We start from the raw sequence: 43,301 nt of genomic DNA, 5'->3' as shown, positions 1-43,301 counted from the left end.
TCGGCCAGGCCTGGCTCATCACGACGCTGCTCGCGGCCGTCGTCACCGTCCTCTGCTTCGCCGTCCGCAACCAGACCGCGCTCGTCTTCGTCACGGGCCGGGAGGACGAGCCCGGTCTCGCCGCGCTCGCGCTGGGCCTGCTCGCGCTCGCGTCCTCCGTGCATCCGCTCTGGGCCCTCCCCGCCGTCGCCGTGGCGGTCGCCGCGGTGATCGCGTCCGTGCGGGCGCTGCGGTGGGCGGGCGAGCGGAGGAGCGCGGTGGCCGGGCTCGCCTGCGCGGCTCTCGCGCTGCTCGTCTGCTCCGTCACGGCACCCGCCTCCGTGCGGGCGGGCCTCGGCCTGCTGGCCTGGATCACCGCCCTGCGGCCCGGCTCGTGAGCGGGCGCGGCTCCGGTCCAGCCCGCCTCGCTACAGTGACGGCGGCCCGCGCCCGAGCGGGCCGGGAGGACGGCCACGATGGCTCAGACGGACGGTTGGATCTCGACGGCGATCTGGTGGCACGTCTACCCGCTCGGCTTCACGGGCGCCGAGGCGAGCGCCTCGGAGGGTCCGGGCCCGGACGACGAGCCGCAGCACCGCCTCCGCGCCCTGCTCCCCTGGCTCGACGACCTGCTGGCGCTGGGCTGCAACGGGCTGCTGCTGGGGCCGGTCTTCGCCTCCTCCACCCACGGCTACGACACGGTCGACCACTTCCGGGTCGATCCCCGCCTCGGCGACGAGGCAGACCTCGACGCGCTGATCGCCGCGTGCCGCGAGCGCGGGATCCGGGTGCTGCTCGACGGGGTCTTCAACCACGTGGGACGGGAGCACCCCTGGTGGCGTGCCGCGGTCGCGGCCGGCGAGGGCTCCCCCGAGGCGGCGCGCTTCTCCCGCAGCGAGCGGTCGCAGGAGGTCGACGGCCTCCGCGTCGACGTGTTCGAGGGGCACGACGCCCTGGTCGAGCTCGACAACGGGAACCCCGAGGTCGCGGAGCACGTGTCGTCCGTGCTCGCGCACTGGCTCGAGCGGGGCATCGACGGCTGGCGGCTCGACGCGGCGTACGCGGTCGCGCCGGCGGCCTGGCACGCGGCGATCGACCCGGTGCGGCAGCGCTTCCCCGACGCGTGGTTCGTCGGCGAGGTCATCCACGGCGACTACACCGGCTACGTGCGGGAGTCCGGGCTCGACTCGGTCACGCAGTACGAGCTCTGGAAGGCCGTCCGCAACTCCCTCGAGGAGGCGAACCTCTTCGAGCTGGCCTGGTCCCTGAAGCGCCACGACGACTTCGTCCGCGAGTTCCTGCCCCTGACCTTCGTCGGCAACCACGACGTGACCCGGATCGCCAGCGCCGTCAGCGACGAGCGCCACCACGGCCACGCCACGGCGATCCTCGGCTTCGTCGCCGGCGTGCCGAGCATCTACTCCGGCGACGAGCGGGGCCTGCGCGGCGTCAAGGAGGAGCGGATCGGCGGCGACGACGCGATCCGCCCGGAGTTCCCGGCCGATCCCGCCGAGTGGCCGGGCGGAGAGGCCTACCGCGCCCACCAGGAGGTCGTCGCGTTCCGCCGACGGAACCCGTGGCTGGTCGGCGCGAGCACCCGCACGGTCGACCTCTCCAACACCGCCGTGCTGCTCGTGGCGGAGGGCCCGGAGGGACGCACCGCGCGGCTCGCGCTGAACATCGGCGACCAGACGGCGACCATCGGCGGCGTCCAGGTCGCTCCCCACTCCTGGTCGCTGCACGACTGACCCGGCGCGCGGGCGGCCCGGCAGTGCGCGACGGAGCGTCGACCTTCAGGGGCCTGTCCTCTACGCTCGGGCGCATGCCGAGACCTGCACGAGGACCCTCCGACGGACGAGCCGACTCGATCGACGACGCCGGGATGCCGGCGTCCGGACTCGAGCAGGCGTTCGCCGCCCCGGTCGACCCGGAGAGCGACCCCGGACCGGGCGAGAGGAGCGGCCTCTCGAGCCGCATCGCCCAGGAACTACTCGAGGACGGCTTCGGCCTCGACGCGAGCGACGAGGAGCCCCCGCCCCGCGCCGTCGAGATCGACAATCCCGCCCGCGCGGTCGGTGACGATCCCGCCCACCCCGTGCACGGCTCGATGTCCGGCGAGTTCGAGCGCCGCTGAGCCCGGCCGCCGTCGATCGGTCGTCGTGAGCCCGGCGGCACCGCTCCGCCCGCCGGCCGCCGTCACCCCGCCGGTACCGCGCCGCCGGCCGCCGGAGCCGGGTCCGGGCCGCCCGCCTGCAGCTCGGCGAGGAACCCGGGCCGGAGCACGCGCGCCTCGATCGACGCGGCTCCCGAGGTCCAGCCGTCGCCGAGCGGACGCTCGGGCGTGAGCAGCACGTGGCCCGGCGTCCCGGCTCGGCCGAGGACGGCGGCGACCCGGCCCTCCGGATCGTAGAGGGCGTGGTCGACGAGCGGCCCGTAGACGGCGTGCACCGCGAAGTCCTCGCGGCTGCCGAGGAGGACGGGCAGCAGCTCCTCGCCCGGGCGCAGGCCGTGGGGCCACCAGCGGAAGCGCTCGACGAGCTCGTGGCAGGCGGCGCACGAGGGCGAGAAGAAGACGAGGTGCGTCGCCGGGCGGGACAGCTCCTCGAGCGTCAGGAGCTCGCCGGCCACCGTGACGAACGCGAGGTCGGCGGCCGAGAGGTCGCCCTCGGGCGCGCGCCCCGGCGCGGACTCCCTGTCGGCTGCGGACAGGCGGGCGGCCGCCCGGACGCGAGCGGCCGTCGACGCCGCACGGCGGTCGCGCACCAGCACGAGCGAGACCGCGGCGAGAGCGGCGGCGAGCCCGGACGCCGCCGCCGAGGCACCGCCGCCGCCGAGCAGCGCGGCCGGAGCGAGCCCGCCGAGCGCCCCGGCCACCGCGAGCGCGAGCAGCACCGCGTTCCTCGCGACGGTGCGTCCGGTCATCCGCGCCGAGCCCAGCCCGCCGAAGCACTCGCAGTCGACGTCCTCCGTCGCGCGGACGGCGCGGACGGCGACGACGAGGAACACGGCGTCGAGGAGCGCCACCGGCACGAGGGCGGCACGGTGCGCCGGAGCGGGCGCCAGCACCACCGCGGCGCCCAGCGCGATCTCGACGACGGGGAAGGCGGCCGCGAACCAGCCGCGGCGCCGGAGGAGGAGGGGGACCCCGAGCGCCTCGAGGCTCGCCCGGAACCGCTCCGCGCGGCCGAGCTTCAGGGCACCGCTGACGACGAGCACCGCGCCCGCGCACCACGCGGCGATCGCGAGAACCGCCTCCAGCATCCGTCGCCCTCCTCGCTCGGCATCGACCCGCGCGACGCTACCGGCGCGGACCGGCCTCCCGCGGCCGAGGCGGGGAACGGGGCGGAGACGGCGCGATCCGGCGCGTTCCGCCCTCCGGACGAGCCGTTGCCGGCGCATCCGGTGCCCCGATCCGCCCAGGCGCGGCGCCCCCGGGCTCCCTCCCGGTCCCGGACGGCCGCTCGGCCGTACACTGCGAGAGGATCGGAGGGGTCATGCGGGGACGGCGAGCGCGCGACGAGCGGCACGGCACGGCGGCGAGTCCGCCTGCGGCCGCCGCTCCCCCGGCTGCGGTCACGGCTCCGGCCCCCTCGGACTCGCCGGACGACGCCTCGGGCGACGTCTCGACCGGGATGCGGATCGCCGCCGCCTGGTCGTGGCGCTTCCTCGCCGTCGCCGGGCTCCTCTACCTCCTCGTGCGCCTCGTCTCGCTGCTGCCCGTGATCGTCGTGCCGGTGCTGATCGCGCTGCTGCTCACCGCGCTCCTCACCCCGCTGCGGAACCGGCTCGAGCGCCTGCGGCTCCCCCGCCCGCTCGCGGTCCTGGTCTCGATCGTCCTGATGCTCCTCCTGCTGACCGGCCTCGTCGGGCTGGTGATCGTGCAGTCGCGCTCCGGCTTCAGCGGAGTGGGGCAGCGTGCCCTCGACGCGGTCGACGGCGTCGAGGCGTGGCTGCGGAGCCCGCCGCTGTCGTTCTCGGACGTCCAGCTCTCGGACTGGGCGCAGCGCGCGGTCGACTGGGCCGACGCGCAGGCGTCGACGATCGCGTCCGGGGCCCTCGCCGTCGGCTCCCAGCTGGCCGAGGTCTTCGCAGGGACCCTCCTCACCCTGTTCTCGCTGATCTTCCTGCTCCTCGACGGCCGCCGGATCTGGCACTGGTTCCTCCGCCTCCTCCCCCGCCGCGCGCGCCCCGCGATGGAGCGCGGCGGCGCCGCCGGCTGGCGGACCCTCAGCCAGTTCGTGATCGCGCAGCTCGGCGTCGCCGGGATCAACGCCGTCGGCATCGGCATCGGCGCGCTCGCGCTGCAGCTGCCGCTCGTCGTGCCGATCGCGATCGTGGTGTTCCTCGGCTCGTTCGTCCCGATCCTCGGCGCGATCGTGACCGGTGCGCTCGCCGCGCTGGTCGCGCTGCTGTTCAGCGGGCCCGTCGCCGCGCTCGTGATGGTCGGCGTCGTGATCCTGGTGCACCTGCTCGAGGGGCACGTGCTGCAGCCGCTCATCCTCGGGACCGCCGTGAAGGTGCATCCGCTCGCCGTGGTGCTCGGGGTCGCGACCGGGCTCGAGGTGGCCGGGCTCGCCGGGGCGCTGTTCGCGGTGCCGACGATCGCGACGCTGAACGCGGCGGTCACCGCCATGCGGGCCCGCGCGCCCGGCGCGGAGTGAGCGCGTTCGATCCGGCCGGCCGACCCGGATCGACGGTTCTGCCCGCCCTCGCCTGCCCGGTCTGCGGCGGCGCGCTCGCCCCCGATGCGCTGCCCCGCCCCTCCTCGCTCCGCTGCCCCCTCGGGCACAGCGCCGACCTCGCGCGTCAGGGCTACGCCTCGCTGCTGCGCGGGAGGCACGCGACCTCGGGCGACACCGCGGCGATGGTGCAGGCCCGCGCCGACCTGCTCGGCTCCGGCCACTACCGGGTGATCCAGGACGCGGTCGCCGCGGCCGTCCCCGCCGACGCGCGGCTCGTGGTCGATCTCGGCTGCGGCACCGGGGCGTACCTCGCGGCCGTGCTCGAGGCGCATCCGGCGGCGGACGGGCTGGGCCTGGACCTCTCGGCCCCGGCCGCCCGCCGCGCCGCCCGCGCGCACCCCCGGGCGGCGATCGCGACCGCGGACCTCTGGCAGCCCCTCCCGCTGGCCGACGCCTCCGCCGACGCGCTGCTCACCGTCTTCGCGCCGCGGAACGCCCCGGAGATGCGGCGGGTGCTCCGTCCGGGCGGCGTCGCCGTCGTCGTCACTCCGCGCGAGAGGCACCTGCACGAGATCCGCGAGCGGTTCGGGATGCTCGGCATCGACGCCGGCAAGGCGGAGCGGCTCGACGAGCAGCTGGCGGGGTTCGCGCTCGAGGAGCGCACCGAGCTGGACACGACGGTGCTGATGAGCGTCGACGAGCTGCGCGCCGAGGTGCTGATGGGGCCGAGTGCCCACCACGTGGATCCCGAGGCGCTGGACGCGCGGCTCGCGGCGGTGGAGGGGACGACTGCAGTGACGGTCGCGGTCACCGTGTCGCGCTTCGTGCGCGCGGAGTAGCGGCGGGCGCGCCGTCGGCCCCGCGTCAGTACGTCTCGCGCAGGCGCTCCTGGTCGACCACCGCTTCGCGGTCCGCGAGGCGGCGCAGGCCCGCGAGGGGCTGGGCCATCCGGTGGTTGCCGCGGAGGACCGGCTCGGCCCGGTCGAGGAAGGCCCAGTACCCGGCGGTCACCGGGCAGGCGTTCTCGCCCAGGCGCACCTTCGGGTCGAAGCGGCAGCCGCCGCAGTAGTCGGACATCCGGTTGATGTAGGCGCCGCCCGAGGCGTACGGCTTCGTCGCGACGACGCCGCCGTCGGCGTGCTGGGACATCCCGATCACGTTCGCGGGCATCACCCACTCCGTGCCGTCGACGAAGACGTCCACGAACCAGTCGTTGAGCTCCGCCGGATCCCACCCCCGCTGCAGTCCCCAGTTGCCGAGCACCATCAGGCGCTGGATGTGGTGCGCCCAGCCGTGCCGGTGCACGTCGTCGAGAGTCTCGTGCAGGCAGTTCGCCTCGATGCCGCTCGGGTCGAGCGCGAGCAGCTCGGCGGGCAGCGGCGTGGAGGCGCCGAGCGCGCGGCTGCGGTTCCGGTACTCCGGCCCGAGGTGCCAGAACAGGTTCCAGACGTAGTCGCGCCAGCCGAGGATCTGGCGGATGAACCCCTCCGTCGCCGCGATCGGCGCGCCCCCGGCGGCGTACTCCGCCTCGGCCGCCTCGACGACCGTCCGCGGATCGAGCACGCCGAGGTTCATCGGGGCGCTGAGCAGCGAGTGCGCCATCGTCCAGTCGCCCGAGAGCATCGCGTCCTCGTAGGTCCCGAAGTCGCCCAGCCGCGACGACACGAAGTCGGCGAGCGCCGCCTCTGCCTCGGCGGGCGTCGCGGCGAAGCGGCGCGGACCGTCGGCGCCGACCAGGCGGACCGCCCCCTCGGCCTCCCAGCGCGCGAGGTCGGCGCGCACCTCCTCGTCGATGTCGTCCTCCTCCGGCCACCACGGGTCCGGCAGGCCGAGCCGGGAGGCGCCCTTGGGCGGAGGCTGGCGGTTGTCGTGGTCGTAGTTCCAGCGGCCGCCCTCGGGCTGGTCGCCGCGCATCAGCACGCCGGTGCGCTCGCGGCTCCACCGGTAGAAGTCCTCCAGCAGCAGGCGCTTGCCCGAGCGGGAGAGCGCCCACTCGCGGAAGTCCTCCTCGGCCGTGATGAAGCCGCGGCTGGGCAGGACGCTCATCCCGAGCCTGCGGGCGAGGCGGCGGCCGCCGCGGGTCGGCGGGTCGATCACCTCGAGGTCGTCGCGCCCGGCGAGGGCCTCGCCGAAGGTCTCGGAGCGGACGTACTCGGCGCGGTCCCCGAGCTCGCGGGCGCGGTGGCGGAGCGCCGACAGCAGCAGCTGCGCCTTGGCGCGGTGCATCGGGCGGCGCCCGAACGCCGATCGGGCCTCGACCAGCAGCATCGGACCGCCGTCGTCGAAGGCAGGGCCGAGCTGGCCGATGACGCTCCAGCGGGTGCGAGGGGGTCTGCTCATCCTCGGAGGCTAGGGCGGGCGGATCCGGCGCCGGTAGGAGTTGCGCGGCACGGATGTGCAGCCGCCACGTCTTGCACCCCCGCCCCCGATGCAGAAGTCTCGGAGCGAGCGCGGCGGATCCGACCGCGCACCGACGCGACGAAGCGAGGAGGCCGCCATGGCCCACCACGACCACGACAACGAGCACCACGAGGGTCACGAGCACCACGACCACCACGAGGGTCACGACGAGCACACCGCCGGCCACGGCCGTCATGTCGCCGAGGGCACGAGCACCGAGGACACCGAGGGCGGCGAGTACACCTCGACGGAGGGCGTCTCGCACACCGCCGGCGAGGCCGCGGGCAGCTACGTCGACACCTCGGTCAACGAGCAGAGCACCGCCGACAAGGGCAGCTACGTCGACACCAGCGCCGCGGGCACCTCCGCCGAGGGCGAGGGCGAGTACACCGACCGCGACGAGTGACCCGCGCCCGGGCGCCGCGCGTCCCGCCGGGACACCGCGCTCCGGCCGGTGTCCCGGCGGGGAGCCGGCGCCTCGGCGGGACGCGGTGGTCCGCCGGCCCTTCAGGCGGGCTTCAGCGGAGCCGCGGCTAGCCTGGGCTCGCGCGGGGCCCCGCGCGCCGAGCCCGGGGAGGCCGCCATCCGCATCCTGGTCGTCGACGACGAGATCAACCTGCTCCGCGCCCTCGAGACGGGCCTGGAGGCCGAGGGCTTCGCCGTGGACACCGCGACCACCGGCACCGACGCCCTCTGGTACGCGCAGGAGGCCGACTACGCCGCCATCGTCCTCGACCTGATGCTCCCGGACGTCAGCGGCTTCCGCGTCTGCGAGCGGCTGCGCGCCGCCGAGGACTGGACTCCGATCCTGATGCTCACCGCGAAGGACGGCGACCTCGACCAGGTCGAGGCCCTCGACACCGGCGCCGACGACTACCTCACCAAGCCGTTCTCGTTCCCGGTGCTCGTCGCGCGGCTGCGCGCCCTCATCCGCCGCGGAGCCGCCGAGCGGCCCACGGTGCGCGTCGTCGGCGATCTCGTGCTGGATCCGGCGTCCCGGAGCGTCGAGCGGGGCGGAGTCGCCGTGCCGCTGACCGCGCGCGAGTTCAGCGTCCTCGAGTACTTCGTCTCGCGGGCGGGCGAGGTCGTCTCCAAGCGCGACGTCCTCGGAGCCGTCTGGGACTTCGACTACGACGGCGACCCGAACATCGTCGAGGTCTACGTCCGCACCCTGCGCAACAAGATCGACCGGCCCTTCGGCCGCGACACCCTCCGCACCCGGCGCGGGGCGGGCTACACGCTGGTGGCCGGGTGAGCCGCCGGAGCCTGCGGACCCGCATCACCGCGGCCGCGACCGCCGTGGTGGCCGCCGCCGCGCTCCTCGGGAGCGTGCTCTTCGTCCTGGTCCTCTCCTCCGTGCTCGCCTCGAGCGCCGCCTCCGCCGCCGACGCCGAGGCGGAGCGGGTCGCTGCGCTGGTCGAGCAGGGCGGCCCGGAGGCCGTCCGCGGCTCGGAGGGACTGGTCCAGCTCGTGGTCGACGGGCGGGTCGCCGCCGCGGGCGAGGACGCGGAGGACCTCCCTCCGCTCGCGCTGGCCGAGAGCGACGACCCGGTCACGGTCGACGTGGACGACGAGGGGCCGGTGGTGGTCGCCGCCCGCGAGCTCGACGACGACTCCCTCGTCGTGGTCGGCGTGCCCGACGAGGGCCGCGAGGAGGCGGTGTCCACGACGATCGGGCTGCTCGCGGTCGCCGTCCCGCTGCTGATCGCGCTGGTGGCGGTGGTGTGCGCCGTCGTCGTCGGCCGGGCGCTGCGCCCCGTGGAGCGGATGCGCGATGAGGCCGAGGCGGTCACCTCCTCCGCCCTGGACCGCCGGATCGCCGCTCCCGGCTCCGGCGACGAGGTCGACCGGCTGGCGCACACCCTCAACCGGATGCTCGATCGGCTGCAGAGCGGGCAGGAGCGGCAGCGGCGCTTCGTCTCGGACGCCTCGCACGAGCTGCGCTCCCCCGTCGCGGCGCTGCGTCAGACCGCGGAGGTGGCGCTCGCGCACCCGGACCGGCTCGACTCCGCCCGGCTGGCGAGGACGGTCGCGGAGGAGTCGGTGCGGCTCGGCGGGCTGATCGAGGGCCTGCTGCTGCTCGCCCGGGCGGACGAGGCGCGCCTGGCCGTGGCGGCGGCTCCCGTGGACCTCGACGATCTCGCCCTCGGCGAGGTGCGGCGCCTGCGCGACTCCGGAGCCCGGGTCGACGCGAGCGGGATCTCACCCGTGCAGGCGGTGGCCGACGAGGCCCTGCTCTCGCGGGCGCTGCGGAACCTGGTCGACAACGCGGTGCGGCACCGCTCCTCGCAGCTGGCGCTCTCGACTCGGATCGACGGAGCGGAGGCGGTGCTCGCGGTGGACGACGACGGGCCGGGGATCCCGGCGGCGGAGCGCGAGCGGGTGCTCGAGCGCTTCGTTCGCCTCGACGAGGGCCGGGCGCGCGACGCCGGAGGCTCGGGCCTCGGCCTGGCGATCGTCGCCGGGATCGCCCGGGCCCACGGCGGACGGGTCGTCGTCGACGACTCGGCGCTGGGCGGCGCCCGGGTCGAGGTACGGGTGCCGCTCGTCCGCTGAGCGGGCGCTTCAGGCTCGCTTCAGCGCCCGACCGCGAGAGTGCTGGAGGCGTCGACGAGCGGCGCCGGGACGGAGCCATCGTGCAGAAGAAGACGAAGATCATCGCCGGGATCGCCGGAGCGGTCGTGCTGATCGGAGCCGGAACGGGCATCGCCTACGCCGCGACCGACGGCTTCGAGGGATCCGACTCCCTCATCGGCAGCGACCTGGACCGCGCGAGCGAGGCAGCGCTCGCCGAGATCGGCGGCGGGACCGTCACCTCGGCCGAGCGCGACGACGACGGCGCCACCGGCTACGAGCTGGACCTGACCGACCGCGCCGGCCTCGAGTACGAGGTGCGCCTCGACGACTCCTTCGCCGTCCTGTCCGTCGACCCCGACGACCGCGCCCTCCAGGCCGGCTCCGACAACGACGGCGTGCCTGCCGGCGACCCGACCGCGGCCGCCGTGGACCCGGACGACCTCACCGGCGACGACCTCGCCCGCGCGAGCGAGGCGGCGCTGGGCGCCGTCGGCTCCGGGACCGTCACCGAGGCCGAGCGCAGCGACGACGCCGGCCACGCCTTCAAGGTGGAGGTCACCCGCGAGGACGGCACGGACGTGGACGTCGAGCTCGACGCGGCGTTCGCCGTGCTCTCGACGCAGGAGTAGCGCTCTAGCGGCCGCCGGGGCCCTTCGCGGCCCCGGGCGCGGCACCGCTGCCCGCGGGGGCGCCGACGCCGGTCGCCGCACCGCGAGCGCCGGGGCCGTTGCCGTTGCCGCCCGCGTTGCCGTTGCCGTTGCCGTTGCCGTTGCCGTTGCCGGGAGCGTTCCCGCCGTTGCCGGGAGCGTTCCCGCTGTTCCCGGGTGCGTCGCCGCTGTTCCCCGGAGCGTCCCCGCTGTTCCCCGGAGCGTCCTCGCCGGGAGCGGCCGGGGTTTCCTCCGCGGGCTCCTCCGGCTCGGTCGGCGTCTCCTCCGGCTCCGACTCCTCGGGCGAGGGGGCGGGGTCGTCCTCGGTCTCGACGGGGGCCGGCGTGTCCTCCGGCTCCTCCTCGATCGGGGTCGTCTCCTCGGGAGCCGGTTCGGTCGTCTCGGCCGGTGCCGGCTCCGGGGCTCCCGCGATCAGGGCCTCGAGGTCGGCGCGGACGACGTCGGCCTGCGCCTGCACCGTCGCTGCGCGGTCGGAGCTGACCGAGCCCTCGGCGAGCGCGGCGTCGAGCGCCGACTGCAGCGAGGCGAGCTCGGTGAGAGCGCCCTGGTAGTCGTCGGCCGAGGCCTTCTCGGCGACGGCGACCACCGCGTCGTCGAGGGTCTGGGCGGTGCCCTCGTCGATGCCCTGCGGCGCGGAGGAGCATCCGCTCAGCAGCAGGACCGAGGCGAGCACGGCGCCGGCGGCGCGCAGTCGGAGGCCCCTCACGAGCGGATGCTCTCGCGCAGCTGACGGAGGTGGTCGCCCAGCTCGCCGTCCACCTGCGGCAGAGGCGACTGGGGACCGTCGATCAGGATGATCGCGAGCCCGACGGCGACCGCGACCAGCGCGAGCACCAGCACGATCAGCCACGGGCTCGGGCCGCGGCGCTGAGGACGGGCGGCCGCGGGGCGGAGCGGAGCCGTGCGCGGCGCCGGAGCGGTCTGCGGTGCCGGAGCGATCCGCGGTGCCGGAGCGATCCGCTCGGTCGCGGTGAAGCGCTGCGTCGGATCGAGCGCCTCCGCCCGCGTGATCGGCTCGGTCTCGGCCAGCGGCTCCGTCGACATCACCCGGGTGGCGGGGACGTCGGGGACGACGATGGCCGCCGGCGGGGAGTCGCGCCGCGGATCGATCAGGCGGCGTGCCGACTCCGCCACCTGGAGCGCGGCGGGACGCTCGCCGGGCTCGCGCCGCGTCATCGAGGTCAGGAGCGAGGTCCACCCGCTGCCGAGCGACTCCGAGACCTCGGGGTCGCGGAGCAGGCGGGCGAGCGTGACCTCGATCGCCGAGCCCGTGAACGGGCGGCGACCGGTCAGCGACTCCAGGAGCACCAGGCCGAGGGAGTAGATGTCGCTCGCCGACGTGACCGGGTCGCCGTGCGCCTGCTCGGGGCTGAGGTAGGCAGCGGTGCCGATGAGGGTGCCCGGCGCGGTGATCCGCGTCGCGTCGATGAGGGAGGCGATGCCGAAGTCGGCCAGCTTCGGGCGGAACTCGCGGCTGGTCAGCGGGCTCGGGACGAGCAGCACGTTCGACGGCTTCACGTCGCGGTGCACGACTCCGGCCGCGTGGACCGTGTGCAGGGCCTCGCCGAGGTCGCCCGCCATCGAGGCGACGTCGTTCGGCGCGACCGGGCCCTCGGCGAGCCGCTCGGACAGGCTCGGGCCCTCGGCGAGCTCCATCACCATGTAGGCCTGGCCGTTGGTGTCGTCGCCGCCGTCGTGCGCGTCGTAGAGCGTGACGAGGGCGGGGTGGTTGAGGGCCGCGAGCAGCCGGATCTCGGACGCCTTGCGCTGCAGGTCCTGTGCGTCGTCGATGCCGGGGGCGAACATCTTCAGCGCGACGGAGCGGCCGAGGACGCCGTCTCGCGCCCGGTAGACCGTGGCCATGCCGCCGCGGCCGATGAGCTCCTCGATCGTGTACCGGCCGTCGACCGTCGTCCCGACGATGCGGGTGTCGCCTGTCCGGTGGGATGCCACGGGTCCTCCTCGCGGTCGGCGGCGGGTGTGCCGCGCCCCCCGATGCGACCATCGACCCAGGGTAGTACGTCGACCCTGCACGCCGCCCTCCCCCGGCCGGGCTGTCAAGCGGGTGCCCCCGCGCGCGCCCCGACGTAGCGTCGGAGGTCCCGACGAAAGGCGACGACATGGACCAGGACCGCACGGAGCAGGACGACCAGGGCTCGACCATCGGCAAGCCGGACGGGGCGGCGCCCGCCACCTCCTCCGAGAGCGAGACCATCGAGAAGGACATCTCGGAGTCGCCCGGCAGCGAGCGCGAGACCGAGGCCAAGCAGGACTCGGATCCGGCGGAGAGCCGCACCGAGGTCTCCGGCTCGGCCGAGGTGAAGGCCGTGCCCGGCACGGGCGGCCCGGACGACGTGGGCGACGTCGAGGTCGACCCCGACGAGGTCTCGCTGAACGGCAAGCCGTTCCCGGGTCACGCCGGCACGAAGTAGGACGCACGGGAGGGGCGGGGCCGCGGCTCCGCCCCTCCCGTGCTCTCCGGTCCACGCACCACCGGTCGTCCGCCCTCGCCCCGAGGTTCCGCGGACCGCGCGGAGCGTCCCGCGCGTGTCGGGCGAGCGGCGTCAGGCGACCGGCGTCAGCAGGCCCGGGTCGCGGCGGTCGACCGTGCGGGAGTTGTTCACGCGGCGGTCGACCGGGTGGGCCGTGACGGTCGAGGCCATCGCGACGGACGCCCGGTCGAGGGTGGCGAGCATCTCCTCGGCGGAGGCGAGCGGAGCCGGGTCGAGCCAGGCGTCGCGCACGTCGAGCGTGAGGAACACGGGCATCCGGTCGTGCACCTCGCCGGAGGCGTCGCGCGCCTCGCGGGTGATGATCGTGAAGGAGACGCGCCAGTCGTCGCCCTCCTTGCGGGCCGTGTAGAGGCCGGCCGCGGCGAGGATCGGCTCCTCGCCCTGCAGGAACCACGGCTGCTTGCCGTCGGCGCGGGTCTCCCACTCGTAGTACCCGCGCATCGGCACGATCGCGCGCTGCTTGGCGAACGCACCGCGGAACAGGCCGTTCGTCGCGACCGACTCGAGGCGCGCGTTGATCGGCGAGGGCCCCCTGCCCTTCGACCAGGACGGGGTGAAGCCCCAGGACGCGAACTCCAGCTCGCGCTCCCGCTCGCCGTCGTGGAGCCGCTCGCGCACGATCGGCGCGACGTCGGTGGGAGCGACGCTGTAGTCGGGCGCCCAGTCCTCGGCGCGCCCGCCCGCGGCGACGAACTCGCGGATCAGCTCATCGGTCTCGGAGTCCATCGCGAAGCGGCCGCACATGCGGGACAGGCTACGCCGCACCTCCGACGCCGCGCGAGGCGCGCGGTGCGACCACCCGGGACTTCGCGGACCAGAAGCGCATCAGCGCGCCGGCGAGGATCGAGCCCAGCGCACCTGCGGCGAGGTCGCCGAGCGTGTCCTCGTAGCCGACGAAGATCGAGGAGTCGATGAAGCGGTGCCCCGCCCACTCGCCCCACTCCCACAGGACGCCCGCCGTCGTCCCGAAGCAGGCGCAGAGCACGACCGCCGGGAGCAGCGGCCCGCGATCGCCCGCGACGGCCGGCACGACTCCGGCCCGCGCGGCGACGATGTAGGCCACCGCGGCGATCAGCCCGTTGAGCACGCAGTGCACGACCAGGTCCCACTGCGGCCAGGCCTCGTAGAGGCCGAGGACGCTGCTCCAGGACGCCACGAGCAGCGCGAGCCCGAAGAGGGCGTCGAGCGCCGGACGGATGCCGAGGAAGCGCGGCAGCACCAGCCCGATCGCCGCGAGCGCGAGCACCGCCACGTCGACCAGGTCCCAGCCGATCGCGGCCGCCACGATGCTCGCCGCCCCGATCGCGCGGATGCCGTCGGCCGTCCACTCCCCGCGGGTGCGCGGGGGCTCGAGGAAGGTCTCGACGAGGGCGGAGCCGCTCACGGGCTCGTGAAGCGCAGCACGGCCTGGACCGGCTCGTGGTCGGAGGGCGCCGCTCCCCCGTAGCGGACGGCGTTGATCCCGGCGGAGACCACCTCGAACGCGCCCTCGCTGACGAGCAGCCAGTCGATCCGCTTGCCCGGCGCCGGCGCGCGGTAGTTCGAGAAGGTGCTCCACGAGTGGGTGAGGTGCTTCTCCGCCGTCTCCCACGCGTCCGCGAGGCGGCCCTCCTCGAGGATCGTCCGGTAGGGGACGGTGTCGACGTCGGTGTTGGTGTCGCCCATCACGATCGCGGGGCGTCCGAGCTCGAGGACGCGGCGGGCGATCAGCTCGGCGGAGCGCTGGCGCGAGCGCCGCGAGATGTGGTCGAAGTGGGTCGAGATCACGGTGAGCTCGCGGCTGGTCGCGTGATCGGTCAGCTCCGCGATCACCGCGGTGCGCGGGATGCGGTTGCCCCAGCTGCGCGAGCCGGCGACGTCCGGGGTGTCCGAGAGGGCGATCTGGGTCCAGTGCCGGACGGCGTAGCGGCTGCGGTCGACGAAGAGCATCACGCGCTCGCCGCCGCGGTCCGCGTCCCGGCCGAAGCCCATCGCCTCGAAGGAGGAGCCCAGCGCCTCGTGCACGGCGGCCGACTGGTCCGGCAGCGCCTCCTGCACGGCGAGGATCGAGGGGCGCTCCTGCTCCAGCACCCGCTGGACGAGCGGGCGGCGCCGGTCCCACTGGTCGACGGCGCGGGAGGTGAGGCGCGGCATCCGCCGGCGGATGTTGTAGGTCATCACGTGCAGATCGGGCGCCTCGGTCGGGCCGATCAGAGGCGTCGCGTCGGTCATCACTCCACCCTACGGGGGCGGATCGAGGTGCCACGGAGGCTTGCGGTGACCGCTCCCGGCCGCTCTACTTCGGACATGCCCCTCTCCCAGGACCTCACCGCCCTCGCCGACGAGCGCTTCGTCTCGCTCACCACGTTCCGGAAGTCCGGGGACGCCGTCTCGACCCCGGTCTGGATCGCCCGCGACGGCCACGAGCTGATCGTCACCACTCCCCGCCGCAGCGGCAAGGTGAAGCGCCTCCGCAACGACGCGCGGGTGACCCTCGTCCCCTGCGACCGCCGCGGCCGCGTCTCCGACTACGCGGCGCCGGTCGAGGCCGCCGCGGAGATCGACGCCGACCCCGGCGAGGTCGAGCGCCTGGGCCGCGTGTTCCTGGCGAAGTACCGGCTCGAGTACCGCGTGTTCCTCCTGATCGAGGGCCTGGTCACCCGCGCCGACCGCACCCGCGTGATGCTCCGCGTCTCCGACCGCTGACCCGCACCGCCCTACACCCCCGGAGGCTCCCGCCGGAAGGCCTGGGGGCCGCCGGACCCGGGGTCTACCGTGGGGCGATCGCCGGTGCCCCTGCGCGCTTCCCGCGTGCGCTCCGGCGGCAGTCAGAAGGAGCACGCAATGAGCATCGGAGCAGGGATCTTCCTCCTCGTCGTCGGCGCGGTCCTCGCCTTCGCGGTGGACGTGCAGGTGTCCGGGATCGACCTGAAGCTGGTCGGCTACATCCTCATGGCGGCCGGAGCGGTCGGCCTGATCCTCGGGCTGGTCCTGCTGACGCGCCGCCGCCAGGCCGTCTCGACCACGCGCTCGGCCGTCGACCCGGCCAGCGGCGAGCAGGTCACCCGCCGCTCGAGCGAGAGCGACGGCCCGCTGATCTGATCGGCGGAACGACGAAGGGCGGGACCTCGCGGTCCCGCCCTTCGTCGTTCACGGCCCTACTCGGCGGGCTCGTCCGGCTCGCCGCCGGAGACGGTGTCGGTGTCGCCGCCACCGGAGGAGGTGTCCGTCCCGGTGCCGTCGGGGAGGTCCTCGGTCTTCTCGGTGTCCTCACCCGTGGTGCGGTCGGTGCTCATGGCGCTCTCCCTTCGCGTCGGCGACCTGCCGACCCTCCCACTCTGCTCCGCCCGCGCCTCGCGGGGCAGGGGGTAGCGGAGGCGGAGGCCGGCGTGGAAGGCGCCTACTCCTCGACGACGATGGTGGTGATGACAGGGTTCCGGCGGTGGCGGCGGGTCAGCCAGCGGCCGAGGGTGCGCGTGATCAGCGCCTCCATGGCCTCGAGCTCGACCGGCTTGCCCGCGGCCTGCAGGACGGCGTCGTCGATCGCCTTGCTCGCGTTGGCCTTCCAGCCCGGCTCCTCGACGAAGCCGCGGGTGAAGAACTCGACCGGCTCGCCGAGCGTGCCGCGGTCGAGGTCGGCGATGGCGAGGACCGTGATGGCCCCCTCCTCGGCGAGGACGATGCGGTCGTTCATCGCGTCCTCGGTGGCGACGCCCATCGTGGTGCCGTCGACCAGGATCTGGTCGGCCGGGATGCGCCCGCTGATGCGCGAGCGGCCCTTCACCAGGTCGATCGAGACGCCGTCCTCGATGACGAAGACGTCCTTCTCGTCGATCCCGGTGCGGGTCGCGATCGCCGCGTTCGCGGTGAGGTGGCGCCACTCGCCGTGCACGGGGAGCACCGCGGTGGGGCGCAGGATGTTGTAGCAGTAGGCGAGCTCGCCCGCGCTGGCGTGGCCCGAGACATGCACCTTGGCGTTGCCCTTGTGCACGACCGTGGCGCCCCAGCGGGTGAAGGCGTTGATGATCCGGTAGATCGCGTTCTCGTTGCCGGGGATCAGCGAGCTGGCCAGCAGCACGGTGTCGCCGGGGCCGATGTCGATGATGTGGTCCTTGTTGGCCATGCGCGAGAGCGCCGCCATCGGCTCGCCCTGCGAACCGGTGCAGATCATCACGATCTCGGTCGCGGGGAGCTTCTCGAGCACCTTCATGTCGACGACGAGGCCGGCCGGGATCTTGAGGTAGCCCAGGTCGGCGGCGATGCCCATGTTGCGGACCATCGAGCGGCCGACGAAGGCGACCTTGCGGCCGTGGCGCTGCGCGGCGTCGAGGACCTGCTGGATGCGGTGCACGTGGCTCGCGAAGCTGGACACGACGATGCGGCGCGGCGCGGTGCGGAACACCTGGTCGATCGCGGGGGCGAGGTCGCCCTCCGAGATCGCGAAGCCGGGGACGTCGGCGTTCGTGGAGTCGACCAGGAACAGGTCGACTCCCTCGTCGCCGAGGCGCGCGAAGCCGGGGAGGTCGGTGGTGCGCCCGTCGAGCGGGAACTGGTCCATCTTGAAGTCGCCCGTGTGCAGCACGAGGCCGGCCTCGGTGCGGATCGCGACGGCGAGCCCGTCCGGGATGGAGTGGTTCACGGCGAGGAACTCGAGGTCGAAGACGCCGGCGTCGATCCGGTCGCCCTCCTTCACCGGACGCGTGCGCGGGGTGATGCGGTGCTCCTGCAGCTTCGCGCTGATCAGCGCGAGGGTGAAGGTCGAGGCGATGATCGGGATGTCGCCGCGCTCCTTGAGGAGGTACGGCACGCCGCCGATGTGGTCCTCGTGGCCGTGGGTGAGGACGATGGCCTCGATGTCCTTCAGGCGCGAGCGGATCGCGGCGAAGTCGGGGAGGATCACGTCGATGCCGGGCTGGTTCTCCTCGGGGAAGAGGACGCCGCAGTCGACGATGAGCAGCTTGCCCTTGTGCTCGAAGACGGTCATGTTGCGGCCGATCTCGCCGAGGCCGCCGAGCGGAGTGATCCGCATGGCGCCCTTCTCGAGGGGCTTGGGCTTGGGGAGCTCGAGGTGGTGGCGGGCGGGCTTGGCGGTTCTGGCGTTTCTCATGCGGTTCTTCCGGGAGGGAGTGGCTGGACGCGGGCGCGCGGCGCAGGGTCCGACCGCGCGCCCGGTCGGGCCGCGGTGATGTGTCGCTCCGGCGCTGTGAGCGCTGTCGGGAGCGGGTGGAGGTGTGCGGGACGGGGCCGGGCGGGGCCGCTCTCAGCGGGCGGTGCCGTCCGTGCGGCGCGCTTTCGCGCACCGACCGTCCCGTACATCCTGCCAGCGTTCCCTGGGTCGCGGGTCCAGGAGGCGGGATCCGGGCCTCGCAGGCGCTCAGGCGCGCGCGTCCTCCGGGGTCTCGGCGGCCTCCTCCGCCGCGCGGAGCACGCGCAGGGTGTTGCGTCCGGCGAGGTCGAGCAGCTCCGCGTCGCTCCAGCCGCGGTCGGCCAGCTCGGCCAGCAGGCGCGGGTAGCCCGAGACGTCGCCGAGCCCCTCGGGCAGGTCGGCGACGCCGTCGAAGTCGCTGCCGAGGCCGACGTGCCGGGACCCGACGGCCTCGCGGGCGGCGTCGACGTGGTCGGCGACCTGCGCGACGGTGACGAGCGGCGCCGGATGCGCGCGGCGCCACTGCTCGAAGGCGGCGAGCGCGGCGGGGTCGGCCACCGGGAACGCGGCCCGGTTCGCCCGCGCGGCGTCCTCGGGCGCCTCGGCGGGGCGGGGGGCGCGGGGCCAGGGCATCGACGTGGTGAGCCCGAGCGCGGCGCGGGCGGCGTCGGCCTCGGCCGACCAGTCGGCGAAGGCGCGCGAGACGAACTGCGCGACGAAGGCGATCTGCAGCACTCCTCCGTTCGCGGCGAGCGCCGCGAGGGCCCGGGCGGAGACGTTGCGCGGATGCGCGGCGACGTCCGCGACTCCGGAGTGGGAGTAGAGGACGGGAGCGGAGGTGGCGGCGAGCGCGGCGAGCTGGGTGCGCTCGGAGGTGTGCGAGAGGTCGACGACGACGCCGAGCCGGTTCAGCTCGTGGACGACGGCCACCCCGTCCGCCGTGAGCCCGCCCTCGACCGGGGTGCCGGTGGCGGCCTCCGCCCAGTCGAGGGAGCTGTTGTGCGTGAGCGTCATCGTCCGCACGCCCAGCCGGGCGAGCATCCGGAGCACGCCGAGGGAGGAGGCGACGGAGTGGCCGCCCTCGATCCCGAGGAAGGAGGCGATCCGGCCGGAGGCGACCGCCTGCTCCGCCTCCCGCACCGTGGTCACGATGCGCAGGTCGCGCGGGTGGGCGGCGGCGAACCGGTACGCGGCGTCGATCTGCTCCAGCGTCGCGGCCACCGCGTCGCCCTCGCTCTGCAGCGCCGAGACGAAGACCGACCAGACCTGCGCCGAGACGCCTCCCGCGCGCAGCCGCGGCAGGTCGGTGTGGAACTCCGGGCGGGGCCGGTCGAAGCCCTCGACGCGGTACCCCTCGTAGCGCCGCAGCCCGCAGAGCAGGTCGTTGTGCGTGTCGAGCAGCACCTCGCCCTCGAGGAGCCGGCGGAGGCGCTCGGCGCTCACGCGTCGTCGTCGGTGGGGATCGGCCCGACGCCGCGCCAGCGGGAGAACACCAGGGTCGTGTAGGTGTCGGCGACCACCGGATCGGAGGTGACGCAGTCGAGGACGAAGTCGCTCAGCTCGTCGGGGCTCGCGGCGACCACCTCGATCAGGTAGTCGTCCTCGCCCGCGACCAGCCACAGGTTCACCACCTGGGGCAGCTTCGACATCGCCTCGGCGAAGCGGGCGTTCTCGGCCCGCGAGTGCTCGCGCAGCTGGACGCGGAGGATCGCGCGGATGCCCTTGCCGAGCAGGCGCGCGTCGACCTCGGCGTGGAAGCCCGAGATGACTCCGCTCTCGATCAGCGCCCGCACCCGGGCCAGCGAGGAGGAGGGCGCGAGGCCGATCCGGTCGGCCAGCTCCTTGTTCGGGATGCGCCCGTCCTGCACCAGGACGTTGATGATCGCGCGGTCGACCTCGTCGAGCCGGACCGGCCTAATTATGTTCGGCAAGGGAGACACCTTTCGCGGGCGTGAGCCGCTTCTGTGCGGCCAGAGTGGGAATCGCTGTACAGGATACAGAACGTTTGCCTCGACGGGCATCGACGTGCAGACTTTCTGCGATATCACCGAACGCATGCGCCAGTCCCCTCGATGACGCCGCACCCTCCCGACTCCCCCGAGTCTCCCGATGCACCACACACGAAGGGGTACCTCCTCCCATGAAACGGCTCCCGAAGCTCCTGATGGCGGCGGTCGCGATGACCGCGGCCGTCGGCCTGCTGTCCGCCTGCGGCACCGACTCGACGTCGTCGAGTCAGGCCGGCACGTCCTCCCACGTCCTCACCGTCGGCAAGCTGCTCCCCCTGCAGGCCGTCGATCCGCACAAGGTGAACGACGGCATGTCGAACGAGGTGCTCACCGCCGTCTTCGACGGCCTCTACACGCTCGACGCCGACGGCCAGATCGACCCGCTGATGGCCGAGAGCGTCGAGAAGTCCGACGACGGCCTGACCTACACCTTCACGATCCGCGACGCGTCGTGGAGCAACGGGACGCCGGTCACCGCGCAGGACTTCGAGTACTCGTGGAAGCGCCTGGTGAACCCGGCCACCGCGGCCCCGAACAGCAACGAGGCGGTCGCCGCCGGCATCAGGAACGCGAACGAGATCGTCAACGAGGGGATGGACTACACCCAGCTCGGCGTCACGGCGCTCGACGACAAGACCCTGCAGGTGCAGCTCGCCGCGGACGTGCCCTACTTCCAGGCGCTGCTGGTGCGGCCGGCGTTCCTCCCGGTGAACCAGGCCTACCTGGAGAGCGTGGGCGACACCTACGGCCAGACCCCCGAGACGACGATCTACAACGGGCCCTTCGTCTGGGACTCCTGGGACTTCGCGAACAACTTCTCGGTCGCCAGGAACGCCGACTACTGGAACGCCTCCGGCATCGACCTGGATGCGATCAAGTGGCAGGTGGTGAAGGACTCGCAGACCGCGGCGCTCCTCCAGGAGAGCGGCGACCTCGACTTCACCGAGATCTCCGGAAGCCTGATCGACCGCTACACCGACTCCCCCGAGCTGACCACGGCGCTCGAGGTGCACATGTGGTACTTCTACCCCAACCTCCAGAACCCGGCGCTCGCGAACGAGGACATCCGCACCGCGCTGGCCACCTCCTTCGACAAGGAGGCGCTCGCCGACGAGGTGCTGAAGAACGGCGCCCAGCCCGCCGACTACTTCGTCGGGCAGAACCTGGCGGTCGGACCCGACGGGAAGCAGTTCCGCGACACGGGCGGCAGCTACCTCGCCTACGACCTCGACGCGGCGCAGGCCGCCTGGACGAAGGGCCTCGCCGCCCTGGGCACCGACTCGGTGAGCCTCAAGCTCTCGTACTGGGACGACGAGGCCTCGATCGCGCAGGCCGAGTACGTCGCCTCGCAGTGGGAGGCGAACCTGCCAGGTCTGAGCATCGAGCTCACCAGCCAGCCCAAGGCGACGGCGAACGAGCAGGCCACGGCCGGCGACTTCGACCTCTACCTCTTCCGCTGGGGCCCCGACTACAAGGATCCGATGGCGTTCCTGGAGCTGCTGTCCTCCACCTCCGCCCGCGACTTCGGCGGCTATGCGAACCCGGAGTACGACTCGATCATCGCCGCGGCCCGCACCGCCGACATGCTCTCCCAGCCGGAGGCGCGCTGGCAGAGCCTGCACGACGCGGAGGACATCCTGATGGGCGACGTGGCGGTGATCCCGACCGTGCAGAACGGCATCGCGATGCTGATCAACCCCGCCGTGCAGGGCATGGAGGTCCGCAACGTGAGCCTGACCTGGAACTACCGCCTCGTCACGAAGGACGACTGATGCGCACCACCCCCCGAGAGGAGACGGCACGATGACCGCGACGAGGACCCTGCGCGAGCTGATGGAGTCCGGGAGCGTCCTGGCCCCCTGCGTCTTCGACTGCTCCTCCGCCCGAGCGGTCGAGCTGGCCGGCTTCGAGGCGATGCTGCTGAGCGGATCGGAGGTGTCGATGTCGATGAAGGGCATCCCCGACCTCGGACTGCTCTCGCTGGAGGAGCTCCTCTGGGCGGTGGAGCGGATCGTCGACATGTCGCCGCTGCCGCTCGCGGTCGACATCGAGGACGGCTTCGGCGCCAGTCCCCTGCAGGTCTACGAGACCTGCAGGCGGGTGGCCAAGGCCGGCGCGATGGCGGTGCTGATGGAGGACGAGTTCGAGCCCGGCTACGCCCGGGACGTCTCGGCCGACAACATGATCCCCCGCGAGGAGTACTACGCGAAGGTGCGGGCCGCCGTCCGCGCCGTCGAGGGCACCGACTGCATGGTGATCGCGCGCAGCAACTACGGCAGCGCGAATCTGGAGGAGGGCATCCAGCGGATGATCGACTGCGTCGCCCTCGGAGCGCACGCGACGGTCGTGGTCAACGTCACGACCCTCGCGGACGCCGCCGAGGTGGCCCGCCGGGTGCCGGGGCTGAAGATGTTCGCCGACATCAACGCCAAGCGCGGCCTCGAGCAGATGTCGTTCGCGCAGCTGGCGGAGCTGGGCTTCCAGCTGGTCACGATGCACTTCACGATGAAGGCGTCCATGGCCGGGATGATCGAGGCCGGCCGGGCGAACCTCGCCGAGATGGGCAACACCTACTCGAACGAGCTGATGCCGGAGGAGTACCCGGGCCACAGCGGCATGGCGTTCTTCGCCGCGCAGGAGCTGCTCGACCTCGAGTCGGAGTTCTCGGGCCGAGTCCAGTCGTTCAACGACCCTCGGACCGTGCACGCGGCCCCGGCCGGCTGAGCGCGACCGCACCTCTGCAGGGCCGTCCGCCCGCGCCTCGAGCGCGGCGGGCGGCCCTTCGTCGTGCGCGGGGCGCGAGGGGCGCGGCGCCGAACATCGTTCGGCCGAGAGCCCTCACTGCCGCACGCAGCCGAATCCGCTTCGGCAGCAGCGTCGCATCGGCGCTTCTGTTCGGCTGACTTGCCACTCAATCGCGTTCTATGCAGACTTGAGCCACTACCACCGAACGACCGAGGCTCCGAAGCCGGATCAACGAAAGAGACTCACTCCCATGACTGAACTGGCACAGACGAGCGGAACCGCTACGATCGGCTCCTCTCAGCCCGACTTCGTCGAGATCGACGGCTTCACGCTCACGATCGAGGACATCGCGCTCGTCGCCCGCGGGCTCTCGGACGGCACGTTCCCCGAGGTCGTCCTCAGCGACGAGGCCCGCCGGGTCACGAACGAGGCCCGCGCCTACGTCGACGAGCACTTCCTCGCCCCCGACGCCCCCGCCATCTACGGCATCAACACCGGGCTCGGCCGGCTGATGGACGTCCGCGTCCCCGCCGAGGACCAGGCCCGCTTCCAGCGCCTGGTCATCAACTCCCACTCCGCCGGAGTCGGCGAGCCGCTCCCCCTCGACGAGACCCGCGCGCTGCTGCTGCTGCGCACCAACGCGATCGCCAAGGGCATGTCGGGCGTGCGGATCGAGTGCATCGACCGCCTGATCGCGATGCTCAACGCCGACGTCCTCCCGGTCATCCCGGGCCAGGGCTCGGTCGGCGCCTCGGGCGACCTCGCCCCCCTCGCGCACATGGTCAGCGTGATGGTCGGCCACGAGAAGGCCGAGGCCTACCACCGCGGCGTGCGGATGCCCGCCGTCGAGGCCCTCACTGCGGCCGGACTCGCCACCGAGTTCGAGCTCAAGCCCAAGGACGTCCTCGCCCTGATCAACGGCTCCACCATCTCGCTCGCCACCGCCTGCCTCGCCCTGCACGACGCGTGGAGCCTCACCCGCCAGGCGGACGTGGCCCTCTCGCTCTCGCTCGAGGCGATCCGCGGCGAGCTCGACGCGTTCGACGAGCGCATCCACCTCGCCCGCAACGCCCCCGGCCAGGTCGACGTGGCCGCGAACGTCCGCGCCCTCACCGCGGGCAGCGAGCGCACCGTCGAGGAGGCGCGCCGCCTCCGCCTCCCGGACGAGCAGCGCGTCGGCGGCGTCTACAAGCCGCGCGTGCAGGACGCCTACTCGCTGCGCTGCGCGCCGCAGGTGCACGGCACGACCCGCGAGTCGCTCCTGTTCGCGCAGACGCTGCTGGTGCGCGAGGCCAACGCCGCGACCGACAACCCGCTGGTGCTCCCGGACGGCGAGGGCGGCTACGACGTCCTCTCCGGCGGCAACTTCCACGGCGAGCCGATCGGCGTCGCGGCCGACCTCATCGCGATCGCGGTCGCCGAGATCGGCGCCATCTCGGAGCGCCGCTCGTTCCGCCTCACCGACCCCAACCTCAGCTACGGCCTGCCGCTCAACCTCGTCGGCGGCCAGCTCGGCCTCAACACGGGCTTCTCGATCGTGCACTGCGCGGCGGCCGCCATCGCCTCCGAGAACAAGGTGCTGTGCTTCCCCTCCGTCGTCGACTCGATCCCGACGAAGGCGAACCAGGAGGACCACGTCTCGATGTGCACCTTCTCCTCGCGGAAGGCGCGCAGCATCATCCACAACACGCAGGTGATCCTCGGAGTCGAGTTCATCCTCGCCACCCAGGGCATCGACCTCGCGTCGCCGCACCTGGAGGACCGGGCGCTCGGCGAGGGCAGCACGGCCGCCTACGAGGCGGTCCGCTCGATCGTGCCGATGACCCGCGAGGACATCTACCAGTCGGAGCAGATGATCAACGCGCAGGCGATGGTCGTGCTCGGCACCGTCCTCACCGCCGTCGAGGCGCGCATCGGAGCCGTGCGGTGACCGCGGGCGGGACGGTCGTCCACGGCCGCGTCGTCACGCCGGGCGCCGTGATCGAGGACGGGGCGGTGGTCGTCGAGGACGGCCGCATCGCCGCCGTGCTCGGCGGACGCGAAGCGGCGCGCGCCCTCACGGAGGCCTCGGTCGTGATCGGCGGCGCGGGGATGCTCGTCCTGCCCGGCGCGGTCGACGCGCACGTCCACGCCTTCTCGGAGCCGGCCGAGACGTTCACCGGCGCGACCTCGGCCGCCGCCGCGGGCGGGGTGACCACGATCCTCGACATGCCCTACGACGCGGGCAGCACGGTGAACACGGCCGCCGCCGTCGTCGCCAAGCGCGAGCGCCTCGAGCGCGAGGCCGTCGTCGACGTCGCCCTGCACGGCACGGTCCGCCCCGGGGACGGCGCGCGGGACGTGGCCGGGATGATCGACGAGGGCGTCTGCGGATTCAAGGTCTCGCTGTTCGAGACCGACCCGATCCGCTTCCCCCGCATCCCCTCCGACCAGCTGCTCGAGGCCTTCGCGATCATGGCCGAGCGCGGCGTCCGCGTCGGCGTGCACGCGGAGGACGGCGAGATCATCGGCGCGCTCGTCGCGGCGGCGAAAGCCGCGGGCCGCACCGCCCCCCTCGACCACGTCCGCAGCCGCCCGCCCGTGTCCGAGACCTCCTCGGTGGCGCTCGGGCTCGAGCTCGCCTCGGCGGCCGGTGTGCCCTTCCACATCTTCCACGCGAGCCTCCCCGGCACCGTCGAGCTCGTGACGGCGAGCGCCGCCCGCGGGCTCGACGCGACGCTGGAGACCTGCCCGCACTACCTCGTCCTCACCGAGGACGACATGGAGCGGCTCGGCGCCCTCGGCAAGATCAACCCGCCGCTGCGCACCGCCGAGCACGCCCGCGGGATGTGGGAGGCGCTCGCCGACGGCCGGATCGGCCTGGTGACCTCCGACCACGCGCCGTGGCCGCTGGCGAAGAAGAGCGCCGACGTGATCTTCGACAACGCCTCCGGAGCGCCCGGCGTGCAGACCCTGCTGCCGATCGTGATCGGCGCCGGCTACCTCGGCGGCCGCCTCTCGCTGCTGCGCGCCGCCGAGGTCCTCGCGACGAACCCCGCCCGCGCATTCGGCCTCGGGCACCGCAAGGGCGCGATCGAGGCGGGCCTGGACGCGGACTTCGCCGTCGTCGACCCGTCCGGCACGACCGTGATCGACGACACCCCGATGCTCTCGACCGCCACCTGGAGCCCCTACGCCGGGATGTCCTTCCCCGGCCGCCTCGAGACCACCGTCGTCCGCGGCACCCCCGTCTTCAGCCGGGCCGAGGGCCTGCTCGCGGAGCCGGGCGACGGACGCTTCGTCGCGAGGGCCGCCTGATGGGAGAGCAGTCCCTCCGCGCCTTCGTCGACGCGCTGCCCGCCGACGAGCTCGTCACCGTCGAGCGCACCGTCGACGCCCGCTTCGAGCTGGCGAGCGTGCTCGCGTTGCTGGACCGCGGCCCGGCCGTGCGCCTGACCTCGGTCGCCGGCTCGGCCCACCCGGTCGTCGGCAACGTGCTCTCCAGCCGCGAGCGGATCGCCCGCGCCGTCGGCTGCCGGGTCGACGAGCTGCTCGACCGGCTCACCGCCGCGGTCGCCGACCGCACCCCGGTGCGCGTGGTCGAGGACGCTCCGGTGCAGGCCGTGCGCCTGCCCGCCGCGTCCGTGTGGGAGGAGGTCATCGCTCCGGTCTGGTTCGAGAAGGACTCCGGCGGCTACCTCACCGCCGGGCTCATCGTGGCGTTCGACCCGGTTACCGGGCACCGCAACGCCTCCTACGCGCGGATCAAGCCGCTCGACGCGACCACCGGCTTCGTCGGGATCGCGCCGAACCACCACCTCACCGCGCTCTCGCGCTCGGCCGCGGCCGTCGGCGGGCTCCCCGTCGCCGTGGTCCTCGGCGCGCACCCGGCCGTGCAGCTCGCCGCCTGCTGCTACCTCGCCCTGGGCGACGACGAGCTGGAGCACGCCGCCCACCTGCTCGGCGAGGAGGTGCGGGTCGCGCGGGCCACGACGAGCGACGTGCTCGTCCCCGCCGACGCGGAGATCGTGATCGAGGGGATCCTGCACGCCGACCGGCCGGTGCACGAGGGCCTCGTGAACGAGTACCACGGCATGTACGAGGACTACGGCGACGGGATCACCCTCGAGGTCACCGCCGTGACCCGCCGCGAGTCCCCCGAGGTCCAGGTGATCCTGCCCGGCCTCTCCTCGGAGCACAGCTACATCGCGGCGCTGCCCATCGCCGCCGGCATCCGGCACGCGCTGCGGAACGTCGGCTGCGACATCGTCGACGTGGCGGTCACGCACTCCGGCGGCGGCCGGGTCGACGTGGTGGTCGCGATCGCGAACGGCCGTCCGGGCACCGCCAAGCGCGTGATGTTCGGCGCGTTCGCGGCCGTCAGCATGGTCAAGCAGGTCACCGTCGTCGACTCCGACGTGGACGCCTGGGACATGGAGCACGTGCACTGGGCCCGGACGAGCCGGATGCGGTGGGACCGCGACCTGATGCTGGTCGACGGGGTCGCCACCGACCGCAACGTGCCGATGCAGGTCGGCGGCACCGTGACGAAGGTCGGGATGGACGCGACCCGCAAGATGGGCGACCGCGCCCTCGGCGCCGAGCTGGCCGTCCCGCCCGGGGACGTCCTCCGCCGCGTGCGCGACGCCCTCGTCGCCGACGGAGTCGCCCTCCGCCCCGCCGTCGTCGTGCACGGCTCCCTGGCCGACGACGGGGAGGACCCGCGATGACCCCCGACGTGCGCTTCCCCGACGCCGGCCGACTGGCCCTCGACCTCGACGAGATCGCCGGCCTCGTCGACTCCTCTCGCCCCGGCTGGAGCCGCGTGGCGATGACCGAGGTCGACACCGACTCCCGTCACTGGGTCGCCGAGCGGATGCGCTCCGCGGGCCTGGAGGTCCGGATCGACGGGATCGGCAACGTGATCGGCACCCTCGCCGGCACGGGAGCCGCCCGCCGCGCGATCGTGATCGGCTCGCACACGGACACGGTGGACGGCGGCGGGCGCTACGACGGCGTCGTCGGCGTGCTGGGCGCGATCGAGGTGGCGCGCCTGCTGCAGGAGTCGGGGATCCGGCTCCACCACGACCTGCGCGTCGTCGACTTCTACAACGAGGAGGCCAACCGCTTCGAGCTCTCCTGCCTGGGCAGCCGCGCGCTGGCCGGCTCCCTCACGGGCGAGCACCTCTCGGCGACCGACGACACCGGGCGCACCCTCGGCGCCGCCCTCGAGGCCGCCGGCTGGTCCGACCCGCTCTCGGGCACCCGCTGGAGCCCCGACGAAGTGCTCGGCTTCCTCGAGCTCCACATCGAGCAGGGCCCGGTCCTCGAGCGCGAGGGGCTGCCGCTCGGAGTCGTCACCTCGATCGCGGGCATCTCGCGGTTCCGCACCCTCTTCTCGGGCCGCCGCGACCACGCGGGCACCATGCCGATGGCGCTGCGGCACGACGCCGGCTGCGCCGCGGCCGGCGTGGTCCTCGCGGTCGAGCGCATCGCCTCCCGGGCCGCGGAGGCGGTCGGCACCGTCGGCTCCGTCACCTTCACCCCGGAGGCGACCAGCGTCGTCACCGAGAGCGCCCTGGTCACCGCGGAGTTCCGCAGCCCCGACCCCGGCTGGTTCACCCTCGCCCGCGAGCAGATCGCGGAGGCCGCGGCCTTCGAGGCGGCGGCGCGCGGCCTCGGCCACGAGGTGACGTGGCTGCCCTGGGAGCGCCCGACGGCCATCGACCCCCGCCTCGCGGACGGCATCGGCCGCTCCATCGAGCGCCTCGGCCACCCCGCCGCCCGCCTTTACAGCGGAGCCGGGCACGACGGGGTGCAGATGGCGAGACTGGGACCCATCGGCATGATCTTCATCCCCTCGCAGGACGGCCGCAGCCACTGCCCGGAGGAGTACACCGGGATCACGGACATCGCGGTGGGCGTGCACGCGCTCGCGCAGTCCGTGCTCACCCTCGACAAGGAAGGCCTCGCATGAACCGCACCCGCCAGGAGCCCCCCGGCCGCGTGATCGTCGCCATCACCGGCGCCTCCGGAGTCGGGATCGGGGTCCGCATCCTCGAGCTGCTGCGGATGGATCCGGGGCTGCGCAGCGACGTCATCGTCTCGAAGGCGGGCGCGATGACGCTCGACCAGGAGTGCGGCCTCACCCAGAAGCAGGTGGAGGCGCTCGCCGACACGGCCCACCGGCCCGCGCACATCGGCGCCTCCATCGCGTCGGGGTCCACGCCCGCCACGGCGATGGTGATCGCGCCCTGCACGATCAAGACCCTGAGCGGCATCGCCTACGGCCTCGCCGACAACCTGATCACGCGGGCGGCCGATGTCTGCCTCAAGGAGGGCGTGCCGACGCTCCTGATGGTGCGGGAGTCGCCGCTGCACCGCGGCCACCTCGCCGCGATGGACGCGGTGGCCCGCTCGGGCGGCATCATCGCGCCGCCGGTCCCCGCCTTCTACACGCGGCCCGCCTCGGTGGAGGAGATCATCGACTCCCTCGCCCGCCGCGCCCTGGTGCGCGTGGGGCTGACCCAGTTCCACGCCCGCTCCTGGGCCGGCATCCCCGAGGACGGCGAGCGCGCCGTGCTCGCCGAGGGGTCGAGCCGGTGACGAAGTACGTCGCCACCCGGCTGCTCACCTCGGTCTTCACGATCGTCGCGATCGCGATCGTGATGTTCGCGCTGCTGCAGCTGCTCCCGGGTTCGCCCTTCAACAGCGAGAAGCTCGACGCGGTGCAGAAGGCGCTCCTCACGCAGAAGTACGGGCTCGACGAGCCGGTGCTGCTGCGGCTGGGCACCTACCTGGTGAACCTCGCCCGCGGCGACTTCGGCATCTCGTACAACCTCATCCCGGACTTCCCCGTCTCGGAGATGCTCGGCAGCCGCCTGCCCGTCACGATCCGCATCGGCCTGCAGGCCCTCGTCCTCGGCGTGGTGCTGGGACTGCTGATCGGCATCGTCTCGGCGATCCGCCCGCGCGGCTGGTTCGACAACCTCTCGACGTTCGTCTCGGTGATCGCCTTCAGCGTCCCGTCGTTCGTCATCGCGCTGCTGCTGGTCTACTTCGTCGGCTTCGAGTGGAAGCTGCTGCCGATCCGGTACTCCGAGTCGGACCCCTTCACCTCGAGCGTGCTGCCGACGATCTCGCTCGCCGCCTACGTGATGGCGGTGACCGCCCGCTACGCCCGCTCCGAGATGCTCGACTGCCTCGAGAGCGACTACATCCTCCTGGCGAAGGCGAAGGGCATCGGCCCCTCCAAGGTGATCGGCCGGCACGCTCTGCGCAACACCCTGGTCTCGATCATCACGGTGCTCTCGCCGCTGCTGATCGGCCTGATCACCGGCTCCGTCGTCATCGAGCAGATCTTCGGAGCGCCGGGCCTGGGCCAGCTGCTGCTCACGGCGATCCAGAACGTCGACTACAACATCGTCATCGCGATCAGCCTCGTCTACAGCATCATCTACATCCTCGTGATGCTGCTCGTCGACGTGCTCTACGGACTGATCGACCCCCGCATCCGACTGGCAGGACAGGCAGCATGAGCGACCGCGTCTTCCCCACGGCCGGCCTCGACGCCGGCGTCCCGCCCGAGGGCCTGCGCCTCGTCTCGCCGGGCAACCGGCCCGCCGGGCCGCCGACCACCTCCACCCGCATCATCCGCGGCGGCGGCCGCGACATCGCCCGGCGCTTCCGCGGCAACTGGCCGGCGATGGTCGGCCTGGTGCTGCTGGTGGTCATCGTCGTGCTGAGCCTGGTGGTCCCCTTCTTCCCCGCGGCCGGAGGAGGAGCGGACGTCGGCTCGCGCTTCCTCCCGCCGCGCGTGCCGCTGCTCGAGGGCCTCGGGATCCTCGACGGCACCCGCGACGGCCAGGACGCGTACGCCGCGGCGGGCCTGCCGCCCGGCACCTACTTCCTCTTCGGCACCGACGAGCTGGGCCGCGACGTGTGGTCGCGGGTCTGGAGCGGCACCCGCGTCTCGCTCCTGATCGCCGTGATCGCCTTCGCGATCGACGTGGTCATCGGCATGACCTACGGCCTGGTCTCGGGCTACTTCGGCGGTCGCACCGACTCGGCGATGCAGCGCGTGGTCGAGGTGCTCTCCGGCATCCCGCAGCTGGTGATCGTGACGCTCTTCGTGGTCGCCGTCGGGCCGGGCATCGGCGCCATCGTCTTCGGCCTCCTGCTGAGCAACTGGCTCGCGATGAGCCGCGTCAGCCGCGCGCAGGCGCTGCGCCAGAAGACGGAGGAGTACGTGCTCGCCTCGCGCACCCTCGGAGCGCGGGACAGCCGGATCGTGTTCGTCGAGATCCTCCCGAACATCATCGGCCCGATCGTGACGATGAGCATGTTCTCGATCCCGTCGGCGATCTTCACCGAGTCGTACCTGTCGTTCGTGGGCCTGGGCGTCCAGGCGCCGATGGCCTCGCTCGGCTCGCTCGTCAGCGTCGGCTACAAGTCGTTCCTCTCCTATCCGTTCCTCGTGATCGTCCCCGTGGTCGTGCTGGGCCTGCTCATGGTGGCGTTCACGCTCGTCGCCGACGGGTTGAAAGAGGCCACCGATCCGCGACTGTCCCACTCGAGAGGCCACTGACATGACCGAGAGCAGCACGGGCACGACCCGTCAGGACACGGCCGGACCGGAGCGCGGCAGGGTCCTTCTGTCGGTGCGAGATCTGGCGATCTCGTTCGACAACGAGGGCGGCAGCGTCGAGGCGATCCGCGGACTGGGCTTCGACCTGCACGAGGGCGAGGTGGTCGCGATCGTCGGCGAGTCCGGCAGCGGCAAGTCGGTGACGGCGCGCGCGATCCTCGGCCTGATGGCCCGCAACCAGCGGATCACCGCGGGCAGCATCGAGTTCTCGCACCGGAGCGACGACGGCACGGTGACCGCGAAGGACATCGCGGCGATGCCCGAGTCGGCGATCCGTCGCGAGATCTGCGGGCGCCGCATCGCGATGGTGTTCCAGGACGCCCTGACCTGCCTCGACCCGACGATGTCGGTCGGCAAGCAGGTGATGGAGGGGATCCAGGAGCACTTCGGGCTCGGCCGTCGCGAGGCGCGCGCCCGTGCCGTGGAGCTGCTCGGCGAGGTCGGCATCGACGATCCGGAGCGGCGGTTCAAGCAGTACCCCCACCAGCTCTCCGGAGGCATGTGCCAGCGGGTCAACATCGCCATCGCGCTGTCGTGCAACCCGGACGTGCTGATCTGCGACGAGCCGACGACCGCGCTCGACGTGACGATCCAGCTGCGGATCCTCGAGCTGCTGAAGCGCCTGCAGGCGGACCGCGGGCTCTCGGTGATCTTCATCACCCACGACCTCGGCGTCGTCGCGACCGTCGCCGACCACGTCAGCGTGATGTACGCCGGACGGATCATCGAGCAGGGCACCGCCGAGCAGGTCTTCTACGACCCGCGGCACCCCTACACCTGGGGCCTGCTCTCGGCGATGCCGGACCTGACCACCGACTCCCCCGAGCTGTTCGCCATCCCCGGCAGCCCGGCGAGCCTGGTGAACCGCGCGCCGGGAGACCCCTTCGCTCCGAGGAACCCGTTCGCGCTCGAGATCGACTTCGTCGAGGAGCCGCCCCTCTTCGACGTCGGCGGCGGGCACCGGGTCGCCTCGTGGCTCTGCCACCCCTCCGCTCCCCCGGTCGAGATGCCGGCGCCGCTGCGCGCCAAGATCGACGCCATGCTCGCCCCCAGTGAAGGACCGACCCCGTGACCGCACTCGCTCCGACGCCCGACTCCGCGCCCGCCCTGCTCTCGGTGCGCGGCCTCACCCAGGTGTTCCGGCTGGGCCGGCGGCACCACGTGACCGCGATCGGCGGCGTCGACTTCGAGATCCGGCGCGGCGAGACCTTCGGGCTGGTCGGCGAGTCCGGCAGCGGCAAGTCCACGATCGGCCGCTCGATCATCCGGCTGATCGACCCGACCGACGGCCAGGTGGTGCTCGCGGGCCGCACGATCAGCGGCCGGCTCGACGCCGCCCAGCGCGACCACCTGCGATCCAGCATCCAGATGATCTTCCAGAACCCGATGTCGAGCCTCAATCCGCGCAAGACCGTCTTCGACATCGTCGCGCAGGGACTCACCACCCAGCGCCGGTACTCCTCGGCGGCCGAGCGCGACGAGAAGGTCTACGCGATCCTCGAGAAGGTCGGCCTCGACCGCTCCCACGCCGACCGCTACCCGCACCAGTTCTCGGGCGGCCAGCGGCAGCGCATCGGCATCGCCCGCGCGCTCGTGATGCAGCCCGACCTCGTGATCGCGGACGAGTGCGTCTCGGCGCTCGACGTCTCGATCCAGGCGCAGGTCGTGAATCTGATGCGCGCGCTCCAGGAGGAGCTCGGCACCGCGTACCTCTTCATCGCCCACGACCTCGCGATGGTGAAGTACATCTCCGACCGGATCGGCGTCATGCACAAGGGCCACCTGGTCGAGACGGGCACGACCGCCGAGATCTTCTCCGGCCCCGTGCACCCCTACACCCGCTCGCTGCTGCGCGCCGTGCTCTCGGCGGACCCGCGCGCGATGCGCCGCCGCGCCCCCTCCGAGCCGTACGACCCGGTCGCGCTCGGGATCGACTACTCGGCCGGGAGCGTCCACGAACTCTCGCCGACCCACCGCGTCCTGGCGACTCCGGAGGAGCTGGCGGCCTGGCGCGCGTGACGGCCGCCCGGCGTCAGGACTCGTCGGCCTCGAACCGCAGGGGCCGGTCGGCCACCGGCAGCCCGGAGCCGCGCACGGCGGCCTCGATCGCGGCGTGCCCGCCGTCGGGCGCGACGATCCGCAGGCCGTCCTCGGTCGCCCAGTAGGCGGTGACGCCGTGCTCCTCGACGAGGGTCGTGAGCAGCGCGGCAATCCGCTCCTGCTCGCCGGGACCGACGGTGATCGCGGCCCAGGGACCGGAGATCTCGACCGGGGCGCCCCGCTCCGCGCCCGCAGCGTCCCGCAGGTCCTCCGCCGCCCGGACGATCGGGAGCAGCGCGGGCAGCCCGCCGGAGACGTCCTCGAAGGAGTCGAGGGCGAAGGACCCCTCGCGGAGCGACGCGTGCAGCTCCAGGCCGCGGCCGAGGCCGTCGATCCGCTCGAGCAGGGCCGAGGCGTCGACAGCGGGAGCGGGGCACGCGCCGGTCGGCTCCTCCGCGCCCGCGAAGGAGAGGGCGTTCCCGCCGGCGGACGTCGCCCGGAACGACCACAGCACCGGATCCGCGTACTCGGTCGCGCAGGCCGTCGCGAGGGCGTCGGCGAGCGCCGGCTCCTCGACCGCGACCCCGACCCACGAGGTCGGCGGGCCGAACGCCGGCGCCTCGACCCAGCGCTCGGCGCCGTCGAGGGAGACTCCGGGCACCGCGGCGACCTCGCTCGTCAGACGGTCGAAGCCGGCGTCGGGCCGTGCGAACGGCGTCTCGTCGATCGTCCAGACGAGGAGCGTCAGCCCGCCGGCGGCGAGGGCCGCGGCGAGGACGCCGGCGACGGGGAGGAGGAGGCGACGGGACACGCCCCCATCCTCGCTCCCCTCCTCCGCGGCGTCACGTGGACATCGGGTGAACGGACGGTGCGCCGGCGTCGACGGCTCCCGCCTCGATCGAGCGCATCATCCGCGTGTTCACGGGCGACGGGTGGACCGAGTCGACCCGGACGCCGGTGCCCGCGAGCTCGAGGGCCGCGCTCCTGGTGAGCCCGGCGACCTCGCGCTTCGAGGCGACGGAGGGGCTGAGGCCCGGGGCGCCGTCGAGCCCGGCGACGGAGGAGGTGGTGATCACGCTGCCCCGCCCCTGCTCGATCATCCGCGGCAGCACGGAACGGAGCCGGTGCCGACCCGCTCCCAGCACGCTGGGCGGCCGCCGGCCGCCTGCCACGGGGGTCGACCTCCGCGGGGGGCAGGGGTTACCGGCGCAGTCCCGAGACGAGCGCGAGGAGCCCGTCCATCGACTCGACGACGAGGGGCGGGAGGTCGCCGCGCTCGGCGACGAAGGCGATCGCGAGCACGCCCGCTCCGGACGCGTCCGACTGCTCCCGCTCCGGCACAAGGCCCAGCGCGCGGGCCGCCGTCTCCGCTTGACTGGGGGCGACGCGCCGACCCTCGGCGCACCCGGGAGGCGACATGGCGAACCACCGTTTCGAGCTGCGGTCCGGCCGCGGGATGGGCGTCTCGGCGGCGGGCGATCCCGTCGCCGACCGGCTGGTGGTGTTCTGCCACCCCACTCCCGGAGCTGGCGGCTTCGACCCCGACCCCACTGTCACCGGCCCCTGGGGCCTGCACCTGCTGATCCTCGACCGCCCCGGCTACGGCGCCTCGGACCCGGTCGACGCCGCTCACGGCCGCGTCGAGGACCGCGCGGACGACCTCGCCGAGTACCTGCGCCGCTCCGAGCGCACCGCCCGCATGGTCGAGGGCGCCCGCTTCGGCAGCGTCGGCGTGGTCGGCTGGGGCTCCGGCGGCGCGTTCGCGCTCTCGCTCGCGGCCCGGCACCCCGACCTCGTGGACCGCCTCGCGCTGGTCGGCACCCCCGCGCCCCCGCAGGCCGGCGTGATCGTGCACCCCACCAGCGCGTGGGAGCGGCGCGAGACCCTCCGCGGGGAGGACGCCGACGCGATCGCCGCCGCCCTCCCGCAGACGCAGCCGGGCCTGGACGCGCTCGGGATCGACTCCGACGACCCGGTGCTCACTACCCACGGCGGACTGCGCAACCGGCTGGAGCGGATGCTCGCCGAGGGCTGGCGGCAGGGCCCGAGCGGCGCCGCGACCGACCTCGCGGCCCTCCGCGACGGCTCCTGGGCCGACGACCTCGACCGGGTGACCGCCGAGACGCTCCTGGTCCACGGCGACGCGGACCCGGTGGCGAGCGCCGAGGACGGCCGCTGGTACCGCGGCCGCCTCGCGCGGGCGCGCACCGTGACGGTCGACGGAGCCGGCCGGCTGGCGCTGGTGCGCGAGTGGCGCCGGATCCTCGACCACGTCGCTCCGCTCGAGCGCGGGGCGGAGGGCCGATGAGCGGCCTGGGCGCGGGCCCGCTCGTGCTCGTGTCGGCGATGGCGGTCTCGGGAGTCGTCCACCTGGTGCACCCGCGGACCTTCGACGCGGTGGTCCCGCGAGGGATGCCCGGCTCGGCGCGCGGATGGGTCCTCGTCTCGGGAGCGGCGGAGCTGGTCTGCGCGGCCGCGACGCTGCACCCGCGGACCCGCGCGGCCGGCGGTCTCGCCTCCGCCGCCCTGATGGCCGCCGTCCTCCCCGGCAACGTGCAGATGGCGCGGGACGCCCGTCGGCCTCGGACCCGGGTGATCACGCTGCTGCGCCTCCCGCTCCAGATCCCGCTCGTGCTCTGGGGTCTTCAGGCGGCACGCAGCCGCTGACGCAAGCCCGCGCGGGCGCGGATCGCCCGCTGCTACCGTCCAGGCATGACCGACCAGAGCGCGGACGACCGCTACGACCAGCTGACCAGCGCCCCGAAGGCGACGGAGGCCGACGCGGCCCCGCGCATCGAGGTCTCCACCACCGAGGCCGGCGACACCCGCATCGACATCCGCGAGGACGCCGCCGTGCGTCCGGGCCGTGTCGACGAGAACGGCGACGAGCTCGACGAGAGCCGCGACGATGCCTGAGCGCCGCCGCGCCGCCCTCGTCTACAACCCCGTCAAGGTCGACCTGGAGTCCGTGAAGGCCGCTGTGAAGCGCGCCGAGGAGGCCGCCGGCTGGGAGGAGACGCTCTGGTACGAGACCTCCGTCGAGGACCCCGGAGCCGGTCAGACGAAGGAGGCCCTCGCCGCGGGCGCCGACGTCGTGATCGCGGCCGGCGGCGACGGGACGGTCCGCGTCGTGGCGGAGGCCCTCCGCGGCTCCGACGCCTCGCTCTCGCTGCTGCCCTCCGGCACCGGCAACCTGCTCGCCCGCAATCTGAACCTCACGCTCGACGACATCGACAACTCCCTGACCGTCGCGTTCTCCGGACAGGACCGGGCGATCGACGTCGGGATGATCGACATCGAGACCTCCACGGGCCGCGACCGCCACGCCTACGTCGTGATGGCGGGCCTCGGGATCGACGCGAAGATGCTCGCCAACACCGACGACGACCTCAAGAAGCGGGCCGGCTGGCTCGCCTACGTGGACGCGCTGCGGAAGGCCCTGCTCGACAAGAACCAGCTCGAGTTCCGCTACCGCCTCGACGGCTCGAAGACCCGCAAGGTGCGCGCGCACACGATCATCGTGGGCAACTGCGGCGCCCTGCCGGCGAACATCCTCCTGCTGCCGGACGCGGCCGTCGACGACGGCGAGTTCGACATCGTCCTGCTGCGCCCCGAGGGCTTCTTCGGCTGGGTGCAGATCATCTTCAAGGTGGTGTGGGAGAACGGCGTGCTCCGCCGCAGCGGCGTCGTCGGCAAGAAGCTGATGGGCCTGACCAAGGAGGTATCGGCCCTGCGGTACGTGAAGGGCCGCGACCTCACGGTCCGCCTCGAGCACGCGCAGGAGATCGAGCTCGACGGCGATCCGTTCGGCTCGACCTCGGCGTTCCGCACCTGGATCGAGCCCGGCGGGCTGACGGTGCGCGTCCCGGCGTAGCGCCGGCGGCGGCCGGGCGGATCCGCCCGGTCCGCCTCCCGCCGGGAGAGAGGATCGTCATCCCTCCCGGCGGAGGCGTCTGCTCCGAGCAGGGCGGTGCAGTGCGGCTTCGGGTACCGCACCCCATGCACCTGCATGAACACGGCGACTGTAGTGCGGAATCCGTCGCCGCCGCAACGATCCGCGGGGCTCCGGCGGCTCGAATGGGTAATTCCACCGTGCGATGCTCCGTGACCGCGACGGATTCCGCAGCTGACTCGCCCCGCCAGGAACGTGATCGCCCGTCCGTCGATCGACGGGGCTTCTCCTCGGCACGGTGCCGACACGCGCACGAAACGCCCGCCCGCTAGCGTGCGGACATGACATTCCGTGCGTCAGCCGCGCTCAGCGCGCTCGTGGCCTCCTCCCTCCTCCTCGCACCCGCCGCCATCGCCTCCCCCGCCGCCCGCGCGGGCGCCGTCGACGGGGGCACCAGCGCCGGCGATCCCTACTTCCCCGGCCTCGGCAGCAGCGGCTTCGACGCCCTCACCTACAGCCTCGTCCTGAAGTACGATCCGACGACCCGGGCCCTCGGCGGCAGAGCCGTGGTCACCTTCGCGCCCCAGAAGGACCTGCGCTCGCTCTCCTTCGACCTGACCGGCCTCACCGTCTCGAAGGTCACCGTCAACGCCGGGGTCGCCCGGTTCTCGCAGTCGGGGGACGAGCTGACCGTCACGCCCGCCCGGACCCTCCGGAAGGGCCTGCCCGCGCTGGTGAGCATCGACTACGCCGGGACCACCGGGAACCCCGTCGACGGCACCGGGGCCCCCTTCGGCTGGTGGTCGACGGACGACGGCGCCCTGGTCGCCAGCGAGCCGGACGGCGCCTCGACCTGGTACCCCGTCAACGACTCGCCAGCCGACAAGGCGCGCTACACCTTCAGCATCACGGTCCCGGAGGGCCGGACGGTGGTCGCGAACGGCCTGCCGGTCGGCTCCCCCACCACGTCGAAGGGGTGGACGACCTCCCGCTGGGTCGAGACCAGCCCGATGGCGAGCTACCTCGCCATGGTGAACATCGGCGACTACGACCTGGTCCGCTCCACCCAGGGCGGCGTGACGACCATCGACGCGATCGACCGGGACATCACCGGCGACACCCGCGCCCGCACCGAGGCGGCGCTCGCGAAGCAGGGCGCGATCATCGACTACTTCTCCTCCGTCTTCGGCCCGTACCCGTTCCGCTCGGCCGGAGCCGTGGTCGACGACGAGCGGATCGGCTACGCCCTCGAGACCCAGGGCCGCTCGTTCTACTCCGGCGGCGCGGACGAGTCGACCGTCGCGCACGAGACCGCGCACCAGTGGTACGGCGACAGCGTCACTCCGGAGACCTGGTCCGACATCTGGCTGAACGAGGGCTTCGCGACCTACGCCGAGTGGCTCTGGGAGGAGCACACCGGCGGCGCGAGCGTCACCGAGTCCGCCGCCCGGGTCGCCGCCGCTCCCGCCGACGACCCGTTCTGGTCGACCGCCGTCGCCGACCCCGGAGCCGCGGGCCTCTTCGACGCGCCCGTCTACGCCCGCGGCGGCCTGACCCTCGTCGCCCTCCGCGACCGGATCGGCGCGGACGCGTTCGGCGTGCTGCTGAAGCGCTGGGCCTCCGAGAACCGCTACTCGAACGCGACGACCGCCGACTTCCAGGCCCTGGCCGAGAACGTCTCCGGCTCCGACCTGGCGGACTTCTTCGACACCTGGCTGCGCACGCCGGAGAAGCCCGCCGGTCTCTGACCCCCGCATCGCCGCGGCGCGGGCGGGGTGTCAAGGAGGGACGGCAGGTCGGCCCGAGCCGATACCGTCCCTCCATGGGCTTCTTCGACCGCAACGACTCCTCGACCAGCGCCGCAGCGCCGCAGCCGAGCGCACCCGATCCGCAGCGGCGGGTCTGGAGCGACGGCCTCGGCCGGTTCGCCACCCGCTGCCTCCAGGTGGTCATCGTCCTCCTGCTGGCCTCGGTGCTCGTCTTCGCGATGACGCAGCTCACGCTGGTGCTCATCCCCGTGATGATCGCGCTCATCCTCGCCGCGGCGATCCACCCGGTCCTGGCGTGGATGCGGCGCAAGGGCGTGCCGTCGATCCTCGCGACCTGGCTGGCGCTGATCGGGCTGCTCGCGGTCCTCGGCGCGGTCGGATGGCTGATCACGGTCGCGGTCCGCAACCAGTGGGACGAGCTGGTCAGCAGCGCCTCCGACGGCATCACCTCGCTGCAGGACTACGTGCAGCACCTGCCGTTCCAGATCACCGACGAGCAGATCGAGTCCGCCCGCCAGTCGGTCGTCGACTTCCTCACCTCCAGCTCGTTCGGCAACGGCGCGCTCGCGGGCGTCTCCGCAGCGGCGAACTTCATCACCGGCCTCGTGCTGATGATCGTGGTGCTCTTCTTCTTCATGAAGGACGGCCCGAAGATCTGGGAGTTCCTCCTGCGCCCCTTCACCGGCTCGGGCTACGAGCGCGCCAAGCGCGTCGGGCACAAGACGGTCGACGTGCTGGGCGGCTACGTCCGCGGAACGGCGACCGTCGCGGCGGTCGACGCGATCGGCATCGGCGTCGCGCTGGCGATCATCCAGGTGCCGCTGGCGATCCCGCTGGCCGTCATCGTCTTCCTCACCGCGTTCATCCCGATCGTCGGAGCCACGGCCGCCGGCATCCTCGCCGCTCTCGTCGCCCTGGTCGCCAACGGCCCGGTCGCCGCGCTGATCGTGATCCTGGTCGTCATCGGGGTCAACCAGCTCGAGGGCAACTTCCTCCAGCCGGTCGTGATGGCGCGCTCGCTGAAGCTGCACCCGCTGATCGTCCTGATCGCCCTGACCGTGGGCACCGTCCTCGCCGGCATCGTCGGCGCCGTGCTGGCCGTGCCGATCGCGGCCGTCGTCTGGGGCATCGTCTCGATCTGGAACGGACCCTCCGACCCCGCCGAGCCCGCGCGGCAGAAGCGCGCCGAGACGGTCTAGGCCCCCGGGATCGTCGAGCGCGCGCCTAGCGCTCGACGATCCCGTCGCGCAGAGCCTGCCTGCGGAGCGAGATCTTCGTGCCGACGGCCAGTCCCTCCGCCCGGTACTTGCCTCGGGCGCTGCGCAGCGAGCTCCGCGCGGCGTCCTGGGTGATGCCGAGGAGCGTCGCGACCTGCTTCAGCGGCATCCCGTCGACGAAGAGGCGCACGATCTCCCGCTCGCGGTGCGTCAGGGTGCCCGGGCGGTCGGCCCCGAGCAGCTCCCGCGTCTGCGCCGTCAGGAAGCGCTCGTCGCGCGCCGCCGTCCGGATCGCCGCGAGGATCGTCTCGGTCCGCTCGCTCTTGACCACGTAGCCGTGCGCCCCGGCCTCGAGCGCCCGGCTGATCGTCCCCGGCTCGGAGTGCGTGCTGATGATGATCGTGGCGGCGCCGGCGGCCGCGATGATCCGGATCTTCATGGCGAGGTCGAGCTCGTCGCCGAGGTCGATGTCGAGCAGCACCACGTCGGTCGGGAAGGCCGGGTGAGCGAGCAGGTCCGTCCAGGTGCCGGCCGTCGCCGCCACGCGGATGTCCGTGCCCGAGCGGCGGATCCACTCCGCCAGCGCCGCCAGCAGGATCGGGTGGTCGTCGAGGATGGCCAGCGTGATCGCGGGCTCGTCGCTCATGTCGTCGTCCTCCTGCGGGGCCGGTGGGCGACGAGGATCCTCGTCGCGCCGTGGTCGGTCGTCGTGCGGTGCTCGCCGAGCTCGCTGAGGATGCCCCAGACCGAGCGGTCGAGGTCGCGGGCGCGGATGCCCGCGGCGACCAGGGCGAGCTCCACCCCGCCGCTCTGGCCCGGCTCCAGGCGGACGGCGAGCGGAGTCCTCCCCGCGGGGGCGGTGAGCAGCCAGAGCACCGAGAGCAGCCGCGAGCGGTCGAGCGGGGCCAGCAGCGCCGCAGCCCCGCTCGGATCGTCGATCGCGACAGCGGAGGACAGCAGCGCCGACTCCTCCACCGCGATCCTCAGCCAGGTGCGGTCGTGGCTGCGGGCGAGCGCCTCGCGGAGCTCGTCTCCGAGCACCCGCGCCCGCTCGCCCAGCTCCTCGTCCAGCGGCACCGGCGTCCGGACCCGCTCGAGGAGCTCCTCGATGCGGGCGTCCACCTGCGAGAACTCGTCGTCCGCGGCGTGGACGGTGCCGTCGGCCAGGCTGCGGTCGAGCGTGCGCCGCACGTACTGGTCGAGCGAGGTGAGCACGACGACGCACACGGCCGCGGGCGCGACGGCGAGGAGGACGTTGCCCACCGCGAGGGCGGCGCCTCCGTCGCCGAGCAGCGCCTGGCCGACGAGTCCGAGCGCCGCGAGCGCGACCAGGACCACGAGGGCGAGGAACGAGCGCGAGAGCGGCTGGAAGGTGATCAGCGCGATCACGCCCGCGCCCACTCCCACGCAGACCGACGGGTAGTACATCGGTGCCGGAGTGGGCAGCGCGTGGTCGGCGAACTCGAGCAGCAGCGCGATCACGTCGACGCCGAGGACGCCCGCGAAGGCCCAGCGCGGCAGCTCGCCGTGGCGGCGCAGGGCGATCGCGGCCCCCGCCGCGCTCGCGGCGATCACGAGCAGCCAGGAGAGACCGCTCACCCAGGTCGCGGACCGGGCGTCGAGGGACCAGAGGTACGAGATCAGTCCGCGGATGTCGAGCATCACCGCCATGGTGAGGAAGCCCAGCCCGAGGTAGCTCCCGCTCAGGCGGTTCGGCCGGGTGAGGCGCTCGCGGATGCTCCACAGCGCTCCGGGGCTCCGATCCGCCGCGCGGACCAGCTCGAGGAGCGTCCCGTCCTCCGGCCCCTCCTCCTGCCGCGTCCCGCTCACAGCGGCACGCTCAGCAGCGGCACGCTCAGCAGCACGGTCGCGCCGGATCCCGGCGCCGAGAAGACCCGGACCGTGCCGCCCACCGCCTCGACGCGGCCGACGACGGACTCCGCGAGGCCCAGGCGCCCCGGCGGCACCGCGGCCGGATCGAAGCCGCGCCCCTCGTCCGTGACGACGACGCGGAGCGAGCCCGCCTCCTCCGCGACGCTCACGTGCGCCAGCGCTGCCCCGGAGTGACGGCGCACGTTCTCGAGGCACTCCCCGGTCGCGCGCACCAGGGCGTCGAGCACCTCCGCACGGATCCGCGGCTGGGCACCGCCGTGCCAGCGCACCTCGACGCCGACCTCCGCCGACCGCCGACCGAGCGCGGCGAGCGGCTCGGGCAGCCGGACGCCGGAGGCCGGCTCCGGCTCGTCCACCGCCTCCACACCGCGCAGGAGCGCGAGGTCGGCCGCCGCCCGGTCGCGCAGCACCGGAGCCGGCACTCCCTCGCCCCGATGGGCCACGAGCGTCAGGGTCGCCAGGATGGTGTCGTGCATGAGCCGCGCGTCGGCGCGGTGCCGCGACTCGGTCTCGCTGGAGCGGCGCTCGGCGTCGTGGGCCCTCCGGAGACGGGCCGTGCCGACGTGGGCCCGCGCGACGCTGCCCGCGAGCCAGCGGGCGGCCGTCAGCAGCAGGGCCCAGCAGACGACGATCGAGAGGAGGACGAACGGCGCGCGCCCGGACGCCCCCGTCGTCGCCGCCCCGAGGACCAGGACCGGGAGCAGCGCCAGGACCGCGGCCCAGGGCAGGCCCCGCCAGGCGCCGACGGCGAGCATCGCGCACGGCAGCGCCATCGAGGTGAGCATCGTGATCCCGCTCAGGACGGCTCGGAGGGAGGCGTCGACGTCCGGCGAGAGGAACGCGACGAGCGCCGCGACGTCCAGCGCGAGCCCGAGGGCGACCGCCCTCGCCCCCGTCGCGACGGACCGGCTGGGCGCGAGCTGCACGAGCGCCGAGACGACGAGCAGCGCGGCGCTCGGCACCACCGTCAGCAGCTGGGCCGGAGTCAGGGCGATCAGGTGCAGGGCTGAGGCGGCGGTGAGCACCCCGCCGGCCCGCCGAGCGCAGAGCACGCCGACCTCCCGCTGCTCGCGCAGCAGCACCGCGGCGTCGGCGGGCCGGCGGGGTGCTCACCGCCGCCTCAGCCCTGCACCTGATCGCCCTGACTCCGGCCCAGCTGCTGACGG

Annotated in this window: 45 protein-coding genes and 1 pseudogene; 29 read left to right on the top strand and 17 right to left on the bottom strand. The window is 73.6% G+C overall.

Annotation, left to right across the window (positions count from 1 at the left end; translation table 11 throughout):
- The 3 genes and pseudogenes from C5C82_RS11360 to C5C82_RS11350 all read left to right on the top strand — a co-directional run.
- Positions 1-377 (top strand): annotated as a pseudogene (locus C5C82_RS11360) (hypothetical protein); the annotation flags it as partial.
- Positions 378-455: 78 nt separating this feature from the next.
- Positions 456-1,727 carry an alpha-amylase family glycosyl hydrolase gene (locus C5C82_RS11355; protein ID WP_104295245.1) on the top strand — a complete coding sequence of 424 codons (1,272 nt, stop codon included), beginning with the start codon at positions 456-458 and terminating at the stop codon, positions 1,725-1,727.
- Positions 1,728-1,801: 74 nt separating this feature from the next.
- Positions 1,802-2,113 (top strand): hypothetical protein, encoded by a 312-nt coding sequence (locus C5C82_RS11350; protein WP_146083689.1) that lies wholly within the window; start codon positions 1,802-1,804, stop codon positions 2,111-2,113.
- Positions 2,114-2,175: 62 nt separating this feature from the next.
- Here the strand turns inward: C5C82_RS11350 and C5C82_RS11345 are convergent, their stop codons facing one another.
- On the bottom strand, positions 2,176-3,240 hold the full coding sequence (locus tag C5C82_RS11345) for a MauE/DoxX family redox-associated membrane protein (protein ID WP_104295243.1): 1,065 nt from the start codon (positions 3,238-3,240) through the stop codon (positions 2,176-2,178).
- Between the two features lie 233 nt (positions 3,241-3,473).
- Here C5C82_RS11345 and C5C82_RS17855 point away from each other — a divergent pair, with 233 nt between their 5' ends.
- Together C5C82_RS17855 and C5C82_RS11340 are read left to right on the top strand one after the other, a co-directional pair.
- A complete protein-coding gene (locus C5C82_RS17855; RefSeq protein WP_104226121.1) occupies positions 3,474-4,640 on the top strand; it encodes an AI-2E family transporter in 1,167 nt (388 codons plus the stop codon).
- Positions 4,637-5,500, top strand: a complete 864-nt coding sequence (locus C5C82_RS11340; RefSeq protein ID WP_219812575.1) for a methyltransferase domain-containing protein — start codon at positions 4,637-4,639, stop codon at positions 5,498-5,500. The genes C5C82_RS17855 and C5C82_RS11340 overlap by 4 nt, the downstream gene beginning before the upstream one ends.
- Positions 5,501-5,525: 25 nt before the next feature.
- On the opposite strand, the gene C5C82_RS11335 is transcribed toward C5C82_RS11340, so the two are convergent.
- Positions 5,526-7,001 carry a cryptochrome/photolyase family protein gene (locus tag C5C82_RS11335; RefSeq protein ID WP_104246940.1) on the bottom strand — a complete coding sequence of 492 codons (1,476 nt, stop codon included), beginning with the start codon at positions 6,999-7,001 and terminating at the stop codon, positions 5,526-5,528.
- Between the two features lie 157 nt (positions 7,002-7,158).
- Here C5C82_RS11335 and C5C82_RS17610 point away from each other — a divergent pair, with 157 nt between their 5' ends.
- The 4 genes from C5C82_RS17610 to C5C82_RS11315 all read left to right on the top strand — a co-directional run bounded on the left by C5C82_RS17610 (position 7,159) and on the right by C5C82_RS11315 (position 10,267).
- A complete protein-coding gene (locus tag C5C82_RS17610) occupies positions 7,159-7,467 on the top strand; it encodes a hypothetical protein (RefSeq protein WP_181068079.1) in 309 nt (102 codons plus the stop codon).
- A gap of 177 nt (positions 7,468-7,644) precedes the next feature.
- Complete coding sequence (locus C5C82_RS11325; protein WP_104222956.1) at positions 7,645-8,316, top strand: response regulator transcription factor; 672 nt, start codon at positions 7,645-7,647, stop codon at positions 8,314-8,316.
- Positions 8,313-9,617 carry a cell wall metabolism sensor histidine kinase WalK gene (locus C5C82_RS11320; RefSeq protein ID WP_258059999.1) on the top strand — a complete coding sequence of 435 codons (1,305 nt, stop codon included), beginning with the start codon at positions 8,313-8,315 and terminating at the stop codon, positions 9,615-9,617. The genes C5C82_RS11325 and C5C82_RS11320 overlap by 4 nt, the downstream gene beginning before the upstream one ends.
- Positions 9,618-9,697: 80 nt before the next feature.
- Positions 9,698-10,267, top strand: coding sequence for a PepSY domain-containing protein (locus C5C82_RS11315; RefSeq protein ID WP_104349357.1), 570 nt, complete (start codon positions 9,698-9,700; stop codon positions 10,265-10,267).
- A 4-nt stretch (positions 10,268-10,271) separates the two neighbouring features.
- On the opposite strand, the gene C5C82_RS11310 is transcribed toward C5C82_RS11315, so the two are convergent.
- Together C5C82_RS11310 and C5C82_RS11305 are read right to left on the bottom strand one after the other, a co-directional pair.
- Positions 10,272-11,012, bottom strand: a complete 741-nt coding sequence (locus C5C82_RS11310; RefSeq protein ID WP_104355096.1) for a hypothetical protein — start codon at positions 11,010-11,012, stop codon at positions 10,272-10,274.
- Positions 11,009-12,259 carry a serine/threonine-protein kinase gene (locus C5C82_RS11305; protein WP_104295240.1) on the bottom strand — a complete coding sequence of 417 codons (1,251 nt, stop codon included), beginning with the start codon at positions 12,257-12,259 and terminating at the stop codon, positions 11,009-11,011. The genes C5C82_RS11310 and C5C82_RS11305 overlap by 4 nt, the downstream gene beginning before the upstream one ends.
- A gap of 167 nt (positions 12,260-12,426) precedes the next feature.
- On the opposite strand from C5C82_RS11305, the gene C5C82_RS11300 reads away from it, so the two are divergent.
- The gene (locus C5C82_RS11300) at positions 12,427-12,738 is read left to right on the top strand and encodes a hypothetical protein (RefSeq protein WP_104222919.1); all 312 of its coding nucleotides are present in this window, start codon (positions 12,427-12,429) and stop codon (positions 12,736-12,738) included.
- 132 nt (positions 12,739-12,870) lie between these two features.
- On the opposite strand, the gene C5C82_RS11295 is transcribed toward C5C82_RS11300, so the two are convergent.
- Genes C5C82_RS11295 through C5C82_RS11285 form a run of 3 tightly spaced genes read right to left on the bottom strand, consistent with a single transcriptional unit; the run spans position 12,871 to position 15,030 of the window.
- Positions 12,871-13,563, bottom strand: coding sequence for an SOS response-associated peptidase (locus tag C5C82_RS11295; protein ID WP_104355095.1), 693 nt, complete (start codon positions 13,561-13,563; stop codon positions 12,871-12,873).
- A gap of 10 nt (positions 13,564-13,573) precedes the next feature.
- Complete coding sequence (locus C5C82_RS11290; protein WP_104233061.1) at positions 13,574-14,203, bottom strand: hypothetical protein; 630 nt, start codon at positions 14,201-14,203, stop codon at positions 13,574-13,576.
- Positions 14,200-15,030, bottom strand: coding sequence for an endonuclease/exonuclease/phosphatase family protein (locus tag C5C82_RS11285; RefSeq protein WP_104233060.1), 831 nt, complete (start codon positions 15,028-15,030; stop codon positions 14,200-14,202). The genes C5C82_RS11290 and C5C82_RS11285 overlap by 4 nt, the downstream gene beginning before the upstream one ends.
- 75 nt (positions 15,031-15,105) lie before the next feature.
- Here C5C82_RS11285 and C5C82_RS11280 point away from each other — a divergent pair, with 75 nt between their 5' ends.
- Entirely contained in the window at positions 15,106-15,504 is a 399-nt protein-coding gene (locus tag C5C82_RS11280; RefSeq protein WP_104295239.1) for a PPOX class F420-dependent oxidoreductase, read from the top strand.
- A 138-nt stretch (positions 15,505-15,642) separates the two neighbouring features.
- Positions 15,643-15,900, top strand: coding sequence for a DUF6458 family protein (locus C5C82_RS11275; RefSeq protein ID WP_104222924.1), 258 nt, complete (start codon positions 15,643-15,645; stop codon positions 15,898-15,900).
- A 56-nt stretch (positions 15,901-15,956) separates the two neighbouring features.
- Here the strand turns inward: C5C82_RS11275 and C5C82_RS17605 are convergent, their stop codons facing one another.
- The 4 genes from C5C82_RS17605 to C5C82_RS11260 all read right to left on the bottom strand — a co-directional run bounded on the left by C5C82_RS17605 (position 15,957) and on the right by C5C82_RS11260 (position 19,875).
- The gene (locus tag C5C82_RS17605) at positions 15,957-16,094 is read right to left on the bottom strand and encodes a hypothetical protein (protein WP_159940924.1); all 138 of its coding nucleotides are present in this window, start codon (positions 16,092-16,094) and stop codon (positions 15,957-15,959) included.
- A gap of 104 nt (positions 16,095-16,198) precedes the next feature.
- Positions 16,199-17,905 (bottom strand): ribonuclease J, encoded by a 1,707-nt coding sequence (locus C5C82_RS11270; protein WP_104222925.1) that lies wholly within the window; start codon positions 17,903-17,905, stop codon positions 16,199-16,201.
- Between the two features lie 267 nt (positions 17,906-18,172).
- Positions 18,173-19,387 (bottom strand): dipeptidase, encoded by a 1,215-nt coding sequence (locus C5C82_RS11265; RefSeq protein WP_104295238.1) that lies wholly within the window; start codon positions 19,385-19,387, stop codon positions 18,173-18,175.
- Positions 19,384-19,875: an Lrp/AsnC family transcriptional regulator gene (locus C5C82_RS11260; protein WP_208543320.1), complete on the bottom strand. Its 492-nt coding sequence runs from the start codon at positions 19,873-19,875 to the stop codon at positions 19,384-19,386. The genes C5C82_RS11265 and C5C82_RS11260 overlap by 4 nt, the downstream gene beginning before the upstream one ends.
- Positions 19,876-20,084: 209 nt before the next feature.
- On the opposite strand from C5C82_RS11260, the gene C5C82_RS11255 reads away from it, so the two are divergent.
- From C5C82_RS11255 to C5C82_RS11205, 11 genes are all read left to right on the top strand, one after another.
- The gene (locus tag C5C82_RS11255) at positions 20,085-21,725 is read left to right on the top strand and encodes a peptide ABC transporter substrate-binding protein (protein WP_104295237.1); all 1,641 of its coding nucleotides are present in this window, start codon (positions 20,085-20,087) and stop codon (positions 21,723-21,725) included.
- A gap of 31 nt (positions 21,726-21,756) precedes the next feature.
- Positions 21,757-22,677, top strand: a complete 921-nt coding sequence (locus C5C82_RS11250) for an oxaloacetate decarboxylase (protein WP_104284021.1) — start codon at positions 21,757-21,759, stop codon at positions 22,675-22,677.
- Positions 22,678-22,948: 271 nt separating this feature from the next.
- Positions 22,949-24,628: a histidine ammonia-lyase gene (gene hutH / locus C5C82_RS11245; RefSeq protein ID WP_104238813.1), complete on the top strand. Its 1,680-nt coding sequence runs from the start codon at positions 22,949-22,951 to the stop codon at positions 24,626-24,628.
- Positions 24,625-25,995, top strand: a complete 1,371-nt coding sequence (locus C5C82_RS11240) for a dihydroorotase family protein (RefSeq protein WP_104355094.1) — start codon at positions 24,625-24,627, stop codon at positions 25,993-25,995. The genes hutH and C5C82_RS11240 overlap by 4 nt, the downstream gene beginning before the upstream one ends.
- Complete coding sequence (locus C5C82_RS11235; protein WP_104295235.1) at positions 25,995-27,407, top strand: UbiD family decarboxylase; 1,413 nt, start codon at positions 25,995-25,997, stop codon at positions 27,405-27,407. Before C5C82_RS11240 ends, C5C82_RS11235 begins: the two co-directional genes overlap by 1 nt.
- The gene (locus C5C82_RS11230; RefSeq protein ID WP_104355093.1) at positions 27,404-28,654 is read left to right on the top strand and encodes a M20 family metallo-hydrolase; all 1,251 of its coding nucleotides are present in this window, start codon (positions 27,404-27,406) and stop codon (positions 28,652-28,654) included. The genes C5C82_RS11235 and C5C82_RS11230 overlap by 4 nt, the downstream gene beginning before the upstream one ends.
- Positions 28,651-29,283: a UbiX family flavin prenyltransferase gene (locus C5C82_RS11225; RefSeq protein ID WP_104238809.1), complete on the top strand. Its 633-nt coding sequence runs from the start codon at positions 28,651-28,653 to the stop codon at positions 29,281-29,283. Before C5C82_RS11230 ends, C5C82_RS11225 begins: the two co-directional genes overlap by 4 nt.
- On the top strand, positions 29,280-30,215 hold the full coding sequence (locus tag C5C82_RS11220) for an ABC transporter permease (RefSeq protein ID WP_104238808.1): 936 nt from the start codon (positions 29,280-29,282) through the stop codon (positions 30,213-30,215). Before C5C82_RS11225 ends, C5C82_RS11220 begins: the two co-directional genes overlap by 4 nt.
- A complete protein-coding gene (locus C5C82_RS11215; RefSeq protein WP_104355092.1) occupies positions 30,212-31,264 on the top strand; it encodes an ABC transporter permease in 1,053 nt (350 codons plus the stop codon). The genes C5C82_RS11220 and C5C82_RS11215 overlap by 4 nt, the downstream gene beginning before the upstream one ends.
- Position 31,265: 1 nt before the next feature.
- Complete coding sequence (locus C5C82_RS11210) at positions 31,266-32,396, top strand: ABC transporter ATP-binding protein (protein ID WP_104249940.1); 1,131 nt, start codon at positions 31,266-31,268, stop codon at positions 32,394-32,396.
- Positions 32,393-33,343 (top strand): ABC transporter ATP-binding protein, encoded by a 951-nt coding sequence (locus tag C5C82_RS11205; RefSeq protein ID WP_104249941.1) that lies wholly within the window; start codon positions 32,393-32,395, stop codon positions 33,341-33,343. The genes C5C82_RS11210 and C5C82_RS11205 overlap by 4 nt, the downstream gene beginning before the upstream one ends.
- A 13-nt stretch (positions 33,344-33,356) precedes the next feature.
- On the opposite strand, the gene C5C82_RS11200 is transcribed toward C5C82_RS11205, so the two are convergent.
- The 3 genes from C5C82_RS11200 to C5C82_RS17305 form a co-directional block, all read right to left on the bottom strand.
- Positions 33,357-34,175: a hypothetical protein gene (locus tag C5C82_RS11200; protein WP_104295233.1), complete on the bottom strand. Its 819-nt coding sequence runs from the start codon at positions 34,173-34,175 to the stop codon at positions 33,357-33,359.
- 31 nt (positions 34,176-34,206) lie between these two features.
- Positions 34,207-34,476 carry an SDR family oxidoreductase gene (locus tag C5C82_RS11195; protein ID WP_258062866.1) on the bottom strand — a complete coding sequence of 90 codons (270 nt, stop codon included), beginning with the start codon at positions 34,474-34,476 and terminating at the stop codon, positions 34,207-34,209.
- Between the two features lie 88 nt (positions 34,477-34,564).
- On the bottom strand, positions 34,565-34,783 hold the full coding sequence (locus tag C5C82_RS17305; RefSeq protein ID WP_146083688.1) for a hypothetical protein: 219 nt from the start codon (positions 34,781-34,783) through the stop codon (positions 34,565-34,567).
- Here C5C82_RS17305 and C5C82_RS11190 point away from each other — a divergent pair.
- The 6 genes from C5C82_RS11190 to C5C82_RS11165 all read left to right on the top strand — a co-directional run bounded on the left by C5C82_RS11190 (position 34,782) and on the right by C5C82_RS11165 (position 40,224).
- Positions 34,782-35,672 carry an alpha/beta fold hydrolase gene (locus C5C82_RS11190; RefSeq protein ID WP_104295231.1) on the top strand — a complete coding sequence of 297 codons (891 nt, stop codon included), beginning with the start codon at positions 34,782-34,784 and terminating at the stop codon, positions 35,670-35,672. The two genes, C5C82_RS17305 and C5C82_RS11190, sit on opposite strands and share 2 nt — an antisense overlap.
- A complete protein-coding gene (locus tag C5C82_RS11185; RefSeq protein ID WP_181068405.1) occupies positions 35,669-36,031 on the top strand; it encodes a hypothetical protein in 363 nt (120 codons plus the stop codon). The genes C5C82_RS11190 and C5C82_RS11185 overlap by 4 nt, the downstream gene beginning before the upstream one ends.
- Before the next feature lie 45 nt (positions 36,032-36,076).
- Complete coding sequence (locus C5C82_RS11180; RefSeq protein WP_104292681.1) at positions 36,077-36,280, top strand: multidrug transporter; 204 nt, start codon at positions 36,077-36,079, stop codon at positions 36,278-36,280.
- Positions 36,273-37,238, top strand: coding sequence for a diacylglycerol kinase family protein (locus C5C82_RS11175; RefSeq protein ID WP_104295230.1), 966 nt, complete (start codon positions 36,273-36,275; stop codon positions 37,236-37,238). The genes C5C82_RS11180 and C5C82_RS11175 overlap by 8 nt, the downstream gene beginning before the upstream one ends.
- Before the next feature lie 359 nt (positions 37,239-37,597).
- A complete protein-coding gene (locus C5C82_RS11170) occupies positions 37,598-39,004 on the top strand; it encodes a M1 family metallopeptidase (protein ID WP_104295229.1) in 1,407 nt (468 codons plus the stop codon).
- A gap of 74 nt (positions 39,005-39,078) precedes the next feature.
- Complete coding sequence (locus tag C5C82_RS11165) at positions 39,079-40,224, top strand: AI-2E family transporter (protein ID WP_104233055.1); 1,146 nt, start codon at positions 39,079-39,081, stop codon at positions 40,222-40,224.
- A 25-nt stretch (positions 40,225-40,249) separates the two neighbouring features.
- On the opposite strand, the gene C5C82_RS11160 is transcribed toward C5C82_RS11165, so the two are convergent.
- Genes C5C82_RS11160 through C5C82_RS11150 form a run of 3 tightly spaced genes read right to left on the bottom strand, consistent with a single transcriptional unit; the run spans position 40,250 to position 43,217 of the window.
- The gene (locus C5C82_RS11160; RefSeq protein WP_104295228.1) at positions 40,250-40,888 is read right to left on the bottom strand and encodes a response regulator transcription factor; all 639 of its coding nucleotides are present in this window, start codon (positions 40,886-40,888) and stop codon (positions 40,250-40,252) included.
- The gene (locus C5C82_RS11155; RefSeq protein WP_104295227.1) at positions 40,885-42,072 is read right to left on the bottom strand and encodes a hypothetical protein; all 1,188 of its coding nucleotides are present in this window, start codon (positions 42,070-42,072) and stop codon (positions 40,885-40,887) included. The genes C5C82_RS11160 and C5C82_RS11155 overlap by 4 nt, the downstream gene beginning before the upstream one ends.
- Positions 42,069-43,217, bottom strand: coding sequence for a sensor histidine kinase (locus tag C5C82_RS11150; RefSeq protein WP_104355091.1), 1,149 nt, complete (start codon positions 43,215-43,217; stop codon positions 42,069-42,071). The genes C5C82_RS11155 and C5C82_RS11150 overlap by 4 nt, the downstream gene beginning before the upstream one ends.
- Positions 43,218-43,301: the final 84 nt, after the last annotated feature.

Source organism: Rathayibacter sp. AY1D5 (assembly GCF_002932515.1).
Taxonomy (GTDB): Bacteria; Actinomycetota; Actinomycetes; order Actinomycetales; family Microbacteriaceae; genus Rathayibacter.
The sequence above is the reverse complement of the archived record's forward strand: the minus strand, read 5'-3'. Positions and strand labels throughout refer to the sequence as shown.

Coding starts and splice junctions, on each gene's coding strand:
- C5C82_RS11355 (WP_104295245.1), top strand. CDS start 456: ATGGCTCAGACGGACGGTTGGATCTCGACGGCGATCTGGTGGCACGTC.
- C5C82_RS11350 (WP_146083689.1), top strand. CDS start 1,802: ATGCCGAGACCTGCACGAGGACCCTCCGACGGACGAGCCGACTCGATC.
- C5C82_RS11345 (WP_104295243.1), bottom strand. CDS start 3,240: ATGCTGGAGGCGGTTCTCGCGATCGCCGCGTGGTGCGCGGGCGCGGTG.
- C5C82_RS17855 (WP_104226121.1), top strand. CDS start 3,474: ATGCGGGGACGGCGAGCGCGCGACGAGCGGCACGGCACGGCGGCGAGT.
- C5C82_RS11335 (WP_104246940.1), bottom strand. CDS start 7,001: ATGAGCAGACCCCCTCGCACCCGCTGGAGCGTCATCGGCCAGCTCGGC.
- C5C82_RS17610 (WP_181068079.1), top strand. CDS start 7,159: ATGGCCCACCACGACCACGACAACGAGCACCACGAGGGTCACGAGCAC.
- C5C82_RS11300 (WP_104222919.1), top strand. CDS start 12,427: ATGGACCAGGACCGCACGGAGCAGGACGACCAGGGCTCGACCATCGGC.
- C5C82_RS11295 (WP_104355095.1), bottom strand. CDS start 13,563: ATGTGCGGCCGCTTCGCGATGGACTCCGAGACCGATGAGCTGATCCGC.
- C5C82_RS11285 (WP_104233060.1), bottom strand. CDS start 15,030: ATGACCGACGCGACGCCTCTGATCGGCCCGACCGAGGCGCCCGATCTG.
- C5C82_RS11280 (WP_104295239.1), top strand. CDS start 15,106: ATGCCCCTCTCCCAGGACCTCACCGCCCTCGCCGACGAGCGCTTCGTC.
- C5C82_RS11275 (WP_104222924.1), top strand. CDS start 15,643: ATGAGCATCGGAGCAGGGATCTTCCTCCTCGTCGTCGGCGCGGTCCTC.
- C5C82_RS17605 (WP_159940924.1), bottom strand. CDS start 16,094: ATGAGCACCGACCGCACCACGGGTGAGGACACCGAGAAGACCGAGGAC.
- C5C82_RS11270 (WP_104222925.1), bottom strand. CDS start 17,905: ATGAGAAACGCCAGAACCGCCAAGCCCGCCCGCCACCACCTCGAGCTC.
- C5C82_RS11255 (WP_104295237.1), top strand. CDS start 20,085: ATGAAACGGCTCCCGAAGCTCCTGATGGCGGCGGTCGCGATGACCGCG.
- C5C82_RS11250 (WP_104284021.1), top strand. CDS start 21,757: ATGACCGCGACGAGGACCCTGCGCGAGCTGATGGAGTCCGGGAGCGTC.
- hutH (WP_104238813.1), top strand. CDS start 22,949: ATGACTGAACTGGCACAGACGAGCGGAACCGCTACGATCGGCTCCTCT.
- C5C82_RS11235 (WP_104295235.1), top strand. CDS start 25,995: ATGGGAGAGCAGTCCCTCCGCGCCTTCGTCGACGCGCTGCCCGCCGAC.
- C5C82_RS11230 (WP_104355093.1), top strand. CDS start 27,404: ATGACCCCCGACGTGCGCTTCCCCGACGCCGGCCGACTGGCCCTCGAC.
- C5C82_RS11225 (WP_104238809.1), top strand. CDS start 28,651: ATGAACCGCACCCGCCAGGAGCCCCCCGGCCGCGTGATCGTCGCCATC.
- C5C82_RS11215 (WP_104355092.1), top strand. CDS start 30,212: ATGAGCGACCGCGTCTTCCCCACGGCCGGCCTCGACGCCGGCGTCCCG.
- C5C82_RS11210 (WP_104249940.1), top strand. CDS start 31,266: ATGACCGAGAGCAGCACGGGCACGACCCGTCAGGACACGGCCGGACCG.
- C5C82_RS11190 (WP_104295231.1), top strand. CDS start 34,782: ATGGCGAACCACCGTTTCGAGCTGCGGTCCGGCCGCGGGATGGGCGTC.
- C5C82_RS17305 (WP_146083688.1), bottom strand. CDS start 34,783: ATGTCGCCTCCCGGGTGCGCCGAGGGTCGGCGCGTCGCCCCCAGTCAA.
- C5C82_RS11185 (WP_181068405.1), top strand. CDS start 35,669: ATGAGCGGCCTGGGCGCGGGCCCGCTCGTGCTCGTGTCGGCGATGGCG.
- C5C82_RS11180 (WP_104292681.1), top strand. CDS start 36,077: ATGACCGACCAGAGCGCGGACGACCGCTACGACCAGCTGACCAGCGCC.
- C5C82_RS11175 (WP_104295230.1), top strand. CDS start 36,273: ATGCCTGAGCGCCGCCGCGCCGCCCTCGTCTACAACCCCGTCAAGGTC.
- C5C82_RS11170 (WP_104295229.1), top strand. CDS start 37,598: ATGACATTCCGTGCGTCAGCCGCGCTCAGCGCGCTCGTGGCCTCCTCC.
- C5C82_RS11165 (WP_104233055.1), top strand. CDS start 39,079: ATGGGCTTCTTCGACCGCAACGACTCCTCGACCAGCGCCGCAGCGCCG.
- C5C82_RS11160 (WP_104295228.1), bottom strand. CDS start 40,888: ATGAGCGACGAGCCCGCGATCACGCTGGCCATCCTCGACGACCACCCG.